We start from the raw sequence: 57671 nt of genomic DNA, 5'->3' as shown, positions 1-57671 counted from the left end.
AATGTTGTTTATAAAGGCGGAGTTGCAAAAGCGGCAAATGTTAAGAATAAAGGCGGTAAAACAAAGCACCAACCGTTCGTCTCTGCTGAATTATATAAATTAAACAGTAAAAGTGATCGCGACAAAGATGGCATTGCCTGTGAAAAATAGGAAAGTGGGTAAATAGATGAATATAGTTGCTCATCGAGGATATAGTGAAAATTATCCTGAAAATACACTCATTGCATTTCAGGAAGCGGCAAAGTTAGATGTTTGGGGTGTGGAGTTTGATGTTCATTTAACGAAAGACAATCAATTAGTTGTGATTCATGATGAGAAAATCAATCGCACGTCCAATGGCAAAGGTTTTGTAAAAGATATGACATTGCAGGAACTTCGTACTTTTGATTTTGGTGCTTCGTTTGCTCCTGAATTTGCAGGCCAAACAATCCCTACCCTTACTGAAGTGTTAAATGTATTCAAGCCGACACATCACATTATTAATATCGAGATAAAATCAGATATTTTCGAATATCCAGGTATTGAGGCACTTATCGCAAACGAGATTCATGCTTTTGATTTAGAAAAACGTATAATCATCTCTTCGTTCAACCACGAAAGCATTGCACGTTTCCAGCAAATTATGCCTAACGTCAAAACCGCGCTGCTATTTGCTTCGCTCGTAGTAAATCTGGAGGAATATGTGAAGAATTTTAACAGTGAAGCCATTCATATCCCCTACTACTATGGCATGCGGTCAATTATACAGCGAGCTATTAAAAACGGTGTTATTGTAAGAGCCTACACAGTCAACGATCACAAAATAGCCAGTCAGATGGAGACCCTGGGGGTTGAGGCAGTGTTCTCCGATGTAGTGAAAATATAAAATAACGAAAAGTCTGTTTCAAATGATGTATTTTGAAGCAGACTTTTCATTTGTAATATTTTGATTATTTTTAGAAAAACGCTTTCAAAGAGCTAATATTGGTTAAGTTCATTTTATCGTCAAATTATTAACAAATTCCCGCATTTTTCAACCATTTCCTTTGAGGTCAGACGTCTATTTGCTGTATATTTAGAGTAACAACTAACACCGATTCGGAGATGAAATATATGAATACAGAAATTTTAACATTTGTTGAAAAGATGGAAGCAGCCGTATTGAACGATTTAGTCACTACAGACACTTCTGATTTATATGAAATTGCAGTTGAAATGATTGCTGAGCACAAAGAGGCTTACTTAAATATTTGTCAGGCATATGAAGTAGTTAAGCACAACCTACTTGGATAAACACGAACTAACAAAGTCATTCACTTAGCGGTTCCCCTCCGCAACATAAAAAACGCCCATTTTGCAACATTGAAATGGGCGTTTTTTATATGCGGGTAGTTTTCCTTACCGTAAATCATTCATACACTATAAATAAAAGAAAGAGGTGATATTAAATTAAATCAATTTTAGTGATTGTTAACATTATTTTAAGCGGTATTGTGGCATTAATTATTGCTTGGTTTTTTGCAGACGGGGCATTAGGTGATGTTAATTCTTTTACACCGGAATTTTTTCTTATCTTACCAATCTGGTTTATTGGGGTACTATTGAGATTAAAAATGACATCCAATGGAAAATTGGAAAATACCTCTTACTTCCATTTACTTTTTAATAATCTTTTACTGTGGGTAACAATACCGATTGGCTATTTCTGCTCACTTCTTTTTGTATAAAATAGGAAGCGCACCTACATGGTGAAACTTTTTTAGAGACGAAAAAAAGAGGTCTCCTACTGAAAGGAAACCTCTTCTATGGTTACATCATTAAAATTAAAGTTTTACGATGTTTGTAGCTTGTGGGCCACGTTGACCGTCTTCAACTGAAAATTCAACTTTTTGACCTTCTTCAAGTGATTTGAAACCTTCACCTTGAATAGCTGAGAAATGTGCGAATACGTCAGAACCGCCTTCAACTTCGATAAAGCCGAAACCTTTTTCTGCGTTAAACCATTTTACTGTACCTTGTGTCATAATAAATGACCTCCATTTAATTAAATTTAATAAGATCGCAATTTTCCCAAAAGAAAAAAATTCACATATTACAAAAAGCACAAAATAAAACACTAATACTCTTTGTAATAGGTGAATTTATTATTGTCTTGTAACCAATCTCATTACACTGAGTATACAATAAAAAAACTCATCTGTCTATTACAAAGTTTAAATTCACTTCCCTTTAATAATTTATTTTAATGCTTTATTACGGCATACCGTAATTCTGGCCCATAAGCTCAAATATAATTAAATTGAGCTTTCTTTATTAAATAAAATCAAAAAAGTCGCATATCTCATCTTTTCAGGGAGATACACGACTTCTTATAATATATGAAGTAATAGATGGCTAATTTTTTACGAGTGGCTTTTTAAGCATCTCCAACAGCATTTCATATTCCTTGTCCCCTATTGTTTCCCTTACCATCTTTTCAATTTCTAACTCCATCTTTTTACTCTTATTAATAATATCTATTCCTTCTACCGTTAAATGAGATACTTTTTGAACTTTCGATTCTTTTTTTAATTCGGTAGTAATCAATCCCTTATCTTGAAGAGAAATTATGAATTTATGAACCCCCTGCTTAGAAATATCCAACTGTTTCACTAACTCAGGAACTGTTACATATCCTTCATATATATTTTTAAGGACAAACCATTCCGAGCTTGTTAAACGTAGTTCATTGTTTTCATTCCACATTATTTCTGCCCGCTGACGTAACTGTTTATGTTGTCTATATAATAATTCTATAAAATCAATCATTCAAACACCCTTCTTTCTATCTACCAATTAATTAAATATCATGAAGCATCATACTAAAGGAAAAAAATTAATTCAAGTTGACAACTCTGAACGTTTAAGTCAACTAAGTTGACTTAAGTGTTTATATGCTATAAGATTAAAATTATAATTATCTTTGGAGGCGTATGTATGTATAAAATTGGTGATTTAACGTTTTATAAATCGCATGGTATTTGTCGGATCGATGGCATTACGGAACAAAATTTCACAGGAGAAACTATGCTTTACTATGTTATGCAATCAAAAATCAAACCTGGCGTAACTTTATATCACCCTGTAGATAGCAGTAACTCACAACTTGAGAAACTTTTAAATCATAGCGAAGCAATGGAAATTATGAATTGTTTTTCGAGTGAACCTACCGAATGGAATGACCGTAATACGAATCGTCAAAGAAACCACGCAATCATTTTAAATACGAGTAATCATCTTGAAGCTGCCCAACTAATGAACACGCTCCTACGTAAAGATATTGAATTACAAAAAAACGAAAAGAAAATAACTTCCCAAGATTCTCAAATTTTACAGCAAATTTCAACAATTATTTTGGATGTATTGGAAATTGCTTTAAAACAGCCAAAAGATAAAATCGAGAAGGAAATATACAAAAGAGTTCACGGAGTGCCAGCTTAAATAAAGTTGGTTTTTACATATTGTTTAAGTAAAATAAATTAGTTTAAAAATAATTATTTATGTACGCCAGCTCCCGCCTATGTGAGCTGGCTTTTTCTTTCTAATGAATTTGATATATCTTCTTTGGCACTTCATTTCTTTAATTACATATGAATTGAATTTCTTTTATTGTCTCATACTAACGTTGTTATGAAATTCACCTAATTTTGAAAGGAAGTGTTATTGTGGGTATATTTACCGGCAATCCAAAAGATGAACCTTTACATTATGGAGAGGTTTTCAGCATTTGGACAAGTTTAGCTACAGGTTACGGAATGATTGCGGGATATCAAACTTTCTATAATCACGCAGGTGACCAAGATCTGAAAAAAATTATTGAGGATTTTATTCAATGCGCTAGAGATGAAGTGAAGCAATTGGAAAAAATACTTAAAACAAATGGTGTTGCCCTTCCACCAGCTCCACCAGAACGTCCTGAAGCACGAATCGAAAATATTCCACCTGGCGCAAGATTTAACGATCCGGAAATTAGTGCAACCTTATCAATGGATGCCGCTGCCGGTTTAGTAAGCTGCAGTCAAGTAATGGGTATGGCGATGAGAGAAGATATTGGCTTACTGTTTGCTCAATTCCATACAGCTAAAGCACAACTTGGAGCTAAGCTATTACGCCTAAATAAAGAAAAAGGCTGGCTAGTCCTTCCACCATTACATGTACACCATCCCCTTCATTAATAAAATGACCAATATACTACAGAAGTATGTTCGAATTAAATAGCAGAGTAATGGATTTCCGTTAAATACCTATTTTATTTCGAAAAAAAGCCTTCGTCGTATTGAAATGACGAAGGCTTTTACTTTATACAACTTCGTGATAATAAAGTGCGTATAAATCATTTAATGTCACTTTACCAAATGCAAAGTCCATTACATTATTCTCAACTAAAAAAGCAGTTAAATCACTTAATAGTTGCTGTTCCGAACTTGGAAGATGCAGCAAAGTCATTTCCGTAACCAATGTTTGATGCTTTATCAATGGATACTTTGTTTTCAGCAGAGCTTTAACAGACTCATCCATATTTTTCACACGGATCGTTTTAATTTTTGCCTGACTAAACCCTTCAATAATTTCATTCGTATTGACAAGCTTACCTTCATTAAATAAGAAAATCCGGTCCGCATACTTTTCCAGGTTATCTAATAAATGAGAAGCAATAATAATCATTTTTCCCTCGGCTTTTTTCTTCAATAAAATCTTCGAGATAATTTCCACGTTGTTTGGATCCAGACCGTTCATTACTTCATCCATCATCATAATGTCTGTATTCGCAACAATTTGCATAGCAAAACATAATCTCTGACGCATTCCGAGTGAGTAAGTCCCTGTTTTTTTATTTACATAATGCCCCATATTCAATGCTTCTATTGTTTGATCAATTAGATTTGGGTCCGACTTCCACATCGCAGCGTACATTTTCAAATGTGTCCGTCCGCTTAAATGATTGTACAAGTCGCTTTGGTCCGGCATCATGGACACAAACTGATGAATTTTCACTTCGTTTGATTTACTTGAATAAGTTAAATTACCGTTAAAGAGTACTTTTCCTTTTGTTGGCTGCAAATAGTTCATAATGACATTCATTAGCGTCGACTTCCCTGTTCCGTTTGGTGCAACAAGGCCGATCATTTCTCCTTGATTAAACTTTATCTCAATGTCATTTAACACTGTACGTGTTCCAAATTGCACCGTTATGTTTTGAATATCAATCATGTTACCCCTCCTATTTAATCAATCTAAAGCGCTTCGATAGTGAAATAAGCAATGTTAATACAATGATAATCGCTGCACTCGCTAATAGTAATTTCAAGCCGAGCATGTCGTGTAATCCTTCACTTGTAAAATAGAAATTTTGATATTTCGATACAATATTCCCAACCTGGACATAAGATATTGGAAAATATTCGACATTCCAGAAATAGCCGACACCACGACTTGCGTAAAAGCGATCACCAAAAATAAGTAATCCTCCCACCAACAAATTAAACATTTCTTGGCGGAATATAATACTGCATAATAGTACTGCTGAAACAATTACTACCATCCAAGTTGCTAATAATAAGAAGCAGCGGAATAAAAATATCCCCATAGACATATGGACAAATTTACCTTGCTCATTTGCAATCAATTCATAGCCATAAACAGGAACTGGTAAATCAAGGTTCCCAAAGCCAAATTGGAAGCCAACAATCATCAGACCAACGATAATCGGAATCCATAGAAACACACTGCCTATTAATCCAACAAATACCTTAACCAATAGCCGCTTCCAGTCTGCAATTGGAAAACCCTTTAAAACAGATGGATGACGACGATCCTTCGTTACGATATCAATTGTCAGTAATAGCGTGGCAATTAATAGAATGTATGGTAAAGGTCCCTTCAATAAGCGTTCTAAGGTTTGAAGTGCCGTTCGTTGTTCTAAAATTTCAATCGTTAAATCGTACCATACACGTTTATATGTATCATAACGCTGAAATTGTTCAAAGTAGGCATAGTAAGCTTCCTCTTCAGCAAATCGTCTGTCTTCCATATAATAGCGTGGGTTGTATGCAAGTAATTCGTTACGATAAGTATAGACATTGGTGTAATAGTACCAATCACTCGTTTCATCTGCATAATTACGTAAGTCCCCTTCATCAAGAGCTTGTAGACGTCGCTCATCATAAGGATTCAGGAAACCAAACATACTGACAGCGTGTCCAACAGATTCATGATAACCATATAAACTTTTACCAAACATCGAATCTAAAAACTCCGCACGAGTTAAATACCTCGCCTCAATTTCATCATAGTCTACCTTTTCTATCGGGTCATAAGCCGGCGCAAGTTTAAACGCATAAAAGAGAGCAGCAAATGTCAGTAAAGCGAACACTGCAATATTTTTCTTGCTCGTAAAAAATTGCTTCAATTCAAAAACAAAATATCCCCGCATATCTGTCCCCCCTTACGCTCGATTTATTTTTCCAGTTGAGAAGAAGCGCTGTATAATAACCAGCATCAATACAATACAAATGACCATAAGGATAAGTCCTTGATTCATCGTAATTGTTGTTGACTTTTCTAAATCAACCGGAACACCAGCTAAAATTTCATTAAAGCTCATAAAATTGAACGGATTATATGGAAACAGACTAATCAGTGATGGGAATATAATCGGTAAAAAGAACAAAATAAAGTGAACAAATAAAGTTAAATACATGTTTTTAAGGAGTACATTCAGAATAATCGACAGTAGCATGACAAAAATTGATATAACAATCATGTACAGTACTGCTCGTCCAATATAGGAAATACTTGAAACGAGTGTCGGTTCACCTAAAAACACACGAACAGGTTCCGTAATATCTCCAAAGCCATTTCTAAGACTTAACAACGAACATATAAAGATGAGTGCAATAAACGCGAGCACATAGCCAAATGCAATGACACATTTCGACAGAATGTACTGATCAAACCGCACTGGATAACCTTTCACTAAACTTGTGTGTTCAAAATCATCCAACAAAATTGAGCTCGTGTAAAAGCTAATAAAAATATACCAACCAAAACCAGCAATACTGAAAAAATAAAGTAGGAACGGTATGTATTGTGATAAATCACTGATTGTTTGTTTCTCGGAATCTACCATCTGTTTAAAATACATATAGTTCAGTGTATTTTCTAGCTTAGTAGGCAATAAATCCGCCACTTTATCATAGTCCTCCAGATCAAATGCCTCTTTTCGAAGCTCTGCTGTAGTCATTGAAGCCTCATAATACAACGGATAATTATCCATTGTTAATGCCGCTATTTGTAAGGCAATCGACCTGTTTTGCTTCGTCAAATTTTTAAAAAGATCACTACCATCCCCATCTTCAGAAGCATCCTTTACCTGAAACTTTGACAGGGCTGCGCGACCATTATAAAAATCACTCTTCTTTTCATCTAGCTGCTGTCCAACCTCCTGTGCCTTAATGAAAAACATCATACCAAACACGACAACTACAACAGCTAATAGCGCCACCAAGTTTTTACGATTCGTACGTTCAATCAACAACCCAACTTTTAACGCTCGTAGCATGAATGCAACACCAACCTTTATATTTCATTTTCTGGAAAATTAAGTATCTTATATTAGAATAGTCTAATTATTCGGTATTTACAACACCGAAACTCCCATACCCTAAGTAAAATGCCCCTTAATAGCTAGACAAAACTAACAAGTAAGAGGCATTTTTTCGGTCAAACAAGCATATAAGTTATAAATTACCAGTAATTGTATGCCCTTATTTGAAATAGCGCTATTTTTATGAGTTTGTACCTATCCCTACAATTTGGGCATTAAAACTTTATAAAAATGCTTTTAAACTTTAATTTTTTTGGGAACAACAATAATAGAAACATTAAAGGAGTTTTTTAAATGAACATTTCAAAAATTTTAGGTACTAAATACGCTAATTTAGAAACAGCCAAAGTATTTGTTAAGCCTGGGCAAGTAATCGTTACATATGATGAAAAAACATTTTATATTGTAAAAAAAGACGTGTACAATCAAGTTCTCTCACAGTTAGATTACTCTGCTGCTTAATACTTGAAGAACATTAAACAGACACCCCTCTGACAAATATTATTGTACAGATTAAAGGGCTGTTCTAAATCCAAGCTACGGGCGCAACCGTAGCTTTTTTCTATTTCAAAATATTTTAGCTTTATCTATAATTTATTATTAATTAAGCCAAGTTCATCAAATGTTTCTATAATAGAATCAATTAATAAATCTCTTGGAACGTCTATTATCCCTTTTATAATCTTCAAACTAACTATATGAGTTCACTTTCTTTGACTTCGCATTGATTCCTAACCTTACGCACGAACTTTTATTATTTAGATTGTAATAGAAGGATGGTTCTTCGCTTTCAAAATCGATTAAACAAAGTACCCACGACTCAACTTCCACGTTACCTCTTTCTCCTCTGCCTAATTTATCAATTCCTTTTTGGAATATTTATCTTCTCTGGATGATTTCGGAAAGTAAGGGAATTTTTGTTCTTCTATAATTCAACATTTTATAAATATTTAATGTTTGATATTTAGTCATTGGTTTTTCTCCTTTTAAACATCTTCAACTTAAATTTATTAAGAAACGCTTCTAATAAAATATGTGCCCAGATTATTTCAAGTAGCTATTTAATTAGCAAATAGGCTTATCACCCCCTGAATAATTCATAGTCACCTAAGATATTAGTCCACAGCCTTTTTTAACTAAAGCATAATCTAGGAACGTAAGACAAAATAAATTCGAAAGGAGATGATTATTTATGGCAATTAGTGGAAACTCAAATCAAAACACTGAAGATACTATAGAATTAAACCAATCTCAAAATCAAGGTTTATTAATTCAAAATTCTCATACTGTTGACGTAACTCAAACAGAAGTACAAGGTCTTGTGGTAGTTCAAGCTGCCCTACAAGCTGCTATCGAAGCAGCCATTGTAGTATTAGGCTCGAATGAAAACGCTGATGTAAGCAATCTTCAAAGAATCGCTCAAAATTTAGAAGTTAATCAAACCGAATCACAAAGTGTAACCATTATTGACTCTGATTCAATAACTGTAAGACAAACCGAAGTTCAAATTGACGTAGTAGTTCAGGCAGCCATCCAATTATTAGCTCAGTTAGCTTTAAGAGTCGCTTAAAAGGAACCTACTCTCTTAATTTTTTCAGTACCTATTAATTGTAATGTGCAGCACTTCGATTAGATTGGGGCAACAAAAATGAAAAAAGCGTTGGAGCCTACAGCCCCAACGCTTTTCTCTTAGTACATCTTCATATATTGGTCGCGTTCCCACTGGTGCACAGATGTGCGGAACATATCGAACTCTACTTCTTTCGCCTCTTTGAAATTAGCGTAAATATGCTCGCCTAAAGCGTTAATAATTACTTCATCTTTAGCTAAAGTTGCTAATGCTGCATCTAAAGAACCTGGTAAGCTATCAATGCCGTTTGCTGCACGCTCCTCTGCATTCATTACATATATGTTGCGGTCTACTGGTGCTGGTGGCTCGATTTCATTTTTCACACCATCTAAACCTGCTGCTAAAATTACTGCCATTGCTAAGTATGGGTTTGCTGATGGATCTACTGAGCGTAGTTCAATACGAGTTGATAGACCACGAGATTCCGGAATACGTACTAATGGTGAACGGTTTTTCGGTGACCATGCCACATAACAAGGTGCTTCATATCCAGGAACTAAGCGTTTGTATGAGTTTACTGTTGGATTAGTTACTGCTGTGAAACCTTGAACATGCTTTAATACACCCGCTAAGAAATGTTTAGCTGTTTTTGATAACTGTAGGTCTGCCCCTTCATCCCAGAATGCGTTTTTGTCGCCTTGGAATAACGATAAGTTGAAGTGCATCCCTGAACCGTTCACACCAAATAATGGTTTTGGCATAAATGTTGCATGTAAACCATGTTTACGTGCAATTGTTTTTACGACTAATTTGAACGTTTGGATGTTATCACATGCTTCGATTGCGTTAGCATATTTAAAGTCGATTTCGTGCTGACCAGGAGCTACCTCATGGTGAGAAGCTTCAACTTCAAAGCCCATTTCTTCAAGCTCAAGCACAATATCACGGCGGCAGTTTTCACCTAAGTCAGTTGGCGCTAAGTCGAAATAACCACCGTCATCATTAAGCTCTAATGTTGGATTGCCTTTTTCATCTAATTTAAATAAGAAGAATTCTGGTTCTGGTCCTAAGTTAAAGCCTGTGAAACCAAGCTCTTCCATTTCTTTTAACATACGTTTTAAGTTTGAACGGGGATCTCCCTCAAAAGGTGAGCCATCTGGTCTTGCGATGTCGCAAATCAAACGGGCTACTTTACCTTTTTCAGCCGTCCAAGGGAAAATCATGAATGTATCTAAATCAGGACGTAAATACATGTCAGATTCTTCTATGCGAACGAATCCTTCAATTGAAGATCCATCAAACATCATTTTATTATCTAAAGCTTTATCTAATTGACTTACTGGAATTTCAACATTTTTAATTGTACCTAAAATATCCGTAAATTGTAGACGGATGAATTTCACGTTTTTGTCAGCCACAATTTTTTTGATACTCTCTTTAGTTGCTTTGCCCGCTTTATTAATAACTGTATTTGTCATCATTCAACACTCCCCAAATTATGTTTTTATCTTTTTTTAGAATTGAAAGAAACGCGATAAGTCACCTTGTCGTAGCGAAGTTTTTTGCATACGCTGAGCTTGTTGCATTTCTTCACGAAGTATTGCCCTAAGTTCTGTATCGGACATTCGTACAATGTCAGTATTCGTAACATAGTCCTTCGTCCGCATGGCAAATACCTTTTTTATACCTGCCATATTAATACCCTGGTCAAGTAACTCTCTTATCTCTAATAGGGCATCAATATCATCTAAAGAAAACATTCTCCTATTCCCTTCTGATCTGGCAGGGACGATTAGTTCATGTTCTTCATAGTAACGGATTTGTCTTGCCGTTAAGTCGGTTAGTTGCATAACCATGCTAATCGGTAATAACGGCATCGCTCTTCGAAATTCTCGACTCATCCTATCGCCTCCCTTTCTTGATTTAACTTTAAATCAATGTAAGGTACTTTGTCAATTCAATGTTATAAAAACTAACATACAAATATTAGAACGTTTTAATCGCATAATTCGAACGATTTTAGCGTCTTTATATACATGGCATGTTAGATTTATAAAAAATAAGGAATTTTAGTTCAGAATGTTCGCTACAGGATATTTTTGAAATTAATCACACCACTATTTACATAATTTACTCCTTTTTTAATTAAACTTATTGTTATTGTTAACTTCAAACGTCATGTTGGTTTCATTGTTGTATAATACTAATCATGAGGATCGAGGAGGAAGTTTATGTCAAAGTCTAAACCAAATATTGCAAAGTCCATCGGGCAAAAAATTATAGTTATTTTAGGTGGTTTTATCGCCGCTTACGGATTGGAAGCCGTTTTAATTCCAAATAATGTATCGGATGGCGGGATTACCGGAATTAGTATCGTCATCTCACAAACAACCCCATTAACATTGGGGATGCTAATTGCATTACTCAATATCCCTTTTATTTATCTTGGGTATAAACAAATTGGGAAAAGTTTTGCGATCAATTCAGTTATCGGTATCGCCTCGTTGGCAATCGGGACTTCCCTTATGCATCATGTTCCAACAATAATAGAAGGTGATGCACTATTAATTACCGTTGTCGGTGGTATTATTTTAGGTATTGGTATGGGTCTAGCACTTCGTAATGGTGGTGCATTGGATGGAATTGATATGCTAGCTGTACTGCTATCAAGAAAGCTGCCATTCGGAACAAGCGATTTAATTTTATTTTTGAACTTCTTCGTATTTATCATCGTTTCATTTGTGTTCGGTTTTAAAGGAGCATTATTATCTGCAATCGCATACTACATTGCATCAAAAGTAATTATTATTGTTGAAGAAGGATTAAGCGGTTCGAAAACTTATAAAATTATTACAAGCGAGCCAAACGAAATGGTCGAAACGATTCGCGATCGTTTAGGCCGAAGCGCTACTTTCAATACAGTGTATGGTGCATACTCAAACCAGGAGTTTAGAGAAATCACTTGTGTCATTAACCGTATGGAAGAAAGTAAAATAAAGGCCATCATTCGTGAGGTCGATCCTAAAGCTTTCGTTACTGTTTATGAAGTAGTCGAAGTAAGTGGCGGGACATTCCAAAAGCGAAACATCCATTAATAAAAATAAGTAAAAGGATGAATTAAAAGCATATGCTTTCAATTCATCCTTTCAGACTGTAGACAAACTCGAAGAAATTCGAGTTTGCCTACAGTCTTTTTTGTTTTAAAATAAATTTAAATGATGAAAACCGTTGATTTCCATTCCAGGGGACGCGTTTCGCGGGCGGGTGCCAATCCTCCTCGTCGCTACGCTCCTGCGGTGTATCGGCAGTCCCGCTATTCCCGCAGAAGTCGCCCCTTCCATTCCAATCAACTTGATCTATTCTTTCTAATATAGTTTATCTAAATCAAAGAGGTGTCCCGATATGATGACTAAAAACCAAATGAATGAACGTAATCAATTAGAAATGTTGACGATTGAACAACTTGTCCCAGAAAATCATCTCGTACGTAAATTAGAGGCAGCCATTGACTTTTCGTTTGTATATCCATTAGTTGAAAACTTATATTCACCTTTCGGTAGACCAAGTATTGATCCTGTTGTCTTATTTAAAATGACAATGATTCAATACGTTTTTGGTATTCGTTCGATGCGTCAAACGATTAAGGAAATTGAAACGAATGTAGCGTATCGCTGGTTTTTAGGCTTCGGTTTTCATACAGAAGTGCCTCACTTCTCAACGTTTGGCAAAAATTATACACGGCGTTTTGAGGATACAGATGTATTTGAACAGATTTTCTATCGCATCTTGAAAGAAATTGTGGATGCGGGTTTATTATCAGCTGACCATATCTTTATTGATTCTACGCATGTTAAGGCAAGTGCGAATAAACGAAAATTTGATAAGAAGATGGTTCGAAAAGAGACACGTGCTTATGAAGAAAAGCTACAAGAAGAGTTAAACATAGACCGTGAAAAGAACGGGAAAAAGCCGTTTCCACCGGAGAAGTTTGAAAAGGAAGAATGGAAAGAAATCAAAGAGAGCACAACGGACCCTGAAAGTGGTTACTATGTGAAGGACGAACGGACAAAACAATTTGCCTATTCATTTCATGCAGCGACAGATGAACGTGGCTTTGTATTAGGTACGATTGTGACACCGGGCAATATCCATGATAGTCATATGCTGCAACCGCTTGTTGAAAAGGTCATTCATCGTGTGAAAAAGCCTGTGGCTGTTGCTGCGGATGCGGCTTATAAAACACCTGCGATTACGAACTTTTTATTAGAAAATCAAATGTTGCCTGTTCTTCCTTATACAAGACCGAAAACGAAAGATGGCTTCTTCCGTAAACATGAGTATGTCTATGATGAGCACTATAATTGCTATATTTGCCCGAATGACCAGATGTTGCGCTATACAACGACGACGAAAGAAGGCTATCGCCAATACAAATCGAATCCAGCGGTTTGTGCAGATTGCCCATTTCTAGCACAATGTACGGAAAGTAAAAATCATACGAAAATGATTCAGCGACATATTTGGGCAGATTATCTAGAAGAAGCCGAACATCTTCGTCATCATCATGAAATTAAATCCATTTATGCAAAACGAAAAGAGACGGTTGAGCGTGTCTTTGCGGATGCGAAAGAGAAGCATGGTATGCGATGGACAACGCTAAGAGGCCTTAAAAAATTGTCCATGCAGGCGATGCTTACTTTTGCTGCCATGAACTTGAAGAAACTTGCCACATGGACTTGGCAAGGAGCTTAGATGAGGGCATCTTCCCTCGAAGAGGAGCCCTTTTACAGAACTTCGGAGCCTAATTTGATAAAAGAAATGACAAAAGGCATCGAGAGACGAGCTCTCGATGCCTTTTGTCGACAACCTGAAAGGATGAATTAAAAGCATATGCTTTCAATTCATCCTTTTTTGATTCATGTTATTGATTACCTACAGCATTACTTTTGTCGGTACCCGGAATGCATAAACCAATCACTACCCCAATAACTGCAGGTACGATCCATCCCAGCCCTATCGAATAGAACGGCAAATAATGTGCATAAATTTCAGAAACTGTTGTAAAAGCACTCATTTCAAATGCTGGGACATTATTGATCAATGCATTATAGCCATCGATAACACTAATAAAGAATGTAAATAAAATAGCTGTCGCAAAAACTGATTGTTTATAACCAAACAACGGTCCGAAAAGCGCTAAAATAATTAAGACAATTGCCAAAGGATATAAGAACATTAACACCGGTACTGCATATGTAATAATATTCGTTAATCCGACATTTGCTATAACAAACGATACAATACATAGCAATACAACAAATGCTTTATAGCTCACTTTTGGAAATACTTCATGGAAAAATTCGCTACACGACGTAATCAGCCCAATACTTGTTTTGAGACAGGCAAGTACAATAATAATAGCCAATAAAATCGCACCGTACGAGCCAAAGTAATAATCTGCTACAGCCGCAAAAATTTGACCGCCATTCTCATAAGTTCCTATCGCTGTTACACTCGATGCCCCCATATAAGTAATGAGACCGTATATTAGCATCATAAGAGCCATTGCAAAAACACCTGATTTCCAAGTCGCTTTTGCAATTTCCTTTTTATCAGTAATACCCGTACGCTTGATGGCATGTATCACAACAATACCGAATGCTAGTGAAGCAAGTGCATCCATCGTATTGTAACCTTCTTTAAACCCTGTCATAAACGCCTCATTTATATACGCCCCAGCAGGCTCGACAAAATTGCCCATCGGCGAAAATAAACTAATTCCGATTAATACAAACAGAAAAACTAAAAATGCCGGCGTTAAATATTTGCCGATAATATCCATAATTTTCGCTGGATTTAATGAAAAGTAAAATACGATAGCAAAAAATACAAAACTAAACACTGCAAGCCATAATGTAATTTGTGATGGATCGATGAAAGGTTCGAAACCAACTACAAAAGGCACCGTAGCAGTACGAGGAATGGCAAAAAACGGTCCAATCGTTAAATACAATGCCAACGCAAATAGCAAACCAAATACCGGGTGTACTTTACTTGCTAAATCACGCAATCCATTGCTTCCAGATAAACCAATTGCAAGAATACCTAAAAACGGCAGCCCTATTGCCGTTACTAAAAAACCAATTAATGCAAGCCAATAATTCGTACCTGCTAATTGTCCCATTTGAATCGGGAAGATTAAATTTCCTGCACCAAAAAACATACCAAACAGCATTGTGCCAATAACTGCGTATGTTGAAAATGGTATTTTTTTCTCCATCGTCATCTCTCCTAAAGAAGTCATATCATGTTGGTCTTTTGACGAAATAGCCCGATTTTTCACAACAATGTACATTATGATAACAGTGAATTACTTTGAATTCAATAGCAATAATTATTCCCATATAACTTTATATACATATCCTAACAATCTTCTAGCAAATAAAAAGGAGTTATGTCATAAAATTAATTGTACATGACATAACTCCTCACTGTTTATTAAGTTAAGCTAAATATTGTCTGCGCTGTTGTTCAATCCATACACGCATTGAACGATAAATCATTGTCACGACAACTAGCATCATAATTCCTTTAACAATATTAAATGGTAAAATACCTAAAACTATCGTTTCATACATATCATATTCAAACCCTAGTAAATAAGTATACATCGGCAAGAACGCTACGTAGTTTAATATAGCCATCCCCAACGACATTACAACTGTTGAAACGACTAAGCCTGAAATCAACCCTTTTGCGGAAGGGAATTTTTTATAAATATAGTAAGCTGGTAAAATGAATAATACGCCTGTTGCAAAGTTTGCCATATGACCAACCGGAATTCCTTCTGGCGCCCCTGTATAAATCCAATCAAGTACATTCTTTACTAATTCAACAAGAATGCCCGCGACAGGTCCCATCGTAATCGCCGCAATTAATGCAGGAACATCACTAAAATCAATCTGCAAAAATACAGGAAACCAAGGTAATGGGAAGTTCAATAACATTAAAATGAACGAAATCCCACTTAGCATTGCGATAGTTACAAATGACCGTAACTTCAAAGTTCTCTTTTGCATAGAAATCTCTCCTCTTTGCTGATTCCATCTCGCAAGAAGAAAGGACGTATCAAATCATTCATGAAAAAACCCTTATGCAAAAAAGAGCATAAGGGAGAAATAGGCACACTTAAATAAAAGTCTACTCATGCCTTTGTAGTAACTTCCCTTAAATTTATGTATACGAAAGATATTTCGCTCATAATTAAGGAAATTATTAACGGTACTACAAAGCACGACATTTTCATAAAATGACGACCGTACCTTCACCTTCTCCCATCCAGACTATACTGTCGGCTTTGGAATTTCACCAAATCCTGCACACAAAAGTGGCTCGCGGGCTCGAAAAGTTTTCTGTAACGTCCTCCAATTAAATGGTCAGAGGTTACAACTTTAATTACCGCCGGTCGGGAATTACACCCTGCCCCGAAGATGAATCAATATGAAATTATGCAACAAAATACTTGTTACAATTTCTATTATATATATAAAAACGGAATTGTAAAGACCATTGCTTACAATTCCGAGTAAATTTATTTGAATTGATTAAAAATTATAGAACAATATATTTCCCGAAACTGGCTTCTCTAAAGGTTTCGTAAAGTCAAAGCCACTCCAATTTTCTTGCACAATTTGTTCAAATTTAATTTGCTTATCAAAACTTGAAGCCGTTAATAATAACCCTTCGATCATACGCATCACTTGAGCGGGATCATATTGTTCCAAATCAAGCGCTTGGTCGAATGTTACTGTTACAATATCCCCTTTATCTTCTACTGTTAACGAAACTCCAGGTAAAATGACTGTACGATATATATCATTGGCTTCGGTTGTCATATTATTTATCGCATCCGTTACGTTTGGGAAGGTCATTCGGAAGTTAGGACTTAAATAAACTGCCCCATCCCTCATTTGATACATAAAATAATTATATTGTGTTTGTTCACTTTTCAATGGTATTGACTGTCCCATTTCACCAACATGATCAAAATAAGCGATTTTTCCATTAGCATCTTCAATTTGTACTTCTTCATACGAATTGCCAAATGTATCTACAAGGGAACCGAAATAATTCGATAATGTAGCCGAACTTGTGTCATATCCGTGGTCCTCGGGTAATGTGTGAATAAGTTTATTTCCTTCTTCACGCAATTCGCCTTTTAACGGATGATACTCATTAAATCCAAGCATTTGCTCATCCAGCAATGGACTAAACGTTTTATAAAGCTCCAATGCTGTCGGTTTATCCGTGCCAAGCTTATCAACAACAACTTCATTAGGAATTAAAATACTCACAGGAACACTTTCTGCATCGTCCCCAGCAAGACCAATTTTGAATAAGGTCACGCCTTCAAGCTGGCTTTCATAAATTAAAGTTTGTTGACCTTGTGTATCCATTGAAAAATTAGAAATTGTCGCGGATTCACTTTTTGAAGTTGCATCTCCAGCCCTACTCATTTTGGCACTTTCTTCCGATTCTGTAGTCGCCATATCAAATGTATTTTCCATAGAGATAGACTGATCATTTCCTAAAAACTGTGCACCAATCAAAACTATAATAAATAAGGAAGCGATAGATACTAGAAGCGGCGCCCAGCGAATCCCTTTTTGCGTAGGCTGTTGTATTTGAGGCGGCTCTTCACTAAATGCTCCTTCATCCTTTAAACGATTAAATATTTCATCCTTTGTTCGATGATCGGTTACTTTTGGGGCCTGTTTTAGAAGTTGCTCCAGGTTCTCCTCATCCCAACGCTCCTTTTTCATAATGAATTCGCCTCCTTTCCATCTTGAGCTTCCAATAACTGTCTTAAATTTTTTAATGCCCGGTGCTGCGTCGTTTTTACTTTACCTGTGGTCCATCCTAATATATCAGCCGTTTCCTGTATCGAAAGTTCCTGAAGATAGCGCATAATAATCACCATTTTCTGATCCCCCGAGCATCGTTCCAATGCTAGCAGTAATCGGCTTAGTTCATCGTTTAGTTCCATTGACTGTTCTGGTGAAGGGACAGAGCTTACAAGCTGCTCTGTTTCCCAATCAAATGCGGTAAATGCATGCTTATCCCGAACCTGTTTCTTTCTGAAATAGTCAATTGCCACATTTTTTGCAATTGAGAAAAGCCACGTTTTTTCAGAGCTTTTTCCTTCAAAGCGTTCATACGATTTCAGTACACGTACATACACTTCATGGGAAAGATCCTCCGCCGCTGTACGATTTTTTACTAAATAAAACAGAAAATTAAAAACATCCTGATGATACATATCGTATAATCGATGGAATATGGACTGTTGCACCCATCCCACCTCCGTTCTAATAATTTGTCGTTTTCAAACAGTAAAAGTTACAATACCCTGTAATATTATATGAATAGCTTGTTAAAAATAAAAGTTTATCACTTTGAGAACAAAATGATAAACTTTTCTTACTACAATTTCGTTAAGTTAGTGGTAAATAAAATGTAAAGATTGTTCCTTGTTGCTCCACACTATCTACAGAAATCGTACCGTTATGTGCTTCTACTATATTTTTGGTTATTGCTAACCCTAAGCCTGTTCCACCTTTTGAACGTGTACGTGCTTTATCCGCTTTATAAAAACGTTCAAATACGTATGGTAAGTCATCTTGTGGTATACCTTGGCCAGTATCACTCACTTGAACTTTAGCAAATTTCTGTTCATTTGTTATCGATACTGTAACTGAACCTTCAGCCGGTGTATGGCGGATTGCATTATCGATTAAATTCGTTAACACTTGCTCAATGCGATCTTCATCAATCGGGATAAGCGCATCCTCCGAAAAGTCAGTTTCAAAATGAAGTTGTACATGATTTTCTTTAGCTGTCTGATCAAACTTATGCGTCATGCGTTCGATTACCGACACTAATGGGACATCATCTTTATAAAGACTCATATGACCCGACTCCATTCGTGCTAAATCCAATAAATCCGTAACGAGTCGGCTCATTCGTTGGGACTCATCATAAATAATACGAATCATATCAGTGCGTTCCTCTTCTGTTGTGACAACACCATCTATAATAGCTTCTGAATAGCCTTGCAACATCGCTATCGGTGTTCGCAACTCATGCGAAACATTGGCAATGAAATCCGACTTCAGTTTTTCCAGCTTTGTTTCCTCTGTTTTATCACGTATAACAGCAACCGCACCCCGAATCGAATCTCCGCTATAGAGTGGGCTGATCGTAATACTATAATAAGATTTCCCCATCTGCAACTCTTCGTCCAGCTGATCTTCAAAACTTAGGACATGATCAAGCATTTGATAGAGCTCTTCCGGAATCGGCTTCGAACTGTTTAAACCTTTTTCAACAAACCATTTTTGAAGCAAACGCTCCGCCGGGGGATTACTAACTAAAATTGTTTTATCACGATTAAAAGTGATTACCGAATCTGTCATCGATGTTAAAATACTGGATAATTGCTCTTTTTCCTGATTAATCACTTCCAAATGATGCTTTAATTGACGGCCCATTTGGTTAAAGGCTACTGCCAGCTGACCAATTTCGTCATTCTGTTTTATTTCAATTTTAGAATCGAATCGACCCTTTGCCAATTCAAATGCGTGTTCACGCATGTTCCGTAATGGCAACGTTATTTTGGAAGAAAGGAAAAACGCAAATATTGTCGTCAATATGAATGCAATGGCCGCTGCCAAAAAGACAATTTTCGTTGTTTCATTACTTGTTTGATTTAATGCGTCCGGGTTTTTGTAAATAAATACTGCCCCGTGTAACTCTTCGTCACTTTTTAATGGAAAGCCAAGAACGATATATTTCAAATTTTTATTTTCTTCAATATTCGAAGGCAGGAGAAGCTCTTTAACAATCGGCTCACTTGATTCATAAACTTCCCCTAAATCCTCGTTCGAAATAATATTTTTCTGTATTTCCTCTTTATTCAATCCCTCTTGCATTGAATACAGTACTTCATTTGGATTTTTCGCGATGAGGACATTTGTCGTTTCCGTTAATAACTCGGAGATAATTGCGAATTGTTTATCATCCAATTCATCCTCATCAACAATACTGGCTATAGCTGCCGCAGTTTGTCTCAAGGAAATTTCAGACTGTTCATTATGATAGCTTTCAAGAAACTCCAGCATAAATACCGTGAAAATAAACAGGACAAATGAAACGAGAAGCAAAATGGTTACCCATAGCTTCCCGACAATACTTGTTGCTATTCTAATCATTTACTACCTCAAATTTATAGCCGACACCCCAAACAGTTACAATCATTTTCGCCGCATTTTCAGAGACACGGTTTAACTTTTCACGTAAACGTTTAACATGGGTATCTACCGTACGAAGGTCGCCAAAGAAATCGTAATGCCATACTTCTTTTAGCAGTTGTTCACGGTCAAATACTTTATCTGGTGCTTTTGCTAAAAAGTATAATAATTCATATTCTTTTGGTGTTAAGTTCACTTCTGTACCATCCGCTGTTACACGGTGTGCATCGTGATCAATAGTTAAGTGCGGGAATACAACTAAATCCTTAGATGAAGAAGCATTCGCTACCGGTGAAAATACCGCTGATCGACGTAAAATAGCTTTTACACGCAGCACAACTTCGCGCGGACTGAACGGCTTAACAATATAGTCATCAGCTCCCAGTTCAAAACCTTGAACACGGTTTGCTTCTTCTCCTTTTGCTGTTAACAAAATAATCGGTGTTGTTTTCTTTTCACGCAGCTCAGCGCAAACTTCTAAACCGTCTTTTTCAGGCATCATAATATCCAGTAAAATACAATGATAATCTTTTTCTAGCGCCATTGAAAGTGCTTGTTCTCCGTTTTCTGCTTCTTCTACTGCGTAGCCTTCGCGTTCTAAATACATCTTTAATAAACGTCGAATGCGGTCTTCATCATCTACAATTAATACAGAAATATTTTCAGACACTGATGTTGCCCCTTTCAAAACTCTTCTCTTTCTCTACTCCATTGTACCTTTTAAAAGTACAATTGAAAAGAAAAGCTCAATCAAAATGATTGAACTTTTATAACTTTATGATATTTTAATAAACTTAAGCGTAAGAGTGTAAACCAGCAATTACTAAGTTTACGACAACTAAATTAAATAGAATGATTAGGAACCCTATTACCGTTAACCAGGCAGTCTTTTTGCCTTCCCAGCCTTTTGATAGGCGTAAATGTAAAAATGCTGCATAGAACAACCATGTAACAAGCGCCCAAACTTCTTTTGGATCCCAGCCCCAGAAACGTCCCCATGCTTTTTGCGCCCAAATCATCGCAAAAATCAGTGCTCCAAGCGTAAATATTGGGAATGCAATTAAAACTGTACGATATGCGATTTCATCCATCAATGTAGAGTTTACTCGCTTTACCAACGGCTGGAACATTGTTGCTACCTTTCTTCTAAAGATGAGACGGATCAAAATATAAATCACCGTACCAAATAGAATGGACCATACTACTGTTGTTAATTTTCGTGCATCAATTAGTGCAGGCAATTCTACTAATGGTGTCATGCGATCTTCTGTTAACTCTACATACTCATTCATGCCAAAGATTGGCGGCATCAAATATGTTGAAGTGCTTACTTTATCCAAAGTATCGACATATTCATACTTCGCTTCATAATCCATGACATTGAATGTTACCGTTGCTGCCACGAAACCTACAATTAATACACAGCAGAACATAACCGTTTCAAGCCAAAAGCTCTCTTTTGAGCGTTCATTCATATTTACATTTTTCAGTAAATAAATTAGACCCGCTACCGCACTGATTCCAAAAATGGATTGACCTATTGCTGCCGTAATTACATGAATTGTTAACCAGTGACTTTGTAATGACGGTACTAACGGACTTACCTCTGTCGGGAACATTGAAGCATAGGCAATGATTAGGAGTGCGATTGGTAAAGCTACTACACCTAATGCCGACACTTTATACATAAAGAAAATGACAATGAACGATAAGATGATGAACATACCGAATGCTGTCGTAAATTCAAACATATTACTAACTGGTGCATGTCCTGTATAAATCCAACGTGTTATGAAATAACCTAATTGTGCAACAAAACCGATAATTGTAACGGTGATTGCCAATTTACCGTATTTGTCTGCTCGACTCGCCGCTGTATCATTTTTTTCTTTAATTGCTCCTCCAAATAGGAATGTGCCAAACAAATAACAAAAAAATGCAACATACAGTAAATAACCACTTAAATCTATTAAACTCATAAGGTTTTACCATCCTTTTCTGTTTCAACATGTTCACTATTTTCCGATTCCAGCTGATCTACGTATTGTGGTAAATGGGCATGTTTCTTTAAGGCCTCTAAATCCTTCTTCATACCAAACCAGTTTTTGTTTGTATGGGCTGCTAAACGAACTGTACCATCTTCCAATTGTTCAATCCAAATACGACGGTGATTCCAATACGAACCGATTACTACACCGATCATAAAGATAATCGCTCCAACTATAAGTAGAGGAATTGTGCGGTCGTATCGGACCATTAAGCCCGACATGTGACGTGTTTCTACATTGGAAAACTTCATTTTATACATGTTGTTACCTTCAGGCTCTAATGTTTGCTGAATGGCTACAAAACTCGTTTCTCCTTCTGGTTTCTCAGGAGTACTCATTTTAAATATAAATGCCGGATTATTCGGTGTTTGTGTTGCAGTTTGCGGCACACCTTCCTTAAACCCAGAAAAATCAGGATAGAAGCCCATTAATTCTACTTTAGCTCCGTTATCCAATAGGTATTCGTCTTGAGGATTTGTTAAATCTATACTAACTTGCCCAAGTGATTCTTCAGTTTCTTTAAGTGTTAAATCAAAAACCATTGTTTTAATTTCATTCAGCCTGAAGTCCATTTGATAAACCGCATAACCTTCATGCTTTAATGGATGATTCACTCGAATATTATATTGCTTTACTTCTTCTAAATCTTCAGCTTGTCCGGGAACAGCATTTTCCTTTTGTTTATATAATGTAACATCCGTTTGATAATTTTTCGCCACTACGTTAATTCCTTGTTTAATCTGCTCACCTTGTGGATCGTTATCGTATGTTTCCAATATAAATTGGTCATTTTTCAAAAAATAACCATCCATACCCGGAATTGCCCGTGTTTCTCCTTCACGTAACCAGATAGACTCATCTACGTAGAAGCCAGGAACTAAATGAAGCATAACAGCTATTATAAATATGATAAGTCCAACATGATTTATATAAGCGCCGTAACGAGAAAAACGTCCACGCTCTGCCAATATTGCGTCATCTTCACGGCGGACATTATATTTTAAATTTTTTAAAGTTTGTTCTACAAGCTGTAATGTTTGGCCAGTATCCTCACCCGGTTTACCTTCACTGTAGATGCGCTGACGCTTCATAAAGCTTGTATGTCTTTTCACTCGTTGATTCTTTAAAGACTTATGTAATGGAATACCACGGTCAATACTCGCAATAATAATGGACACACCTAGCATTAATACAAGTATTTGGAACCAAAGGGAAGAATAGAGATCCGATAAACCTAACGCATAATATATTTCCCCAAACCAGCCATATACATCTGAATAGTATTTTTCCTTCTCTGCATCAGTCGCTACACTAACGTAAAACTCCTGCGGTAAAATCGTCCCGATAGAAGCTGCCACTAAATTTATTATGATAAGTGAAATACCGACCTTTACACTCGAGAAAAAATTCCAAATTTTATCAATAATCGATTTGTTGTAAGTTTTTGAACGAATGGCTGTCCCTTCGTACCGCATGTCTGCAATTTTTTTGCTTTTTTCCTCCATTGTTAAAGGAGATCCACATTTTTGACAGAGATTAGTACCTTCAGGATTTTCATGCCCGCATTCACAAAGTATTATATTCATTGCGTTAAAACTCCTATTCCGGCTTTATTGACTCCATATACTGCGCGATTTTTTCCTCGCTCATTTCACCAGTTATAATACGGTCAACAGTACCATCTGGTTTAATAAATATTGATGTAGGAAGAGGTCCAATGCTGTAGGCTGTAAATACGCTTTTCGTTTTGTCGATTGCAACCGGGAAGTTCATCCCCATATTGGCAACATACTTCTTAACTTCAAACTCAGATTGGGCGAAATTGACAGCAATAATCTGTACACCTTTATTAGCAAATGCTGTGTATTGACGAGTCATAGCAGGGAATTCTCGTTCGCATGGTTCACACCAAGTTCCCCAAAAATTTAAAACGACACCTTTTCCTTCGTAATCTTTTAATCTATGTTTCTCACCATTCAAATCTACTACTTCAAAATCAGGCGCCTGTGCCCCTGCTTGTACTATTTCTATTTTATCTTTCGTTACAGCACCATAAATGGTATATCCGATTGCTATTGCTAAAATTGCTAGTATAATGCCACGTGTCACAGAACGTTTTCTTTTTTTATCCAAACAAAAAACCTCCTTCCTTTTAGCAACTACTGTTGCCTATTATAGCAAATAATTACAAAATGATAATTCTTTTAATTATGAATGATTTATGAACGTTTCCACTATTTTAATTGTTGTAATCTAATTTTCCTGTTTCAGCCAGTACGCGCAACAGTTTTACTTCATGCTTTGTTAGCTGACGATATTCACCAGGCGACAATCCTGTTAGATCCAAAAATGCAAAGCGCTCACGTTTTAACTTCACAACCGGTGTCCCAATCGCTTCGAACATACGACGCACTTGACGGTTACGCCCTTCATGGATTGTGATTTCACAAATTGCTTTTCCGGCACTTTCATCAAAGCTTGTCATACTTACTTTTGCTGGAGCCGTTTTCCCGTCTTCCAGCTTAATGCCATTTTGAAGTTTCATTAGCCCTTGCTTTGTTGGAATCCCTTTAACACGTGCAATATATGTTTTATCTATTTTAAATTTAGGGTGAGTCATTAAGTTTGAAAAATCCCCGTCATTTGTTAATAGTAGTAAACCTGTTGTATCATAATCCAAACGACCTACCGGGAAAATCCGTTGATGAACATGCTTTTTGAAAATATCTGTTACTGTTTTACGACCTTTATCATCTGTTACAGCTGAAATATAGGCACGTGGTTTATATAATAGGAAATATACTTTATCCTCTTTTTCAAGCTTTACGCCTTCTACTTCTATCGTGTCCGAGTTCGAAACCTTTGTTCCTAGCTCTTTTACCACTACTCCATTAACTTTTACTTTACCTTCTACGATTAATTGCTCTGCTTTACGTCGTGATGCAACGCCTGCATATGCAATCACTTTCTGTAATCTTTCCATAAGTTCACCTCATTGATTGATAAACTGCAAAGACGCACGCTTCTACAGCATTCGAATTTGCACTTTTCCTTTATTGCTATAAATATTTTGAAGAAAATTAAATCTATAACTCGTCATCCACAACACGTACGCCATAAATTTCCTTAACGAATAAAAATTATGGCATACTTTCAATACTTATTAAAGAAATTTCACTTTTCAAACAATACGTTCGATCACCTTATCGTGACTAATTTGGAGGCGACAAGTACATCATCTGCATATAAAAGCCAAACACCTCTATTTGAATCCTTAAGTCTTGAAATCTTTACGATGTGCTGGAAGTTTGGCCGTTCTTTCTTATGAAGAAGCATTTGTAATGGTTCATCTAGTTCTATCGACAATCCATTTGCATTGTATTTCCCTGTTTTCACAATTGTTTGCTGCTCAAAATTCTGGTCAATAAAATCCGCCAAATTACGGTGGACATTCCAGTCATTTCCTTCATTAATCGTGACGACAACAAATGATTTTTGTTCCCGTTCGAAAAATGTTGCAAGTGTGCGCCCCGCTACTTTTGTATAACCAGTTTTCCCGGCAATTGCGCCAACTTTTTCATGCATAAGGCGGTGCTTATTTTTCCACTGTCTACCATCCGAAAAATGTTGTGTGGAAGCAATTTTCTTAAACTCCGGATTCTTCATCGCAATTTGCAGCATTTTAGCCGTATCATATGCAGAGGAAAGGTGGACTTCATTGTGTAACCCTGTTGGATTTGTAAATGTCGTTTCTTGCAGACGGTAAAGCTGTGCCTTTTCATTCATTAGCTTCACAAAGCCTTCAACTGATCCACCAACATGTTCTGCCAATGCAGTAGCTGCATCATTTCCTGACTGCATCATTAAACCGTGTAGCAGATAGTCAATTGTATATGTCTCATTTTCAATTAAATAAATGGACGATCCTTCTACCATTGAAGCTTCCTTTGAAATAACCACTTCATCGGAAAGGTCACTATTCTCCAAAACAACTAATGCAGTCCAAATTTTAGTTAAGCTGGCTATCGGCAATCGGGCATGCTCATTGACCCCCATTAATGTTCGGCCGTTTTCCGCATCAATGACAACATAGCTATTACCCGCAGCCTCAATTTGCGTAGAATTGCTAAATAATACAAACAACATAACAATAGATACAAACCACTTTTTCAACAAGTCACTCCTTTAATTTTGATTAAATGTTTCCTGGAACTTCGTTAAAAATAAATCTGTAGGCTGATCATCTTCCTGATCGACTTCTTCCGGTAATGGCGGCAACTCATTAATATTTTTCAAACCAAAATAATTTAAAAATTCTTTTGTCGTTCCATATAAAATTGCACGCCCTGTCCCTTCAGCGCGCCCTACTTCCTGTACAAGTGCACGTGAAACTAACTTGGCTATTGGTCGTTCACTCTTCACACCCCGAATATTTTCCAGCTCGGCGCGTGTAATTGGCTGCTTATAAGCTATAATCGCCAATACTTCCAAAGAGGCTGCAGTTAATACTTGGTTTGTCGGATTTTCAATCAGCTTTTTCAATGTGTCGTTTACTTCTGGCTTTGTTGTTAATTGATAAGTACCAGCAAGTTGTTTTAAAGCGATTCCGCGTTTTTCATCATCATTGTACTGAGATTGAAGTTCGCTTAATCCTGCCTCTATATCCATTGCTTCCACTTCTATATATTGTGCCAGTTGTTTTATGGTCATACCTTCATCACCTGCTACGAATAACAGTGCTTCGATTCTACTCAGTAATTTGTTCGAATTCATCGTCTATGTCCTCCTTTTGCAGTAATACCGATAAATCATCGAAGTTGTTTTGTTGTTCAACAATAACGATTTGGCGCTTCATCAATTCTAATAATGTTAAAAAGGTTAAGACAAGCATTGGTTTATCATCTGCTTCAAACAATTGTGTAAACATTACTCTTCCGCCTGAACTTTTCAAAATATTTACAACAGAGCGCATCTGGTCTTTTACAGAAATCTCCTGCCTTGCTACTCGTGTAGACAATGGCTTTCTCAATTGTTTACGGCGCATTAGTTTCTGAAACGCACTTAGCATGTCATAAACATTCACATTCTGATCAAAAAGCACCATTTGTTCATCTGGCATAAATTCGGATAAATCACTTGGCGCTTTTGTAAAGACTTGCCCGCGTTCTGTTTCCAACTCCTGAAGTTGTACAGCTGCTTCCTTATATTTTTTATATTCGATTAAACGAGCGACAAGCTCTTCACGGGGATCGGCTTCATCCACTTCGAGTTCCGCGGTATCGATCTCACCTTCGTTAATGGGAATAAGCATGCGGCTTTTAATAGCTAATAATGTAGCCGCCATTACTAAATATTCACTTGCTTCGTTTAATTCCAAAGTTTGCATCGCATGGATATGATCAATATACTGTTCTGTTAACTCCGACATCGGAATATCATAGATATCAATTTCCAAGCGATGAATTAAATGTAATAATAAATCTAGCGGCCCACTAAAGGCATCCAGTTTCACTTCGTAAGACATAAAATACCACCTATCCTAATCAATTGCGCCTCGATTGCTTTTCAGGAAAAAATATAATGCTGGAAAAGTTGAACCGAAATTTATCATAAATATGTAAATTAAGCTATAATTGAAATTTGCATTTACTAGTTATTTTTATTCGACACGGTTCTACAAATTAAAGCAGAACCTATTTAATTAGTATAGATGAAAGGAGAACACAATGCATCCTTTGTTTCACCCACTGTTTATCGATTATTGTGCATATTTTAATGGCAATGAGGACTACTTTGAATGTCATGAAGTATTGGAAGAGTATTGGAAAGAGATTGCCCCAAAAGAAAAGTTTCATCCGCTTGTTGGCTATGTACAACTTGCGACAAGTATGTACCATTGGCGAAGGGAAAACTATAATGGTGCAACACGTATGATGAGTAAAGCAGTCTTAAACTTTGAAAAAAATAGAGATAGCCCATTTTTCGATTACATTGATTTCAAGGAACTCCTTACAGTTATGAAAAATAGACTGCGAAAAATGCAGACAAATGAACCGTTTCTGAAATTTACACTACCTCTTGAAAACGAGCAGCTTCAAACATTAGTTCAACAAAAAATAAGTATATGTACGCCTATGGACGCACACTTTATTTTCAATAAACATATGCTTCGAGACCGTACAGAAATACTTGAAGCAAGACAAATAAAAAAAAGAAGTCGACTGAACTAGTCGGCTTCTTTTAATATAGTTATACACTTTTGGACAAATGCACTTGTATCTTCGTTTGGCTGAATATTTTTGAATCCCATCTCTTGGAGCTGACGCAGCATTGTTAATGCAATACCTTCTCCACGATAGGATGGAATGACAGTAATATGTTGAATTGTTGTAGTATCATCCTCTTCCGCAATTCCTACTGCCCCCACATATTCTTCACCTTTTTTCCATAAAAAAAGTGTCCAATTTTCATTTTGCTCATAGTGATGAATGGTCTCCATTAAACGTTTAATGTCTTTTTCCTGAGGCATTAACGAAATTAATCCCATTGCAATCTTTTCAAGTGCTTTTTTATATCTTACTAACATTTTAACATTCCCTCAATTCTACCATTGCAAATCCTAACAAAAGTCCAGTGGAAATGCAATAACACAATTTTCCAACGTCTAATGTAAAAGGCACTTATACTAGTTTGAGAATTTGTAAATAAATGGACTAATAATATAAATGAAAAGGAGTGACCAAATGATAATTCCTATTAACAGGCCGAAACCCCATTTCGCTTGCTTCGATAATTTCAACGATTATTCACCCTTTACCAATGTTAACGGCAGATCATTTACTACAAGATTCTCGTAGCTTTCTCGCTTAATTGCAAGTTGATGCACACCATTTTCGACGAATACTACTGCTGGTCTAGGAACACGGTTGTAGTTCGAGGCCATTGAATAGCCATATGCACCTGTACAGAACATTGCTAAAATATCGCCAGTTTCTGCATTTTGCAATGCTGCATCAATAATTAACTTATCCCCTGACTCACATAATTTCCCTGCAACAGTATATGTATTTGTTTTAGCTTCATTAGCTCTGTTCGCAATAACCGCCTCATATTTCGCATCATATAGTGCAGGGCGGATATTATCGCTCATACCACCATCGACTGCAATATATTCACGCACACCCGGTACTGTCTTTTGTGATCCTACTGTATAAAGAGAAGTACCCGCATCCCCTACTAAAGAACGACCTGGCTCAATCCAAATTTCAGGCATTGCCAAATTGAGTTTTGTACTTTCAGCTTTTACTGTCTGTATCATATCCGCTACATATTCATGGGGCTCTAGTGGCTTGTCCTCTTCTGTATATCGGATTCCAAAGCCGCCGCCTAGATTTAATACTTGTGCTTCAAATGCAAATTGTTCTTTCCATGCACCCATTTTTTGCATTACTTTACCCGCTGCCAAACTGAAGCCTTCTGTTTCAAAAATTTGAGAGCCGATGTGGCAATGTAAACCTAATAGTTCGATATTTTCATCATATACTACTTGTTTAAATGCCTCATCAGCTTGTCCGTTATTTAAATCAAAGCCAAATTTAGAATCGGCTTGACCCGTAGTAATAAAGTCATGTGTATGTGCTTCAACACCTGGTGTCACGCGTAATAGAATTTTCATTTTTTGATTTCGCTGTTTTGACATCTCTTTAAGTAATGAGATTTCATAAAAGTTATCTACAACGATACAGCCAATTCCTGTTTCAAATGCCAACTCAAGTTCAGCAACTGATTTATTGTTCCCATGGAAGTGAATGCGTTCTGCCGGGAAACCTGCTTGAATTGCCGTATAAAGCTCCCCGCCTGATACAACATCCAAAGATAGGTTTTCCTGAGCTGCCAACTGATAGGCTGCAACACAGGCAAATGCCTTTGATGCATATGCAACTTGTGCTTTTACACCGAGATTTTCAAATGTATCGATAAAGCCGCGTGCCCGTTTACGAATAAGCGCTGTATCATAAATGAAAAGAGGTGTACCATATTGTTCGGCCAACTCAATTGTATCTATACCGCCTATTGTTAAATGGCCTTGTTCATTAATTTGCTGTGTACCATATAAGTGCATCGTGTTCTCCCCTAACTATAGCTTGTTCGAGCTAATATTCTCAAAAATCAAATATATCATATGAGAACTTTAACATAGGAGACTTACTGATGCAATGTGCGTTCAAACTCGTTTTCGCTGTTTGGCGCCTACTACAAATGGTCTAAGCGCGTCCTGCGACATTGGTGTTCGAATAATGACACGGGCAAATGCTTTCGGGAAAAACGGAACAAGTGGCCATAAATATGGAACTTTCATCGGTTTTAATGAACATAAATATGTGAAAATAATAAAGATTCCTATAAAGAATCCAGTTACACCAAACAATGCGGTTGCCGCTAAAAGCGCTAATCGGAATACCTTCACGGAAATACTCAACTCGTAGTTTGGAATGGCAAACGTAAAAATAGCCGTAACTGCGGTATATAATACTACTTCACTTGAAAATAGTCCTACATCAATCGCAATTTGCCCGATGATGATACCGGCAATTAAACCCATTGCAGTTGATAAAGGGGTAGGCGTATGAATTGCTGCAATTCGCAAATATTCAATACCGATATCCGCAAATAATATTTGCAGGAATATAGGGATTTGACCCTTTTCATTTATCCCGATAAAGGCTAAGCTATCGGGGAGTAAATCCGGATGTGTAACGAGTAAATACCAAAAAGGAAGTAAAAGAAAGCTTAAAATGACTGCTCCAAAACGAAGGAACCGCATCATCGTCCCAACTAACGGTGCCTGCCGATATTCTTCAGCATGCTGCAGCAGATGGAACATAGTTACAGGAATGAGCATTACGGAAGGCGATGTATCTACCATAATTGCAATATGTCCTTCTAATACATGAGCTGCGACAATATCCGGACGCTCGGTATAACGCACGAAAGGCAATGGATGGAATTTTTGCTTAAACAGCCATTCCTCTAATGATTTATCACTCATCGTTAAACCATCATGTTGAATTTGCTCTAGCCTTTCGATCAACCACTTCAAATGAGACTCATTAACCAAATCACTCATATAGGAAAGAACAACATCTGTTTGCCCGTATGTTGAAACATGATGCATTTCAAATCTTAGCTTTTCGCTTCTTATTCTACGACGGATTAATGCCGTATTTGTAATAATATTTTCAGAAAAACCATCCCTGGATCCACGGATTACTTTTTCGTTATCCGGTTCTTCCGGGCTACGGCCAGGATAATTGCGGAATTCCGCTAAATAGCAATAGCCGCTTTCCGTAACAAAACCTACATTTCCACTTAAAACTCCGAGCATAAAAGCATCAATTGATGTTGCATCTTCTTTACCGTGATAATTAAAATGGTAGTGGAAGTAATCTGGTTCGTCATCAATTTCCTCTTCTTGATCCCACTGAGTATTGGCAAGCATCTCAGCTAAACTTTCTCCATTTACTAGACCACTTACGTATACGATAAGCGTTGGTAAATTCTTAATCGTAATGTCTTTTACACACAGGTCAAATGTTTTGCCTGTATCGAACTGGGATTCAAAATAACCTTTTGCGATATCTTTAGATGTAAAAAGCTGATTCGTCATTTTTTCACCGGCTTACTCATAGTTGATAATTCCATCCAGGTTTTCAATTGGGCCAATATTTTCTTTTCCAACCTAGACACTTGTACTTGTGAAATTCCGAGACGATCGGCAATTTCCGTTTGTGTCAAATCTAAATAGTAGCGGAAATAAATAATGGACTGCTCTCGTTTCCCTAAGCGTTTTAGCATGTCTTTTAATGGTACATAGTCAAATGCAAGCTCGGATTTATCATCCCGCATTTGATCCATCAAAGTAATGGAATCACCATCGTTTTCAAATAGCTGATCATGCAAACTTGCCGGGTCACGCATTGCATCTGTCGCCAATAAAATATCATCTTGTGATACTTGAAGTATTTCCGCTAGCTCTGCGATAGATGGCGGCTTTTCATTTGTCTTTAAATAATCATCCGTTGCATGCCGAATTTTAAAATTCAACTCTCGGATGGATCGACTCACTTTTACCATACCGTCATCTCTTAAAAAGCGTTGAATCTCTCCAATAATCATTGGTACTGCATACGTAGAAAACTTTACTTCATAGGACAAGTCGAATTTATCAATCGATTTCATTAAGCCAATACAGCCTATTTGAAATAAATCTTCCAGCTCAACCCCTCTTGATGCAAAGCGTTGAACGATAGACCAAACAAGTCTAGTATTTCCTTCAATCATCGTTTTTCTCGCAAGTTGATCTCCATCTTGTGACTTTGCGATTAACTCGCGCATATACGCTTGTGTTAATAACGTTTCAGATGACTGTTCGATGTTCCCCATCCCCTTATTTCGTTATGTCACGAGTGTCTGTATTGGCAAAATTTGCTTTGTAAATGTCACGATTGTCCCTTGTCCTATCACGGATTCCACTTGTAAAAAATCCGAGAAGCTTTCCATAATCGTAAAGCCCATTCCAGATCTTTCAAGCTCCGGCTTTGTTGTAAATAGTGGTTCGCGTGCTTCTTCAATATTTTCAATACCGCAGCCCTCGTCCTTAATTGTTACGCTAATTTCCGCGCCGTACCTTACTGCATAAACAGTTACAATCCCATTTGGATTGTTTGCATATCCATGAATAATAGCATTCGATACGGCTTCAGATACGATGGTTTTACATTCTGATAGTTCTTCAATTGTCGGATCAAGTTGCGCCATAAAGCTTGTAACTGCAATACGCGCTAAAGCTTCATTTTCACTACGCGCTAAAAAAGTTAGCGTCATTTCGTTATCCATTGACAATCCCCCTCGCTGTGTAAAATAACTTGCTGTTCAGATGCAAATTGTACGCAATTTCCTAACCCTGAATATTGAAAGATTTTTTGCATCGTTTTTGATGGATTTAAGAGTATCGTTTCCCCATCGACTGCTCGAAGTTCTCGCATTCTGCCAAGCACTAACCCAATACCGGAACTGTCCATAAAATTTAAATGTTCTAAATTCCAAACGAGCAGCTTTACATTTCCTTGTAAAATTGCTTTTGATATATGTGTTCTCACTTTTTCTGTTTCATGATGATCCAGTTCACCGAAAAGTTGGACAATCAAAATATCATTTGGATACATTGTTAAATTAAAATTCAACTACATCGCCTCCTTCTAGAATGCAAATTCGGCAAGGTCAGATGATTTCCTTTCCACCTGACAAAACTAGTGTTTATTCGTTATAAGTAGTGCTCATGCGACAACTGATTTTAGTATAGGTATTACATTTCATTTTTAATCATTCATAGTACGAAAAAAGAGACTAAGTAGAAAGTTAATCTTTCTGCTTAGTCTCTCATTACATATTCATAGTAAAAATATTTGGACAGCCTTTTACCCATCAGATCCCCCTGTCATTTTAAGCGCTCGGGTGGTAAAAGGTTCTCCCCTTCTGATACAATTTGACATTCCTTAAACGCCAAATGCTTGCAACCAATACATTTTTTCAAGTTAATATAATCGAAAGCTGCCGTAATTGCTTCACCTGTAGTCTGATAAAAATTTTGTTCTCCTATTAAGTCGTATAGTCCATTACGCCTCAACATTTCCTCTAAACTTGGCTGGACCCCCGTCACGATGACCTCACCGCCATTTGACTTGAAATTTTTCACGATACTGCGGAAATATTCTTCCCCTGTTGAATCAATATAAGGAACTTTCCCTAAACGCATAATAAATACTTCCGGTCGGTAATGGATGGTATTTAAAATCGATTGTTCAAAAGTTTGTGCAGCACCGAAAAACAGGGGACCTTCTATTGTATATACACTTATTTGCGGACAATCATGCAAATCCGACACCATCTGCGGTTGCAGTTTTCCTCCATCATCATCCAAATTCGGCAATACTTTTGAGACGACGAGCATTTCACTCATTCTTTTTGCAAAAAGTACCACCGCCAGAACAAGACCAACCTCAACTGCTAATGTTAAACTTGTAAACACTGTTAATAAAAATGTAATGACAAGTACGAGTGAATCCCCGGATTTCAACTTTAAAATATGTGAAAAATGGTGTCGTTCACTCATATTCCAAGCAACAATCATTAGTACCGGCGCTAAGCTTGCGAGCGGAATATGTACAGCGAACGGAGCTAGGATCAGCAAGGTCAAAAGGACAAAAATACCGTGGATGATCCCTGACATCGGCGAAGTTGCCCCTGATTTAATATTTGTAGCTGTTCGTGCAATAGCTCCTGTAGCTGGTATTCCTCCAAAAAATGGCGTAACAATATTAGCTATCCCCTGCCCTATAAGCTCCCGATTACTATGGTGCTTGCTATTAGTCATACCATCTGCAACAACAGCAGACAATAAGGATTCTATTCCGCCAAGCATCGCTATAACAAAGGCTGGACCTATTAACATGTAAATCCGTTCAAACGTTATTTCTGGAATTTGAAAGTGCGGTAATGTATTCGGAATGGCACCATAGGTCGAGCCGATTGTTGTTACTTGACCTTGGAAAAAAAGCATTGCAACAAGAGATGAAATTATAATGCCTACGAGTGCTCCTGGAATTTTAGGTAAAAACTTCGGAGTAATAATAATTAAAAGTAAACTGATGATTGCAATGAGTACACTATAGAAATTAACTGTTCCAATATTCGAGGCAACCTCCATAATATTCATATGAAATTTCTCATGCTGTTCCATATTGGATAGACCTAAAAAATTCCCGATTTGTCCGGCAAAAATAATGATGGCAATTCCTGCTGTAAACCCAACAGTAACAGGTCTAGGGATATATTTAATAAGCGTCCCTAGCTTGAAAATCCCCATTAATAAAAGCATGACACCTGCCATTAACCCTGCAATGAGCAGATTTTCATATCCGTAGACTAATACGATTCCAAGTAAAATCGGAACGAATGCACCCGTTGGACCGCCAATTTGAAATTTCGAACCACCAAATATCGATATTAAAATCCCTGCAATAATAGCCGTGTAAATTCCATACTCCGGTTTAACACCGGATGCTATTGCAAAAGACATAGCCAAAGGAACCGCAATAATCCCCACGATTATTCCTGACAATAAATCCTTTTTAAAATGGGCGAATGAATAGCCTTCAAATCGACCTGACCATTTAACTTGCATACAATCCCTTCTTCACTATTTATTCATTATTATAGCTATTATCGTACATAGTACAGTAATTTAATTCATATTTTACCATATTTATGTTTCTACACTATAAGTTAGGGATGACAAAATTGAAAAATAAGATAACGAAAAAAATTGGAGCAACCTATTTTCCGCACACGCTTAATCGCCAAGAAATTTGCCATTATATTTCGCACATCTCTTTTCGCTGAAGTAAGTTTTGGCCGCTCACCGCCGCCTCGCAATAGCGCAAGCGGCTTGATTAGATGTTCTTTACTTCACTATATAACGAGGGCGAAAATTTGAGATTGGTGGGCCTCGCAAACGGCAATAAAGGCAGTGATAAAGACGCGTATCACGTGGCATTAGCGCTGTCTTGCCGTAGCCCACCAATCAATCAAGTTAAACTTTATTAGAAAAACAACACCATACTATAGTGAGGAGCCATATTTATGTATTTTTATAAACATAAAAAAAAGCCTTTTACCACCCTCTCGGACAATAAAAAGCTTTTCCTATATTATTGAGTTATAATCGCTTCAATTAACTTTGGTGCTTCTACTTTCTCAGCGGAAATGAATACATGCGCATAGATTTTTTCCATTACATGTTCAATATTTTCGCTATTAGCATGAATCGTCATTAATGATTCACCTTGTGCAACTTGATCCCCTACTTTTTTATGCAAGACAAGTCCAACGGCTAAATCGATTTCAGACTCTTTCGTAGCACGTCCCGCACCAAGTAACATCGCTGCAGTACCAATATCATCGGCTTCGATTTTTGAAATATAACCCGATTGTTTCGCAGGAACGTCAAATTGATATTTCGCCTGAGGTAAACGTGATGGATCATCCACTACCGAAGCATCGCCACCTTGAGCAGCGATAAACTTTTTCAGTACTTCTAGTGCCGCACCATTTGCTACAACTTCCTCCAACATTTTTCGCGCTTCCTCGATTGTTTCAGCTTTACCGCCTAAAACAACCATTTGTGAACCTAATGTGTAGCATAGTTCATTTAAATCTGCTGGACCATGACCTTTTAATGTATCAATCGCTTCTTGAACTTCCAGCGCATTACCGATTGCATAACCTAAAGGTTGGCTCATATCAGAAATAATTGCCATCGTTTTACGACCGACGTTATTACCGATCTTAACCATAGCTTCTGCCAGTTTGATTGAATCTTCGACTGTTTTCATAAACGCACCGTCACCTGTTTTTACATCAAGAACGATTGCATCTGCACCCGCTGCAATTTTTTTGGACATAATTGATCCAGCAATTAATGGAATGCTCGAAACCGTTCCTGTTACATCACGAAGTGCGTATAGCTTTTTGTCAGCTGGTGTTAAGTTGCCGGATTGACCGATAACAGCCATACCGATTTCATTTACTTGCTTAGAAAATTCTTCACTTGATAATTCAACATGGAAGCCTTCAATTGCTTCTAGTTTATCAATTGTGCCACCTGTATGCCCTAATCCTCGTCCGCTCATTTTAGCAACCGGTACACCGACAGCCGCTACCATTGCTGCAAGTGGTAAAGTTGTCGTATCACCTACACCGCCTGTTGAATGCTTGTCTACTTTAACACCTTCAATAGTTGAAAGGTCAATTTGATCACCGGATTCCACCATGGCCATCGTAAGGTCCGCTCGCTCACGATCCGTCATATCTTTAAAGTAAATCGCCATACATAAAGCACTTGCCTGATAATCAGGAATCGTACCATCTGTATAACCTTCAACGAAAAAGCGGATTTCCTCTGTCGTCAATTCTTCACCATTACGCTTTTTTTCAATAATATCTACCATTCTCATGATGAGTGTCCCCCTTATTTAAGCTCTTTTAAAAAGCTTTTACCGAACTGTGGTGCTGCAACCTTAAAGTTATCAGCAATTGTTGCTGCAATATCTGCAAATGTTTCGCGTAATGGCAGCTGTGTTCCACCATTAAAGCGAGGAGAATAAACAATTAATGGCACAAATTCACGTGTATGGTCTGTACCCGGGAATGTTGGATCGTTTCCGTGATCAGCCGTAATGATTAATAAATCATCGTCTGATAACGCATCCAAAACTTCTGGTAATCGACGATCGAATTCCTCTAATGCTTCACCGTAACCTAATGGATCACGACGATGTCCAAAGTTCGCATCAAAATCAACAAGGTTCAGGAAACTCATTCCTTGGAAGTCACGACGAACAACTTCAGCCATTTTATCCATACCATCACTGTTGTCTTTTGTACGAATTGATTCAGTAACTCCATCACCATTAAATATATCCGAAATTTTACCAATTGCAATTACTTCTAGATTTGAGTCTTTCATTTCTGCCATCGTTGTACGCCCAAATGGTGTTAATGCATAGTCATGACGATTGGCCGTGCGCTTAAAGTTGCCCGGCACACCGACGAACGGACGTGCAATAACGCGACCAACTAAAAATTCCGGATTTAAAGTTAACTCCCGTGCAATTTCACAAATTTTATATAGTTCATCCAAAGGAATAATATCTTCATGTGCTGCAATCTGTAAAACAGGGTCAGCAGATGTATAGACGATTATTGCTCCAGTTTCCATATGTTCCTTACCGTAATCATCAATGACAGCGGTTCCACTATACGGCATGTTGCATAACACTCTGCGCCCTGTTGCCGCTTCTAATTGAGTAATCAGTTGTTGTGGAAAGCCTTCCGGGTAAACTTTGAATGGTGTATCAATGTTAAGTCCCATTATTTCCCAATGACCTGTCATCGTATCTTTGCCTACAGACGCTTCTTGCATCATGCCAAAATAAGCTGTAGGTGTTTCAACTTTCTCAATACCTTTAAGTTCACGGATATTGGCCAAGCCCATTTTTTCCATATTCGGCATGTTTAAGCCATTCATTTTTTCTGCTATATGACCTAATGTGTTTGAGCCAGCATCGCCAAAATTATGGGCGTCCGGTGCTTCACCAATTCCTACAGAATCCATTACGATTACATGTATTTTTTTAAACGGTTGCATAATGCTTTCACTCCTATTCTTCCTTTTTATTTTACATAAAAAGCCTAAACAAATAAAGGTCAGACATCCGATTTCGGTAGAATTTATTTTTAGGCCCGTGGATGGAATTGTTTATAGACTTCAGACAAACGAGTTTTGCTTACATGTGTATAAATTTGTGTTGTAGAAATGTCTGCATGACCTAACAGCTCTTGTACAGCCCGTAAATCTGCCCCATTTTCAATTAAATGTGTGGCAAATGAATGTCTTAATACATGGGGTGTTATTTCTTTTGAAATATTTGCAGTTTCCGCATGTTCTTTAATAATTTTCCAACAGCCTTGTCGAGTAAATCTTTTCCCTCTTTGGGTGATGAAAAACGCATCATTTTTCGGTGCATTTCCTAATAGCTGTGGTCTTGCTTCTTCTAAATATGTGTTGCATGCTTCCAGTGCTCCGCGACCAAGTGGAATGATACGTTCCTTCCCACCTTTACCAAATACACGGACAAAGCCCATTGTAATGTGAATATCCTCTAAATTTAATTCAATGAGCTCACTTATACGCATTCCAGAGCCATACATAATCTCTAATATCGCTATATCCCGTATCCCCTGTGGTTTTTCTATAGAAGGTGCGGCTATAAGCATATCAATCTCTTCTACCGATAACACCTTTGGTAATGATTGTTCTTTTTTTGGCATTTCCAAATGTACAGTAGGGTCTTGATCCGTTACTTTTTCTCGCAGTAAAAATTGGTGAAAAGACCGAATTGAGGAAATTTGCCTCGAAATCGTTTTCGTAGACTTTCCTGTCGTCCGTAAACTATCCAAGTAAAGTAATATATGTTCACGTACAACTTCTTGAAATGCATTAATTTGCTGATCATAATGGATATGACGAGCGTATGCGATTAAATCCCGTTTATAAGACTGCAAAGTATTATCGGAAAGCTGCCGTTCAACCTTGATAAAATGAAGATAATCTTCTATTGAATCTTTTAAAGCCTGCATAAAAATCGCCCCTCTTGCTTTATATACACCCATTTTACCATTTTACTTCGGCAGTCGATATATATTGCTCGCCTATCGTTTTACTAATATTTGTTTTTTTGCTGATATATGGAATATGTTTACAAAATGTGTTTTCTGCGTTATTCTTGAAAGTAAAACGTTGTGAATGAGGTGATAACTTGGGATCGGAAAACTAAAAATTGGTGAGCTTGCCACTGCTACCGGGGTAACAAAACGGACAATTGATTATTATACAAATTTAGGGCTTTTAAAAGTGGAGCGATCGGCATCCAATTATCGCTACTATGATAAAGAAATGATTAATCGTATCCACTGGATTGAAGAGCAAAAAAAGCAAGGTAAATGTTTGGATGAAATTCATCGTTTAATTGTCCCTGCAGAAAATGAACCTGAAGAAATTGATGTTCAGGACATTCGTTTGCAAATGCGCAAGCTCGAACATGATGTAAACGTTTTAATGGAACATTTAGATGAGAAGGAGCGACAAAAGCTTCGTAAAAAAGTGTCACCTGAAAGTGTTGCGCTAATGCAGTCACTTTTATTAATTTTAAATAACTAGGAGGTGAACGTTCTACTTCGTGAGTAGAACGCTCGTTTGACCACAATCATTAACTTAATAATTTTCTCGGTTTTAATCGCTTTAACCGCCTTTTTCGTAGCAACGGAATTCGCTATCGTAAAAGTACGCCAATCTCGTATTGATCAGCTAGTCGCTGAAGGGAAATCTGGTTCACTCACAGCTAAAAATGTAACAACACATTTAGATGAATATTTATCTGCCTGCCAGCTCGGAATCACCGTAACAGCATTAGGAATCGGTATGGTTGGTGAATCTACTTTTGAGTTTATATTACACCCGCTATTCGAATCTATTGGAATTGGTACAGATTATATTCACTGGTTTACATTGGGCGGAGCTTTCTTTTTGGCAACGTTTTTCCACGTTGTAGTTGGTGAATTGGCACCTAAAACAATTGCCATCCAAAAAGCGGAGGCTGTCACTTTAGCATTTGCGAGACCTATTCAATTTTTCTATAAACTAATGTTCCCTTTAATTTGGCTATTGAATGGTTCTGCACGTTTATTATTGAAACTATTCGGAATGCAGCCAGCGAGTGAGCATGAATTATCACATACGGAAGAAGAATTACGCTTACTTTTATCGGAAAGTTATAAATCAGGCGAGATTAACATGAATGAATTGAAATATGTAAACAATGTATTTGAATTCGATGATAAAATTGCTCGTGAAATTATGGTTCCGCGAACGGATATTATTGGATTTGATATATCCGCTACGTTTGAGGAAGTTTTAACTCAAGTATCTGAAGAACGCTATACGCGCTACCCAGTCTATGAGGGCGACCGTGATAATATATTAGGTTTTTTAAATATTAAAGACTTTTTAACATTAGGTATGAATAACCGAATCAATCCCGCTACATTTAAGCTAGAGGACTTCATAAATCCCGTTATCCATATGATTGAGACAACACCTATTCAAAGTTTATTGCAAATTATGCAAAAGAAACGTATCCATATCGCAATATTATTGGATGAATACGGTGGAACGAGTGGGATGATTACTGTAGAAGATATTTTGGAAGAGTTGGTCGGAGAAATTCGCGATGAATTTGATGACGATGAAATTCCGGATATTCGCAAAATTGCCGAAAACCATTATTTAGTCTATTCAAAAGTATTGCTCGATGACGTATCGAAGCTACTATTTCTGGATATTGAAAGCCCTAACGTCGATACGATCGGTGGTTGGTACTTTACGAATATGCCAGATTTAAATATCGAGGATTCGTTCATTTATGAAAATTATTTATTTAAAATCCAGGAAATTGATGGTCATCAAATTCAATTTTTGGAAATTAAAAAGATAGACGATTTAGTAGACCCGGTGATGTAATCTATATTACTGCACTACCCTCCTCTCATAGAATAAGAACTTGGTATTTCCCCAAAGTTTCAATTAACTAATCTTAGGGAATCATATAAGTATTCTAAGTTAAGGAGTGTGTATATAAAATGGCAGTTTTAAAATCAGTAGAAAATGGTGTACAGGCTAAATCAGTAATTGAATCATTTATTGCAGAAGGCTATGTGCGTGATCACATTCATGTTTTTGCAAATAGCAATAAGCGTGCAGAGGATATTGCAGACTTTTTCAATGTAGATGCTAAAGCAACTGCGGAAACAACTGAAAATGATAAAGGGGTTTTAGCAGCGATTAAAAACTTTTTCCAAATGACGCCTGATGATCTTCATCATCAATTGGCTAACTTAGGAGTAAGCGAACAAGAGCATGCTACAGCAAAAGATGATTTAGAAGCAGGTAAAATCCTTATTATTGCACATCATCCGCGTACTTAATTGAAATAGCTGAGACGATTAGGGAAACCTAATCGTCTCTTTTAAACTATATGTGCGTAAAAAAAAGAACAGCCAATTACGCTGTTCTTTTTTCTTGATTATAGATTATGCATTGCTGTCTCCAGAGTTATCATGATCATGACAACGCCAGCAGATGCCATGGAATGTTAGGCGGTGATCTTTAATTATAAAGTTCCAGCGTTTCTCCACAATTTCTTCTACATCTTCCAATAAATCTTCTTGAATTTCATCTACTGCGCCACACTCGATACAAACTAAATGATGGTGGAAATGCTTTGCGCCCTCTTGACGTAAATCATAGCGGGACACCCCGTCACCAAAATTAATTTTATCGACAATTTTCAGCTCTGTTAGAAGCTCAAGTGTACGATATACAGTAGCCAGTCCAATCTCAGGTGCTTTATCTTTTACTAATAAGTAAACATCCTCGGCACTTAAATGATCTTCCTCATGCTCAAGTAATACCGCTACTGTTGCTTCTCGCTGTGGCGTCAGCTTATAGCTCGCACTATGCAGTTGCTTTTTAATTCTATCAATACGGCTCTCCATATGTGACGCCCTCCTAAACTCTTTTCATTATACCAAATGAGTAAATCTCATTACAAGACAATGATTATTTAAATAAATAAGTAATTGCTATATTTTCAAGTCCAAAAAACACTACCATTACTATTAAAAGGAATATTACTTTTTTCCAAGGCATTACACTTTTCAAAGTTCGTCTACCACTGTTGTTATTTGTGATTTGATAGAGAGCGATCAATAGTACACAATAGATCAACTGGAACGGGAACCACCAAAAGGCATACAATTTTATAGATTGATGCTGCACAAGTAAATAAACAGAACTAAACCCTAGGAAAGTAACTTTTATTGAAATAAAAACTAGGGCCATTCGTGGTAAATATTTATGTGTCGAAAAGAATAATACAATAATTAAAGAAACTAGGAAAGGAACAACACTCCAAAGCAGTTCCGGTTTTTCCAGATCTAGTAGTCTTCGATCACTATATTTAATAATTTGCTGTACTTGCTCAATTTGAAATAATTGATAACATACTACACCACAAATAAAACATATGACTATCATAGATGTATATTGAATATATAAATATTTACGCATTTGGACGCCTCCTTGTCCATACAACTTATGCACATAAATTGTCCTTATGCGTAAACATTTTATTGATTTAAAATCATTTTCATCTTCACCCATAAAACGGCAAAAGCAGTTTTCGCATCATATATTCTTCCATCAGCAACCATTGCTTCTGCTTCTTCCAAAGTTACTTCCATTAGCTCTACAAACTCATCTTCATCTAAGTCTACAGGAATGTCCAGTTTCTTTAACTTTTCGGCAACATAGATATGGATAACTTCATCCGCGAATCCAGGTGACGTTGCAAAAGCCTGAACAAATCGGAAATCATCTGACGTATAACCTGTTTCTTCTTCCAATTCTCTGCGTGCTGTCACAATCGGTTCCTCGCCTTTTTCCATCTTGCCTGCGGGAATTTCTATGATTGAACGCTCCAAGGCTTTGCGGTATTGTTCAACGAAAAGAATTTTATTATCTTCAGTAATAGCAATTACAGCAACAGCACCGGGATGATTAATAATTTCACGCTTACCGGTTTCACCATTCGGTAGTTTAACATCATCAACTTTCAGTGAAATTACTTTACCTTTAAAAATAGATTCAGAATGGATCGTTTTTTCTTCAAATTTTTTCATGACTACGCCTCCACTTGTTCTCTTACTTCCATTCATTGTACCATTAGTAAGAGCTTTTCTAAAATATCGAATGTTGGAGGGATAATTTATGAAAAAAAGAAAATTAGGTACGAGCGATTTGCATATCTCGGAATTAAGTTTAGGCTGTATGTCATTACCTCTAAATCTATCAGAAGCTAAGCAAATCATACACGAAGCTATCGATGCAGGCATCAATTACTTTGATACAGCAGATTTATATGACCGCGGAGAAAATGAAAAAAATGTCGGCTCAGCATTAAAGGAGCATCGACAACATATTTATTTAGCTTCGAAAGTGGGTAATCGCTGGGAGGAAGGAAAAGACGGCTGGAGCTGGGATGCTTCTTCTGACTATATTAATACGGCTATTCGTAACAGTTTGCGTCGTTTACAGACGGATTATTTAGATTTATATCAGCTGCATGGCGGAACAACTGATGACAATTTGGAAGAAGTAATCGATACTTTTGAAAGCCTGAAAAAAGAAGGATTGATTCGCGAATACGGCATCTCCTCTATTCGACCAAATGTTTTCGTTCCTTTTCTACAAAATAGTAAAGCAGTCAGCAATATGATGCAGTTTAATATTTTTGACGAACGAGCAAGTGAATTTTTTGAAGTGATTGAAAAGACAGGGGCATCTGTCGTAACACGTGGCTCTATTGCAAAAGGATTACTTACCAATGACTGGCGCAATCGAATGGCTTCCTATATGGGCTATGACGAAGCTACTGCCGAAGAAATTTTGCTGAAAATTGAACAACAGTACAGCGATGTCCACGCTGCAGCACTTGCATTCAATCTGCAATATCAGACGATTGCCTCTACAGTAATTGGCGCACGTACAACAACACAGTTAAAGCAGAATCTGTATGCTTACGAAAAAGCACAAACTTTGCAAAATATTACCGACATTCATGATTGGACAAAAACTGAACGGTATACAGAGCATCGATGAAAAAAGCAATATCCTTCGTAGTAATTGGTCTTATCATTGTTGCAGTCATTTCTAATATGAGATATGAGCAGCAAACGATAATTCCTGTATTAAAAAATGTACTAGAAGATAAACCTTTTGAAGACTTTTTAAGTCAATTCCAAATTCCTTACTGGGGAAGAATCATATCGGTTGAATCGCAGGGCTACTATAAGTTTTTGGAATTTCTGTTTCGAAAAGGCGTTCATTTTTTTGGCTATGGTTTACTCGCGGTCACCTTTTATATTTTCTATAAAAAGCTGAAATGGAGATTCCCTACTGTACTTGCTTTTTTCACAGTAACGGTTATTGCATGCCTAGATGAATTTCGCCAAAGCATGATTCCTGGGCGCAGTGGATTGATAGAAGATGTAGTAATCGATGCTTCGGGTGCAATGACATTGCTAATTTTAACAAAAATCGGACATGCTCTATTTAAAAAAAGCTAGCGCAATTATTTCATTGCGCTAGCTTCAGACTGTAGACAAACTCGAAGAAATTCGAGTTTGCCTACAGTCTTTTTTGTTTTAAAATAAATTTAAATGATGAAAACCGTTGATTTCCATTCCAGGGGACGCGTTTCGCGGGCGGGTGCCAATCCTCCTCGTCGCTACGCTCCTGCGGTGTATCGGCAGTCCCGCTATTCCCGCAGAAGTCGCCCCTTCCATTCCAATCAACTTGATCTATTCTTTCTAATATAGTTTATCTAAATCAAAGAGGTGTCCCGATATGATGACTAAAAACCAAATGAATGAACGTAATCAATTAGAAATGTTGACGATTGAACAACTTGTCCCAGAAAATCATCTCGTACGTAAATTAGAGGCAGCCATTGACTTTTCGTTTGTATATCCATTAGTTGAAAACTTATATTCACCTTTCGGTAGACCAAGTATTGATCCTGTTGTCTTATTTAAAATGACAATGATTCAATACGTTTTTGGTATTCGTTCGATGCGTCAAACGATTAAGGAAATTGAAACGAATGTAGCGTATCGCTGGTTTTTAGGCTTCGGTTTTCATACAGAAGTGCCTCACTTCTCAACGTTTGGCAAAAATTATACACGGCGTTTTGAGGATACAGATGTATTTGAACAGATTTTCTATCGCATCTTGAAAGAAATTGTGGATGCGGGTTTATTATCAGCTGACCATATCTTTATTGATTCTACGCATGTTAAGGCAAGTGCGAATAAACGAAAATTTGATAAGAAGATGGTTCGAAAAGAGACACGTGCTTATGAAGAAAAGCTACAAGAAGAGTTAAACATAGACCGTGAAAAGAACGGGAAAAAGCCGTTTCCACCGGAGAAGTTTGAAAAGGAAGAATGGAAAGAAATCAAAGAGAGCACAACGGACCCTGAAAGTGGTTACTATGTGAAGGACGAACGGACAAAACAATTTGCCTATTCATTTCATGCAGCGACAGATGAACGTGGCTTTGTATTAGGTACGATTGTGACACCGGGCAATATCCATGATAGTCATATGCTGCAACCGCTTGTTGAAAAGGTCATTCATCGTGTGAAAAAGCCTGTGGCTGTTGCTGCGGATGCGGCTTATAAAACACCTGCGATTACGAACTTTTTATTAGAAAATCAAATGTTGCCTGTTCTTCCTTATACAAGACCGAAAACGAAAGATGGCTTCTTCCGTAAACATGAGTATGTCTATGATGAGCACTATAATTGCTATATTTGCCCGAATGACCAGATGTTGCGCTATACAACGACGACGAAAGAAGGCTATCGCCAATACAAATCGAATCCAGCGGTTTGTGCAGATTGCCCATTTCTAGCACAATGTACGGAAAGTAAAAATCATACGAAAATGATTCAGCGACATATTTGGGCAGATTATCTAGAAGAAGCCGAACATCTTCGTCATCATCATGAAATTAAATCCATTTATGCAAAACGAAAAGAGACGGTTGAGCGTGTCTTTGCGGATGCGAAAGAGAAGCATGGTATGCGATGGACAACGCTAAGAGGCCTTAAAAAATTGTCCATGCAGGCGATGCTTACTTTTGCTGCCATGAACTTGAAGAAACTTGCCACATGGACTTGGCAAGGAGCTTAGATGAGGGCATCTTCCCTCGAAGAGGAGCCCTTTTACAGAACTTCGGAGCCTAATTTGATAAAAGAAATGACAAAAGGCATCGAGAGACGAGCTCTCGATGCCTTTTGTCGACAACCTGAAGCTAGCGCAATTATTTCATTGCGCTAGCTTTACCTTAAAACTTGGAACCTTTATCCCCGTATTGATCTAATAATTCTTCAAAGCTCATGTTTTTTTCGCGTTGTTTCCGTTCGAATGCGGCTTTCGCTATACGTTCTTCTTCTTTCGCTTTTTCATCGGCCACCATATCCTGCTTTGCTGCCTTTAACTTAGCCAATACGTCTCCACCAAGCTGATCGGCTAAAGTTGCCGCCTTTTCTTTTGGTAAGTTGAATTCATCATTCGTACTTCTTTGTTGTTTCTTTTTTGCCATAATTTTCACCTTCTATATAATCAATTACGATTTGGTAATTTGCATCCTTTCAGTGTATGCATAAACACCACTGTTAGCGCTGTACGATCGTTGCTACCCCTTGCCCGCCACCGATACATAATGTTGCAAGACCGAATTCTGCGTCTTGCTTTTGCATTTCATGAAGCAATGTGACTAAAATACGTGCACCGCTCGCACCAATCGGATGTCCAAGTGCTATTGCCCCACCGTTTACGTTTAGTTTATCATGATTGAACGCCAATTCGCGATCAACTGCAATTGCCTGAGCCGCAAAAGCTTCATTCGCTTCAACTAAGTCCATTTTATCCAATGTTACATTTGCCTTTGCTAATGCTTTTTTCACTGCCGATACAGGTCCTACCCCCATAATGGACGGGTCTACCCCTGCGCTCGCATTTGCAACAATCGTAGCCATAGGTTTAAGCCCTAATTCGAAGGCGCGCTGTTTCGACATGACAACAACTGCCGCCGCCCCGTCATTAATGCCAGAAGCGTTACCAGCTGTTACAGAGCCTTCCTTTTTAAAGGCTGGGCGTAATCCATTTAATTTTTCTGCTGTCGTGCCATGCTTTACATATTCATCCTGGGCAAAAACGATTGGTTCCCCTTTACGTTGCGGAATTTCGATAGGAACAATTTCTTCTGCAAATCTATTTTTTGCTATAGCCTCTGATGCACGAGCTTGTGAACGGGCAGAAAATTCATCTTGCTCTTCCCGTGTAATGCCATATTGATCGCATAGGTTTTCCGCGGTTACGCCCATATGGTAATCATTAAAAGCACACCATAACCCATCTTTTATAAGTGTATCGACAATTTTTTGATCGCCCATACGGAAACCTTCCCGCGCATTCTGCATAATATAAGGTGCTTGACTCATATTTTCAAAGCCCCCTGCAACAACGACTTCTGCATCTCCAGCAATAATTGCCTGGGCTGCTAAATGAACCGCCTTTAACCCGGAGCCGCATACTTTGTTAATCGTCATGGCAGGAACTGTATGAGGAACACCTGCTGCGATGCTTGCCTGTCTTGCTGGATTTTGACCTAAACCTGCTGCAAGTACATTCCCCATTATTACTTCATCAATCGTCGTTGGATCTAACTGTATACGCTGTAATGCTTCTTTTATAACGATACTACCCAATGCCGGAGCAGAAATATCTTTTAATGTCCCTTGAAAAGCCCCAATTGGTGTACGGACTGCACTTACTATTACTACTTCTGTCATGATAAAAATCCCCCTTTTTGATGTGAATCCCTTTGTAGGCAATATATAAAGTTGCTTAACGAAATTTTATCAAATATTCCCTACTTTTCACACAAAATATTCCATCAGTCAAATTCCTACATAATATTTGATTTATCCTAAAAATTCATTGAATATTAAATTAAATAAGGAGTGATTTCCATGAAAAAACGCACATTAGTATTATCAGGCAGTATCGTAACAACTTTGTTGGCTGCTGCTACTACAGTTACAGGTGTCTTCATGACGAATCGCATTATGTATATAAAGAAAAAAGATGATGCGTTTATTAGGGAGCGTGAAATAACAGCAAAACGTTTTGACGAAGCTTGGTATGATGGCTGTTCAAAAGAAATATTGACTATTAATTCCCCAAATGGCTATACAATCAGCGGAATCTACTTGAAACCGCTGGAAACAAAAAACACAGTAATAATTTGCCATGGGGTAACCGAAAATAAAATCAATTCAATGCGATATGCGCGCATGTTTGAACGTCTTGGCTTTAATGCGGTCGTTTATGATCATCGTCGCCATGGGGAATCACAAGGTAAAACAACGAGTTATGGCCATTATGAAAAATTCGATTTACAGGCTGTAGTGGAAAAAGTACGAGAACTTACAGGAGAAGATGCTTTGTTAGGTATTCATGGCGAATCAATGGGTGCTGCTACAACACTGCTTTATGCCGGCACTTTGGCTGACAATGCCGACTTTTATATTTCCGACTGTGCCTTTTCGAATTTCCCCCAGCTATTAAAACGGATTTTCGAAAGTGTCGTGCCGATTGATGCGAAATATACACTTCCTTTTGCCGACTTTTTCATGCGTATTCGGGATGGCTATTCTGTCAAAGAAATTATGCCTATCGATGCGGTAAAGCAAATTGAACGGCCCGTTCTATTTATTCATAGCGAACCGGATGACTTTATCCCTTCATCTATGACAGAAGAATTATTTGAACAAAAACCCGAGCCAAAAATGCTGAAAATATTCGACAAAGGTGAACATGCAAAATCATTCAACGAAAACCAGGGAGATTATGAACAAACAGTCGCAAAGTTTTTGCATGATTATGTACCCGCTTATCGTAATGAAACGGAAACACTATTGTAAAATAGTTTTGGTCATATACTCTAGAAAACCACTTTAAAATCAAAAGCAGTTTAAATTTTACTCATCGTAAAAATTTAAACTGCTTTATTTCTATTCCGCATATTATAAGAGCTTTCGTTTACTGCTCATTAAAAACGATATGCCATTCATCACGTTTATCCAAAAATTGTTTCGCCAGCTCTTGTGCACCTTCCAGGCTATGGCTTGCCGCCCAGCCGCATTGCACTTCGTTGCACGCAGGTACAGATGTAGCTGCTAAAACATCATGCAATGTTTTTTCCAAAATTGCTAACACGCCTTCATAGTCATCATAATTCATAAACGCTACATAAAAACCTGTTTGACAACCCATTGGTGAAATATCGACTACTGCATCACTATGGTTGCGGATCCGGTCTGCCATTAAATGCTCCAATGAATGTAATGCAGGCATTACCATATGTTCTTTATTTGGCTGTTTAAAGCGAATATCGTATTTTGTTACGACATCTCCTTTAGCACCCTCTTTTGTCCCTGCTAGACGTACATATGGTGCAACCACTTTCGTATGATCTAAATCAAAGCTCTCTACATTCGTTTTTTCAGTTGTCATCTTTTGTCCCTCCAATACTTACAATCCTTATAAGGATAGACTAGAATCATAACCAAATCAATAGAATATTCAGATTTTTAACTCTAATTTAATAAAGGGTTAAATTTTTGCAAAACAAAAACTACCTCCATCACTCTTTAGAATGTAAAAGGTAGCTTAATTTATTATTTGTCTTGGAACTTGTTCATTTGAGACATCATTTGACGTACTTGTTTTTCCGACGGTTTACGTCCCATTTGCGCCATCATCACGCGAATCATTTGTTCATTAATTGGCGGGTTCTCTTTCAAATACTTCATCATATATTGACGAGCTGCGTAGAAACCAATTGCCACGCCCCCGATAAGAGCTGCGATTACGATAATAATCCAAATCCATGTTTGCATACTGTCCAACCTCCTCCATTACATATGTACCGAGAAAAACTCTCCAACAAGCATTATACAATAAAAGTTATTACGTTTCTATATATTTAATTTGAGTTATATGTCTGAGTTCCTATCAGCCTCCAGACCTAGATGAAAATACAGTTGCAGGTCGTTATTGAATTTTAGTAATTAACGTAACATGAAGTTATCAAATACAAGGAGGAACACATATGAAAAAGTTTTTCTTATATTCAGCTGGTTTCATCGCCGCAATTATTGCGCTTTGTCTATTGGTACCAGTAGTCGGACTATTATTATCAGGCGCACTTTTAGCAGCCGGTCTACATTATTACACGGGGAGCAAGTCTACATTTGGAAAAGTAATGAGTTTAGTTGTTGCATTTGTAGGATTAATTAGTGCAATTTCAAACATTCCCGGTTTTATTGGTCTAGTGGCAATTGGTATTATTTATTATATTTACAAATCACGTAAAAATGAGAAGGTTGAAATTTTTACAAGCAATAAAGAAGAGGATCCATTTACGAACTTTGAACGCGAATGGGCACATTTAAACAAATAAGGAGAGAAACATAATGAAAAATTTATTCACAAAATTTAAATACTCGATTCAGGCTGACTTACATGATTTATTTGATAAAAAAGTAGAAAAAAATCCAATTAAAATGTTAAACCATTACATTCGCGAAGCAGAAAAACAAACGGAGCATACAGGTAAACTGCTTGCACGTCAGGCACAGCTAAAAAAGGAATTGGAGTTACAGCTTTCACAAACAGCCGAGATGCTTGAAAAACGAGAAAAGCAATTACACTTAGCACAGGCTACCGAGGAAGTAGAACTCATTACCTTTGCACAAGAAGAAGTTGCTGCCTATACAACACGTAAGCACACATTGCTGACAAGCATTGATGCAGCAAACGTTGAATACTTTGCATTGGAACGTAAATTTGAAACAATGAAACATAAAATTAAAGATATGAAAGTACGACAGCTCCAGTTGATGGGGAAAGAAAATGTTGTACGTGCCAACCATCAGATGGACAAAGTGTTAACTTCTAATAACAATGAAAACTTTGATGAACTTTCGACATACATCGATGAGCTCTCTCAAAATATCGAGCGCAAGTATGAAGTGACATCATTTGAGTCCCGTTTAGCTCAGCTGGAAAAAGAACAAAAGCTAATTGAACAACCAAAATAATGCTATAATGTTTTAAAGGAGAAGGCGCTGTGCTTTCTCCATTTTGCTCGTTTTAGGAGGAGGCAATATGCCGAAAATCACGTCAGATCAGCTTACGATAATCGTTATTAGTATGGCACTTGTCGTTTTGATCGAATTGACACTATTCAATAATATCAGTGTATTTTTACTCATTGTCGGTGCAATTCTATTATTCTACAGCTTTAAAAAGAAAAAAAAATATACACTCTGGGCCGGTCTCATCTTAATATTCTTTGCAGTAATTCATTTATGGACATTACGTCTTTTAATCATCGGTACATTAATTTTTTTACTCTACCAATACTTAACGAAAAAAGAACAAATTATAGAAATCAAAAATCAAGTAATTGATACGATCGGAAAAAATAAATTGATTGGTACTACGGGCATCCCGACAGAAAGCTACCAATGGCGTGACATACACATTCAACGCTTCATTGGAGACATTACAGTTGATACAACAGAAACGATTTTACCCCAAGGGAAATCAATTATTGTCATTAATCAATCACTAGGAAAAGTGAGGATTACTGTCCCGTATGAAGTAACGCTTCAGCTCCACTATTCTACGATATATGGTGAGGCCAATTGCTTACACTTCTCGCCTAAGCAATGTATAAATGAGCAGCTCTACTTTGAGGATGGCGATCCGGATGCAAAACGTGTACTCGTACTATACGTTACTTCCTGGATAGGCGATGTGGAGGTGCAGCGCGGATGATTGCATTTATAGCTCGATTTTTCGTACTTATTTTAATTTTTGCCTCTTTTACAATGAATATACTAATTTTTATACTTGGAGAGCCGGAAGAAGAAACGTGGCGCTTTTTATGGGAAAATGTTGATTATGACATTCCATTGCTTGGAATTATCGCGATTAGCGCTACCGGTATTAGCTTCTGCATTGCATTATGGATGGCTGTCGCCGTGAAAATGAAAGAGAATCAGACAACGAGGATTGTCAAAAAAATTGCAGAACCTGATTTTGCCCAGAAATTAAAGAAAACTAACGGTTCTTTAAATAAAGCATTGCGTGATGCCAACGAATTAATCGATACCCAGCGTGCATCTCTGCAACGACTTTCCCATGAGAAGGTCGAAACGAATGATGCAATTGTACAGGAGCGCCTTCTTGCAGAACGTCAACGTCTCGCACGTGAACTCCATGATTCTGTATCGCAACAGCTTTTTGCAGCTTCCATGCTATTATCTGCCCTTACAGAACAGCAGCAAGACGAGCATGCCCAAAAACAGTTGGCACAAGTAGAAAAGGTCGTCCAGCAAGCCCAGCTTGAAATGCGGGCACTGCTCCTACACCTACGCCCCATTGCTTTGCACAATAAGAGCTTAGCAGAAGGTCTGGAAGATTTGATTGTCGAATTACAGGAAAAAGTCTACTTTAATATTGATTATCAAATAGAGGAAATCAATTTATCTAAAGCGGAGGAAGACCATTTATTCCGTATTGCACAAGAAGCATTATCCAATACTTTAAGGCATGCTAAAGCGACAGAGGTTGAACTGCTTTTAATTGCACGTGATCAGTTAGCCATTTTACGCATTCAGGATAACGGTCTTGGTTTTAGTAATGATGGCGACAAAACATCTTCTTACGGATTAAGAAATATTGCCGAGCGAGCTGTCGAAATTGGGTGTACGTATAAAATCGTCTCCGTTCCAAATGAAGGGACTATTGTAGAAGTAAAAGTTCCGATTAAAAAGGAGGAACAATTGAATGATTAAAGTTGTTATTGTAGATGATCACGAAATGGTACGTATCGGGGTCGCTGCCTATTTGTCGGCACAGCCTGATATCGAAGTCATCGGAGAAGCAACAAACGGCGAGGAAGCGGTTGAAAAGGTGCTATCACTAAAACCTGATATTGTCTTGATGGATAATGTTATGCCGATAAAAACAGGTGCGGAAGCGACAGCCGAGATTTTAGCGCAGTGGCCGCAAGCGAAAGTAATGATTGTCACAAGCTTTATTGATGACGACAAATTATATCCGGCACTTGAAGCAGGTGCGGTCAGCTATATACTGAAAACGAGTAACGCAAAACAAATTGCTGAAGCAATCCGTAAAACGATGGCTGGTGAAACAGTACTTGAGCCTGAAGCTACAACAAAAGTAATGGCCCGTATGCGCGGTACTGCACCTGCTTTGCACGATCATTTAACAGACCGGGAAATGGAAGTGTTACTGTGTATGGCCAGAGGACTTGCGAATCAGGAAATTGCAGAGGAACTATTTATTGCATTAAAAACGGTAAAAACACATGTAAGCAATATTTTAAGCAAGCTCGAAGTACAAGATCGTACACAAGCAGTCGTTTATGCATTTCAAAATGGCTTAGTTAAGTAAGGAGGTTATACGGTGACATTCACATATGAAAAATTTGCACAGGATGGGACCCTTACATTAATGGATCCCCTCTTCACACTATTGCTGATTTTTTCAGCACTGTTCATTATTGTACTACTGCGCTTTGCAATAAATCCTAAAGTTATGTTATTTATTGGTGCCTTAATTATTTTACTAAGTGCACAATTACAGTCGATTGAAGGCATTTTGGCTGATGAACTTAATTTAGCCGATTCATCGAAGAATTTTTACTTTTTTATTGCAATCGTCGTGATACAAGTTGGATTAATAGTATTTGCGTTTGTGAAGGACAAAAGAAGAAATAGATGATAGTGGAAAAGGCTGTCTTGAAGGGATTTTTAAACCCTTTTTAGATAGCTTTTTTTATTAGAAGTTTTCATAGTTTATTAGAACTTTCGGCGAGGATTTTAGAACTTTCGCAGAAGATATTTGAACATCAGATACCTTTATTTGAAAATCTCGGAGATTTATTAGAAGATCAAAACGATATTAGAACTTTTTCAACAAGAAAAACTCACGAACCTGCTTATTGAAACCGTTCGTGAGCGCGATTTTATTACCTACCTAGTTGAAAAGATATTCCTTTAAATTTTCCAATGTTGAATCGATACCATTGCGAAGAGATGCTTGATCTTCGCGGCAAGTCTCAATCGCCTTTTCAATAGTAACGAGTGCTTGCTCTAAAAAGGGCTCGGCATTTAAGTCTTTATAAAGCCTTGTTAATACAAGTGCCTTGTTCCAGTGCCATCGGGCGTTTTCCGGATCCAGGTCAATAGCCCGTTCTATGTAAATCATTACCTCAAAAGGAGACCAATTAAAGCGGTTCATCGTCTGACCTGCTATCCCGTAATAAAGTGCTTTATTCGGATTATGCTTTACGGCCTCGATAAAGCAGTGGATACTTTCATCATATTGATGTGCCATTAAAAACAAATGCCCCTGTACATAAAACGACTGTGCTTTTCGTTTATCATCAGCTGTTCGTGCATCGTTCTCAAGCTGCTTCACTTTAGCTGCAAATTCCTGTTCGTCTTTAATGCTTCGCAATTGCTCTAGTTCATCATTTTCTTCATAGCTTTCATTGGCACGTTCAATACTTTGCGTATGTTGCTCAGTCGGCTTAGGGAAATTTTCATACTCGTATTTTTTAAATAAATTTAAAAATTGTGTAGCTAATGCGTCATTGCCTTCCTGTAACTGACGTGTAGCCTCTTCATAGCATTTTAAAAATTGCCCGTCATAAAAAAATTTTTCCATTAATAACACGAAAAGCACCTTCCTAATCTTGATGAATCATCGTATGAAAAAGAAGCGCCCTAATCATCATTAGGACGCTTTTTTTAACTTATTTTGAAATAGTGCCTGCTACTTCAGCAATAATAATTTCTGAACCTAGCATTGGAGAGTCGCCTTGCTCACCATGACCTTGCCCTTCAGATGGACGTTTATGTGATTCTTTAAATGCATCACTTTCACGCCATACTGAGAAGCTTTCTTTTGAATCCCAGTACATTACGACACTCATTTCATCATACTCTTCAAATTGAGTCGAAACTAATACTTCAACCTTTTGGAATCCTTCAAACTGTTGTAATGGACCCGGTTGCACAAATTTTGGCGCCATCATTTCGGCAAAGCCTTTTTTTACTTTGATGCGGTTTGTTACTGTAATCATTATTCCAACTCCTAAAATTTAAAAGTAAGTGTATTCACTTTTTATTAAAGCACTTTCATCACTGTTGCGCAATAATTCACACACGCTATAATGAAGGAAAATGAATAGTTGAAGGAAGTTTTTGCATATGCAGTTTTCTATTATTGCCACTAGTGACATACATGGCCATACAGAGCGGTTTTCACAGCTTGCTCAAATGATTTCAAAAAGACAGCCTGCATTGTTAATTGATAACGGTGATTTTCTTCAAGGCAGCCATTTAAGCTACTATTACGACCATATTATACATAAACAGCATCCTCAAATAGAGCTGGCTAATGCGCTCGGCTACGATGTTGGCATTTTCGGAAATCATGAATTTAATTATCCACCTGAAAAAGTGCGAAAAATACAAAAAGCCTGTAACTTTCCGTGGATAGCTGCCAATATTACGGGCTTTGCAAAACCGTATTTTATAAAGGAAATTCACGGAATACGGATTGCGGTAGTAGGCGTTGTGACGCATTTCACGAAGCTTTGGGATGAAACTAACTCGATACAGCATTTACATTTTGAACAAGCATTTGAAAGCGCAAAAAATACAGTGAACTATGTACGAGAAGTAGAAAAAGCCCATTTCGTAATTTTAAGCTATCATGGCGGTTTTGAACGGGATTTACATAATGGGAATCAAATTGATCTTGAACATGGTGAAAATGAAGGCTATCGCATGCTTTATGAAATTGATGGTATTGACGTATTTATTACAGGCCATCAGCATTTAGAAATTGCGACAAAGATTAACGGGATTTCTGTCGTTCAACCTGGAGCGAATGCACATTGCTTTGCTCAAATCGATGTAACGATAGAAAATGACCAAATAATTCATGAACCATCTCTTGTTCACGTGGATTCAAGCCTTCCAATACAGCCCTTTCCCGAATTTAACGGCTGGAAAAAGGAAGTAATCGGTAGCACAGAAAACGATTTAACATACTCGGATTTCTTTACTCCGCGCATAGCATCATCATCGTACACGCAATTGATACATGACATGCAGCTTCATTATTCAGGAGCTCAGATTTCAGTCATTGAACTCCCTTACCATTTTTCAGGCGGCTTTCAAAAAGTTATAACGCGAGAACAAGTTATACACAATATGCCGCGCGCCAATCGTTTGCTCGTTGTTGAAATGACTGGAGCTGACATTCGAGAAGCAATTGAACAAAGCGCAGCCGTCTTCGCACTGAATAACAAAGGTGAAGTCGATTTTAGTCTTTCTGTTTTTTACCCAGAGCCGCAGCCATATATTTATGATTTATGGGGTGGCATTGACTATGAAATCAATTTAAGTAATCCAGTTGGACAGCGTGTAGTTAGGCTGAACTATAATGGTTGCTCGATACAAGACACTTCATTGTTTGAAGTAGCGGTCAACAGCTACCGCGCAACAGGTGCCCATCATTTCCACATGTTTAAAAAACAGCCTATTCGTGAATCAAAAAAATTCATACCCGACTTAATGATGGAATATATTGAACAGAACAGCCCATTAACAGTAGAGCTAAAAAACTATTTTACAATGAA

The 57671-nt window shown here is 37.4% G+C and carries 64 protein-coding genes and 1 riboswitch (2 of these 65 running past the window's edge); of the genes, 25 read left to right on the top strand and 39 right to left on the bottom strand.

The window, feature by feature from the left end:
- The 4 genes from MKY13_RS05760 to MKY13_RS05745 all read left to right on the top strand — a co-directional run.
- Positions 1 to 150, top strand: partial view of an excalibur calcium-binding domain-containing protein gene (locus MKY13_RS05760; RefSeq protein ID WP_339216861.1) — the 3' portion only. The gene continues 120 nt to the left of window position 1, outside the view; 150 of the gene's 270 nt are visible here — the last part of the coding sequence; the start codon falls outside the window, past its left edge; it ends in the stop codon at positions 148 to 150.
- 16 nt (positions 151 to 166) lie between these two features.
- Positions 167 to 865 carry a glycerophosphodiester phosphodiesterase gene (locus tag MKY13_RS05755; protein ID WP_339215715.1) on the top strand — a complete coding sequence of 233 codons (699 nt, stop codon included), beginning with the start codon at positions 167 to 169 and terminating at the stop codon, positions 863 to 865.
- A 227-nt stretch (positions 866 to 1092) separates the two neighbouring features.
- The gene (locus MKY13_RS05750) at positions 1093 to 1272 is read left to right on the top strand and encodes a hypothetical protein (protein ID WP_191698198.1); all 180 of its coding nucleotides are present in this window, start codon (positions 1093 to 1095) and stop codon (positions 1270 to 1272) included.
- 170 nt (positions 1273 to 1442) lie between these two features.
- The gene (locus MKY13_RS05745) at positions 1443 to 1706 is read left to right on the top strand and encodes a hypothetical protein (protein ID WP_339215713.1); all 264 of its coding nucleotides are present in this window, start codon (positions 1443 to 1445) and stop codon (positions 1704 to 1706) included.
- A gap of 96 nt (positions 1707 to 1802) precedes the next feature.
- Here the strand turns inward: MKY13_RS05745 and MKY13_RS05740 are convergent, their stop codons facing one another.
- Complete coding sequence (locus tag MKY13_RS05740; protein ID WP_191698200.1) at positions 1803 to 2003, bottom strand: cold-shock protein; 201 nt, start codon at positions 2001 to 2003, stop codon at positions 1803 to 1805.
- A 370-nt stretch (positions 2004 to 2373) separates the two neighbouring features.
- Positions 2374 to 2787 carry a MarR family winged helix-turn-helix transcriptional regulator gene (locus tag MKY13_RS05735; protein WP_339215712.1) on the bottom strand — a complete coding sequence of 138 codons (414 nt, stop codon included), beginning with the start codon at positions 2785 to 2787 and terminating at the stop codon, positions 2374 to 2376.
- 168 nt (positions 2788 to 2955) lie between these two features.
- Between MKY13_RS05735 and MKY13_RS05730 the strand changes: the two genes are divergently transcribed.
- Positions 2956 to 3459, top strand: a complete 504-nt coding sequence (locus MKY13_RS05730) for a CarD family transcriptional regulator (RefSeq protein ID WP_339215709.1) — start codon at positions 2956 to 2958, stop codon at positions 3457 to 3459.
- A gap of 224 nt (positions 3460 to 3683) precedes the next feature.
- Complete coding sequence (locus MKY13_RS05725; protein ID WP_339215707.1) at positions 3684 to 4193, top strand: DUF3231 family protein; 510 nt, start codon at positions 3684 to 3686, stop codon at positions 4191 to 4193.
- A 124-nt stretch (positions 4194 to 4317) separates the two neighbouring features.
- Here MKY13_RS05725 and MKY13_RS05720 read toward each other — a convergent pair whose 3' ends face one another.
- The 3 genes from MKY13_RS05720 to MKY13_RS05710 are packed head-to-tail and all read right to left on the bottom strand — an operon-like array spanning position 4318 to position 7579.
- A complete protein-coding gene (locus MKY13_RS05720; RefSeq protein WP_339215705.1) occupies positions 4318 to 5229 on the bottom strand; it encodes an ABC transporter ATP-binding protein in 912 nt (303 codons plus the stop codon).
- A gap of 10 nt (positions 5230 to 5239) precedes the next feature.
- Positions 5240 to 6451, bottom strand: coding sequence for an ABC transporter permease (locus MKY13_RS05715; protein WP_191698205.1), 1212 nt, complete (start codon positions 6449 to 6451; stop codon positions 5240 to 5242).
- 12 nt (positions 6452 to 6463) lie between these two features.
- Positions 6464 to 7579 carry an ABC transporter gene (locus tag MKY13_RS05710; protein WP_339215703.1) on the bottom strand — a complete coding sequence of 372 codons (1116 nt, stop codon included), beginning with the start codon at positions 7577 to 7579 and terminating at the stop codon, positions 6464 to 6466.
- Positions 7580 to 7918: 339 nt separating this feature from the next.
- Here MKY13_RS05710 and MKY13_RS05705 point away from each other — a divergent pair, with 339 nt between their 5' ends.
- Positions 7919 to 8086, top strand: a complete 168-nt coding sequence (locus tag MKY13_RS05705; protein ID WP_339215701.1) for a hypothetical protein — start codon at positions 7919 to 7921, stop codon at positions 8084 to 8086.
- Positions 8087 to 8816: 730 nt separating this feature from the next.
- Entirely contained in the window at positions 8817 to 9194 is a 378-nt protein-coding gene (locus tag MKY13_RS05700) for a hypothetical protein (protein WP_339215699.1), read from the top strand.
- Positions 9195 to 9313: 119 nt separating this feature from the next.
- On the opposite strand, the gene glnA is transcribed toward MKY13_RS05700, so the two are convergent.
- Together glnA and MKY13_RS05690 are read right to left on the bottom strand one after the other, a co-directional pair.
- Positions 9314 to 10672: a type I glutamate--ammonia ligase gene (gene glnA / locus MKY13_RS05695; RefSeq protein WP_339216859.1), complete on the bottom strand. Its 1359-nt coding sequence runs from the start codon at positions 10670 to 10672 to the stop codon at positions 9314 to 9316.
- Between the two features lie 36 nt (positions 10673 to 10708).
- Positions 10709 to 11095, bottom strand: a complete 387-nt coding sequence (locus tag MKY13_RS05690; protein WP_191698209.1) for a MerR family transcriptional regulator — start codon at positions 11093 to 11095, stop codon at positions 10709 to 10711.
- A 330-nt stretch (positions 11096 to 11425) separates the two neighbouring features.
- On the opposite strand from MKY13_RS05690, the gene MKY13_RS05685 reads away from it, so the two are divergent.
- A complete protein-coding gene (locus tag MKY13_RS05685) occupies positions 11426 to 12289 on the top strand; it encodes a YitT family protein (protein ID WP_191698210.1) in 864 nt (287 codons plus the stop codon).
- Positions 12290 to 12596: 307 nt separating this feature from the next.
- Entirely contained in the window at positions 12597 to 13946 is a 1350-nt protein-coding gene (locus MKY13_RS05680) for an IS1182 family transposase (protein WP_191701905.1), read from the top strand.
- A gap of 169 nt (positions 13947 to 14115) precedes the next feature.
- On the opposite strand, the gene brnQ is transcribed toward MKY13_RS05680, so the two are convergent.
- The 13 genes from brnQ to MKY13_RS05615 form a co-directional block, all read right to left on the bottom strand.
- Complete coding sequence (brnQ, locus tag MKY13_RS05675; protein WP_191698211.1) at positions 14116 to 15474, bottom strand: branched-chain amino acid transport system II carrier protein; 1359 nt, start codon at positions 15472 to 15474, stop codon at positions 14116 to 14118.
- 223 nt (positions 15475 to 15697) lie between these two features.
- A complete protein-coding gene (locus MKY13_RS05670; protein WP_225231051.1) occupies positions 15698 to 16273 on the bottom strand; it encodes an ECF transporter S component in 576 nt (191 codons plus the stop codon).
- Between the two features lie 243 nt (positions 16274 to 16516).
- Positions 16517 to 16690: riboswitch (FMN riboswitch) on the bottom strand.
- Positions 16691 to 16798: 108 nt separating this feature from the next.
- Entirely contained in the window at positions 16799 to 18016 is a 1218-nt protein-coding gene (locus MKY13_RS05665) for a hypothetical protein (RefSeq protein ID WP_191698212.1), read from the bottom strand.
- On the bottom strand, positions 18013 to 18546 hold the full coding sequence (gene sigX / locus MKY13_RS05660; RefSeq protein WP_191698213.1) for an RNA polymerase sigma factor SigX: 534 nt from the start codon (positions 18544 to 18546) through the stop codon (positions 18013 to 18015). Before sigX ends, MKY13_RS05665 begins: the two co-directional genes overlap by 4 nt.
- Positions 18547 to 18688: 142 nt before the next feature.
- Positions 18689 to 20464 (bottom strand): ATP-binding protein, encoded by a 1776-nt coding sequence (locus MKY13_RS05655; RefSeq protein WP_191698214.1) that lies wholly within the window; start codon positions 20462 to 20464, stop codon positions 18689 to 18691.
- The gene (locus MKY13_RS05650) at positions 20457 to 21173 is read right to left on the bottom strand and encodes a response regulator transcription factor (RefSeq protein WP_191698215.1); all 717 of its coding nucleotides are present in this window, start codon (positions 21171 to 21173) and stop codon (positions 20457 to 20459) included. The genes MKY13_RS05655 and MKY13_RS05650 overlap by 8 nt, the downstream gene beginning before the upstream one ends.
- A 124-nt stretch (positions 21174 to 21297) precedes the next feature.
- Positions 21298 to 22482, bottom strand: a complete 1185-nt coding sequence (gene ccsB, locus MKY13_RS05645; protein WP_191698216.1) for a c-type cytochrome biogenesis protein CcsB — start codon at positions 22480 to 22482, stop codon at positions 21298 to 21300.
- Entirely contained in the window at positions 22479 to 24137 is a 1659-nt protein-coding gene (locus MKY13_RS05640; protein ID WP_339215693.1) for a cytochrome c biogenesis protein ResB, read from the bottom strand. The genes ccsB and MKY13_RS05640 overlap by 4 nt, the downstream gene beginning before the upstream one ends.
- Before the next feature lie 13 nt (positions 24138 to 24150).
- Entirely contained in the window at positions 24151 to 24684 is a 534-nt protein-coding gene (gene resA, locus MKY13_RS05635) for a thiol-disulfide oxidoreductase ResA (protein WP_191698218.1), read from the bottom strand.
- Positions 24685 to 24790: 106 nt separating this feature from the next.
- Complete coding sequence (locus tag MKY13_RS05630) at positions 24791 to 25534, bottom strand: pseudouridine synthase (RefSeq protein WP_191698219.1); 744 nt, start codon at positions 25532 to 25534, stop codon at positions 24791 to 24793.
- 215 nt (positions 25535 to 25749) lie between these two features.
- The gene (locus tag MKY13_RS05625; protein WP_339215690.1) at positions 25750 to 26724 is read right to left on the bottom strand and encodes a D-alanyl-D-alanine carboxypeptidase family protein; all 975 of its coding nucleotides are present in this window, start codon (positions 26722 to 26724) and stop codon (positions 25750 to 25752) included.
- A gap of 12 nt (positions 26725 to 26736) precedes the next feature.
- Complete coding sequence (scpB, locus tag MKY13_RS05620; RefSeq protein WP_191698221.1) at positions 26737 to 27324, bottom strand: SMC-Scp complex subunit ScpB; 588 nt, start codon at positions 27322 to 27324, stop codon at positions 26737 to 26739.
- Positions 27299 to 28075: a segregation/condensation protein A gene (locus MKY13_RS05615; RefSeq protein ID WP_191698222.1), complete on the bottom strand. Its 777-nt coding sequence runs from the start codon at positions 28073 to 28075 to the stop codon at positions 27299 to 27301. The genes scpB and MKY13_RS05615 overlap by 26 nt, the downstream gene beginning before the upstream one ends.
- A gap of 202 nt (positions 28076 to 28277) precedes the next feature.
- Between MKY13_RS05615 and MKY13_RS05610 the strand changes: the two genes are divergently transcribed.
- Entirely contained in the window at positions 28278 to 28781 is a 504-nt protein-coding gene (locus MKY13_RS05610) for a DUF309 domain-containing protein (RefSeq protein ID WP_191698223.1), read from the top strand.
- Here the strand turns inward: MKY13_RS05610 and MKY13_RS05605 are convergent.
- From MKY13_RS05605 to xerD, 10 genes are all read right to left on the bottom strand, one after another.
- Positions 28778 to 29137, bottom strand: coding sequence for a GNAT family N-acetyltransferase (locus MKY13_RS05605; RefSeq protein ID WP_191698224.1), 360 nt, complete (start codon positions 29135 to 29137; stop codon positions 28778 to 28780). The two genes, MKY13_RS05610 and MKY13_RS05605, sit on opposite strands and share 4 nt — an antisense overlap.
- 216 nt (positions 29138 to 29353) lie before the next feature.
- Positions 29354 to 30673 carry a diaminopimelate decarboxylase gene (lysA, locus tag MKY13_RS05600; protein ID WP_191698225.1) on the bottom strand — a complete coding sequence of 440 codons (1320 nt, stop codon included), beginning with the start codon at positions 30671 to 30673 and terminating at the stop codon, positions 29354 to 29356.
- Positions 30674 to 30775: 102 nt separating this feature from the next.
- Positions 30776 to 32218 (bottom strand): spore germination protein, encoded by a 1443-nt coding sequence (locus MKY13_RS05595; RefSeq protein WP_191698226.1) that lies wholly within the window; start codon positions 32216 to 32218, stop codon positions 30776 to 30778.
- The gene (locus MKY13_RS05590; protein WP_191698227.1) at positions 32215 to 32994 is read right to left on the bottom strand and encodes a SigF/SigG family RNA polymerase sporulation sigma factor; all 780 of its coding nucleotides are present in this window, start codon (positions 32992 to 32994) and stop codon (positions 32215 to 32217) included. Before MKY13_RS05590 ends, MKY13_RS05595 begins: the two co-directional genes overlap by 4 nt.
- Before the next feature lie 12 nt (positions 32995 to 33006).
- Complete coding sequence (gene spoIIAB, locus MKY13_RS05585; RefSeq protein ID WP_191698228.1) at positions 33007 to 33447, bottom strand: anti-sigma F factor; 441 nt, start codon at positions 33445 to 33447, stop codon at positions 33007 to 33009.
- Positions 33432 to 33794 carry an anti-sigma factor antagonist gene (locus tag MKY13_RS05580; protein WP_191698229.1) on the bottom strand — a complete coding sequence of 121 codons (363 nt, stop codon included), beginning with the start codon at positions 33792 to 33794 and terminating at the stop codon, positions 33432 to 33434. Before MKY13_RS05580 ends, spoIIAB begins: the two co-directional genes overlap by 16 nt.
- A gap of 254 nt (positions 33795 to 34048) precedes the next feature.
- Positions 34049 to 35794: a sulfate permease gene (sulP, locus tag MKY13_RS05575; RefSeq protein ID WP_191698230.1), complete on the bottom strand. Its 1746-nt coding sequence runs from the start codon at positions 35792 to 35794 to the stop codon at positions 34049 to 34051.
- A gap of 526 nt (positions 35795 to 36320) precedes the next feature.
- Positions 36321 to 37625, bottom strand: coding sequence for a pyrimidine-nucleoside phosphorylase (locus MKY13_RS05570; RefSeq protein ID WP_191698231.1), 1305 nt, complete (start codon positions 37623 to 37625; stop codon positions 36321 to 36323).
- Positions 37626 to 37639: 14 nt separating this feature from the next.
- Positions 37640 to 38818 (bottom strand): phosphopentomutase, encoded by a 1179-nt coding sequence (deoB, locus tag MKY13_RS05565; protein WP_191698232.1) that lies wholly within the window; start codon positions 38816 to 38818, stop codon positions 37640 to 37642.
- Positions 38819 to 38907: 89 nt separating this feature from the next.
- Positions 38908 to 39810 carry a site-specific tyrosine recombinase XerD gene (gene xerD, locus MKY13_RS05560; protein ID WP_191698233.1) on the bottom strand — a complete coding sequence of 301 codons (903 nt, stop codon included), beginning with the start codon at positions 39808 to 39810 and terminating at the stop codon, positions 38908 to 38910.
- 184 nt (positions 39811 to 39994) lie between these two features.
- On the opposite strand from xerD, the gene MKY13_RS05555 reads away from it, so the two are divergent.
- The 3 genes from MKY13_RS05555 (at position 39995) to MKY13_RS05545 (ending at position 42213) form a co-directional block, all read left to right on the top strand.
- Complete coding sequence (locus tag MKY13_RS05555) at positions 39995 to 40390, top strand: MerR family transcriptional regulator (protein WP_339216855.1); 396 nt, start codon at positions 39995 to 39997, stop codon at positions 40388 to 40390.
- 36 nt (positions 40391 to 40426) lie between these two features.
- Positions 40427 to 41749 (top strand): hemolysin family protein, encoded by a 1323-nt coding sequence (locus tag MKY13_RS05550; RefSeq protein ID WP_191698234.1) that lies wholly within the window; start codon positions 40427 to 40429, stop codon positions 41747 to 41749.
- Positions 41750 to 41868: 119 nt separating this feature from the next.
- The gene (locus MKY13_RS05545; protein ID WP_191698235.1) at positions 41869 to 42213 is read left to right on the top strand and encodes a general stress protein; all 345 of its coding nucleotides are present in this window, start codon (positions 41869 to 41871) and stop codon (positions 42211 to 42213) included.
- Positions 42214 to 42318: 105 nt separating this feature from the next.
- Here the strand turns inward: MKY13_RS05545 and MKY13_RS05540 are convergent, their stop codons facing one another.
- The 3 genes from MKY13_RS05540 to MKY13_RS05530 form a co-directional block, all read right to left on the bottom strand.
- On the bottom strand, positions 42319 to 42783 hold the full coding sequence (locus tag MKY13_RS05540; protein WP_191698236.1) for a Fur family transcriptional regulator: 465 nt from the start codon (positions 42781 to 42783) through the stop codon (positions 42319 to 42321).
- A 64-nt stretch (positions 42784 to 42847) separates the two neighbouring features.
- Entirely contained in the window at positions 42848 to 43357 is a 510-nt protein-coding gene (locus tag MKY13_RS05535; protein ID WP_191698237.1) for a hypothetical protein, read from the bottom strand.
- 59 nt (positions 43358 to 43416) lie between these two features.
- Positions 43417 to 43968 (bottom strand): NUDIX hydrolase, encoded by a 552-nt coding sequence (locus tag MKY13_RS05530; RefSeq protein ID WP_191698238.1) that lies wholly within the window; start codon positions 43966 to 43968, stop codon positions 43417 to 43419.
- Positions 43969 to 44056: 88 nt separating this feature from the next.
- Here MKY13_RS05530 and MKY13_RS05525 point away from each other — a divergent pair, with 88 nt between their 5' ends.
- From MKY13_RS05525 to MKY13_RS05515, 3 genes are all read left to right on the top strand, one after another.
- A complete protein-coding gene (locus tag MKY13_RS05525) occupies positions 44057 to 44947 on the top strand; it encodes an aldo/keto reductase (protein WP_191698239.1) in 891 nt (296 codons plus the stop codon).
- Positions 44944 to 45414, top strand: coding sequence for a VanZ family protein (locus MKY13_RS05520; RefSeq protein WP_191698240.1), 471 nt, complete (start codon positions 44944 to 44946; stop codon positions 45412 to 45414). Before MKY13_RS05525 ends, MKY13_RS05520 begins: the two co-directional genes overlap by 4 nt.
- Positions 45415 to 45694: 280 nt before the next feature.
- On the top strand, positions 45695 to 47044 hold the full coding sequence (locus MKY13_RS05515; protein ID WP_191701905.1) for an IS1182 family transposase: 1350 nt from the start codon (positions 45695 to 45697) through the stop codon (positions 47042 to 47044).
- A gap of 154 nt (positions 47045 to 47198) precedes the next feature.
- Here MKY13_RS05515 and MKY13_RS05510 read toward each other — a convergent pair whose 3' ends face one another.
- Complete coding sequence (locus MKY13_RS05510; protein ID WP_191698241.1) at positions 47199 to 47456, bottom strand: YqkE family protein; 258 nt, start codon at positions 47454 to 47456, stop codon at positions 47199 to 47201.
- A gap of 73 nt (positions 47457 to 47529) precedes the next feature.
- The gene (locus MKY13_RS05505; RefSeq protein WP_191698242.1) at positions 47530 to 48708 is read right to left on the bottom strand and encodes an acetyl-CoA C-acetyltransferase; all 1179 of its coding nucleotides are present in this window, start codon (positions 48706 to 48708) and stop codon (positions 47530 to 47532) included.
- Positions 48709 to 48888: 180 nt separating this feature from the next.
- On the opposite strand from MKY13_RS05505, the gene MKY13_RS05500 reads away from it, so the two are divergent.
- A complete protein-coding gene (locus MKY13_RS05500; protein ID WP_191698243.1) occupies positions 48889 to 49842 on the top strand; it encodes an alpha/beta hydrolase in 954 nt (317 codons plus the stop codon).
- A gap of 118 nt (positions 49843 to 49960) precedes the next feature.
- Here MKY13_RS05500 and MKY13_RS05495 read toward each other — a convergent pair whose 3' ends face one another.
- Together MKY13_RS05495 and MKY13_RS05490 are read right to left on the bottom strand one after the other, a co-directional pair.
- Positions 49961 to 50434 carry an S-ribosylhomocysteine lyase gene (locus tag MKY13_RS05495; protein ID WP_191698244.1) on the bottom strand — a complete coding sequence of 158 codons (474 nt, stop codon included), beginning with the start codon at positions 50432 to 50434 and terminating at the stop codon, positions 49961 to 49963.
- A gap of 164 nt (positions 50435 to 50598) precedes the next feature.
- Positions 50599 to 50820, bottom strand: coding sequence for a YneF family protein (locus MKY13_RS05490; protein WP_191698245.1), 222 nt, complete (start codon positions 50818 to 50820; stop codon positions 50599 to 50601).
- A gap of 212 nt (positions 50821 to 51032) precedes the next feature.
- Here MKY13_RS05490 and MKY13_RS05485 point away from each other — a divergent pair, with 212 nt between their 5' ends.
- The 6 genes from MKY13_RS05485 to MKY13_RS05460 all read left to right on the top strand — a co-directional run bounded on the left by MKY13_RS05485 (position 51033) and on the right by MKY13_RS05460 (position 54739).
- Positions 51033 to 51383: an ABC transporter permease gene (locus MKY13_RS05485; RefSeq protein ID WP_191698246.1), complete on the top strand. Its 351-nt coding sequence runs from the start codon at positions 51033 to 51035 to the stop codon at positions 51381 to 51383.
- A 13-nt stretch (positions 51384 to 51396) separates the two neighbouring features.
- Positions 51397 to 52023, top strand: a complete 627-nt coding sequence (locus tag MKY13_RS05480; RefSeq protein ID WP_191698247.1) for a PspA/IM30 family protein — start codon at positions 51397 to 51399, stop codon at positions 52021 to 52023.
- 67 nt (positions 52024 to 52090) lie between these two features.
- The gene (gene liaF / locus MKY13_RS05475; protein ID WP_191698248.1) at positions 52091 to 52765 is read left to right on the top strand and encodes a cell wall-active antibiotics response protein LiaF; all 675 of its coding nucleotides are present in this window, start codon (positions 52091 to 52093) and stop codon (positions 52763 to 52765) included.
- Positions 52762 to 53787, top strand: coding sequence for a sensor histidine kinase (locus tag MKY13_RS05470; protein ID WP_191698249.1), 1026 nt, complete (start codon positions 52762 to 52764; stop codon positions 53785 to 53787). The genes liaF and MKY13_RS05470 overlap by 4 nt, the downstream gene beginning before the upstream one ends.
- Complete coding sequence (locus MKY13_RS05465) at positions 53780 to 54409, top strand: response regulator transcription factor (protein WP_191698250.1); 630 nt, start codon at positions 53780 to 53782, stop codon at positions 54407 to 54409. The genes MKY13_RS05470 and MKY13_RS05465 overlap by 8 nt, the downstream gene beginning before the upstream one ends.
- A gap of 12 nt (positions 54410 to 54421) precedes the next feature.
- Entirely contained in the window at positions 54422 to 54739 is a 318-nt protein-coding gene (locus MKY13_RS05460; protein WP_339215683.1) for an acyl-CoA dehydrogenase, read from the top strand.
- Positions 54740 to 54994: 255 nt separating this feature from the next.
- On the opposite strand, the gene MKY13_RS05455 is transcribed toward MKY13_RS05460, so the two are convergent.
- Both MKY13_RS05455 and MKY13_RS05450 read right to left on the bottom strand, forming a co-directional pair.
- Complete coding sequence (locus tag MKY13_RS05455; protein WP_225231053.1) at positions 54995 to 55687, bottom strand: O-linked GlcNAc transferase; 693 nt, start codon at positions 55685 to 55687, stop codon at positions 54995 to 54997.
- Positions 55688 to 55775: 88 nt separating this feature from the next.
- Positions 55776 to 56105: a heme oxygenase gene (locus MKY13_RS05450; RefSeq protein WP_191698253.1), complete on the bottom strand. Its 330-nt coding sequence runs from the start codon at positions 56103 to 56105 to the stop codon at positions 55776 to 55778.
- 127 nt (positions 56106 to 56232) lie between these two features.
- Here MKY13_RS05450 and MKY13_RS05445 point away from each other — a divergent pair, with 127 nt between their 5' ends.
- Positions 56233 to 57671: the 5' portion of a bifunctional UDP-sugar hydrolase/5'-nucleotidase gene (locus MKY13_RS05445; protein ID WP_191698254.1), read on the top strand. 4 nt of this gene lie beyond the right edge of the window; 1439 of the gene's 1443 nt are visible here — the first part of the coding sequence; its start codon is at positions 56233 to 56235; its stop codon lies off the right edge, out of view.

Origin of the sequence: Solibacillus sp. FSL W8-0372 (genome assembly GCF_037969735.1) — a bacterium.
Classification (GTDB): Bacteria; Bacillota; Bacilli; order Bacillales_A; family Planococcaceae; genus Solibacillus; species Solibacillus faecavium.
Note: the sequence above shows the minus strand (reverse complement) of the source record. Positions and strands in the feature narration are given on the sequence as shown.

Bases quoted from the DNA above. Each gene is read 5' to 3' on its own strand.
- MKY13_RS05755 (WP_339215715.1), top strand. From the start codon at position 167: ATGAATATAGTTGCTCATCGAGGATATAGTGAAAATTATCCTGAAAAT.
- MKY13_RS05750 (WP_191698198.1), top strand. From the start codon at position 1,093: ATGAATACAGAAATTTTAACATTTGTTGAAAAGATGGAAGCAGCCGTA.
- MKY13_RS05740 (WP_191698200.1), bottom strand. From the start codon at position 2,003: ATGACACAAGGTACAGTAAAATGGTTTAACGCAGAAAAAGGTTTCGGC.
- MKY13_RS05735 (WP_339215712.1), bottom strand. From the start codon at position 2,787: ATGATTGATTTTATAGAATTATTATATAGACAACATAAACAGTTACGT.
- MKY13_RS05730 (WP_339215709.1), top strand. From the start codon at position 2,956: ATGTATAAAATTGGTGATTTAACGTTTTATAAATCGCATGGTATTTGT.
- MKY13_RS05720 (WP_339215705.1), bottom strand. From the start codon at position 5,229: ATGATTGATATTCAAAACATAACGGTGCAATTTGGAACACGTACAGTG.
- MKY13_RS05715 (WP_191698205.1), bottom strand. From the start codon at position 6,451: ATGCGGGGATATTTTGTTTTTGAATTGAAGCAATTTTTTACGAGCAAG.
- MKY13_RS05710 (WP_339215703.1), bottom strand. From the start codon at position 7,579: ATGCTACGAGCGTTAAAAGTTGGGTTGTTGATTGAACGTACGAATCGT.
- MKY13_RS05705 (WP_339215701.1), top strand. From the start codon at position 7,919: ATGAACATTTCAAAAATTTTAGGTACTAAATACGCTAATTTAGAAACA.
- MKY13_RS05700 (WP_339215699.1), top strand. From the start codon at position 8,817: ATGGCAATTAGTGGAAACTCAAATCAAAACACTGAAGATACTATAGAA.
- glnA (WP_339216859.1), bottom strand. From the start codon at position 10,672: ATGACAAATACAGTTATTAATAAAGCGGGCAAAGCAACTAAAGAGAGT.
- MKY13_RS05690 (WP_191698209.1), bottom strand. From the start codon at position 11,095: ATGAGTCGAGAATTTCGAAGAGCGATGCCGTTATTACCGATTAGCATG.
- MKY13_RS05685 (WP_191698210.1), top strand. From the start codon at position 11,426: ATGTCAAAGTCTAAACCAAATATTGCAAAGTCCATCGGGCAAAAAATT.
- MKY13_RS05680 (WP_191701905.1), top strand. From the start codon at position 12,597: ATGATGACTAAAAACCAAATGAATGAACGTAATCAATTAGAAATGTTG.
- brnQ (WP_191698211.1), bottom strand. From the start codon at position 15,474: ATGGAGAAAAAAATACCATTTTCAACATACGCAGTTATTGGCACAATG.
- MKY13_RS05670 (WP_225231051.1), bottom strand. From the start codon at position 16,273: ATGCAAAAGAGAACTTTGAAGTTACGGTCATTTGTAACTATCGCAATG.
- MKY13_RS05665 (WP_191698212.1), bottom strand. From the start codon at position 18,016: ATGAAAAAGGAGCGTTGGGATGAGGAGAACCTGGAGCAACTTCTAAAA.
- MKY13_RS05655 (WP_191698214.1), bottom strand. From the start codon at position 20,464: ATGATTAGAATAGCAACAAGTATTGTCGGGAAGCTATGGGTAACCATT.
- ccsB (WP_191698216.1), bottom strand. From the start codon at position 22,482: ATGAGTTTAATAGATTTAAGTGGTTATTTACTGTATGTTGCATTTTTT.
- MKY13_RS05640 (WP_339215693.1), bottom strand. From the start codon at position 24,137: ATGAATATAATACTTTGTGAATGCGGGCATGAAAATCCTGAAGGTACT.
- MKY13_RS05630 (WP_191698219.1), bottom strand. From the start codon at position 25,534: ATGGAAAGATTACAGAAAGTGATTGCATATGCAGGCGTTGCATCACGA.
- scpB (WP_191698221.1), bottom strand. From the start codon at position 27,324: ATGAATTCGAACAAATTACTGAGTAGAATCGAAGCACTGTTATTCGTA.
- MKY13_RS05615 (WP_191698222.1), bottom strand. From the start codon at position 28,075: ATGTCTTACGAAGTGAAACTGGATGCCTTTAGTGGGCCGCTAGATTTA.
- MKY13_RS05610 (WP_191698223.1), top strand. From the start codon at position 28,278: ATGCATCCTTTGTTTCACCCACTGTTTATCGATTATTGTGCATATTTT.
- MKY13_RS05605 (WP_191698224.1), bottom strand. From the start codon at position 29,137: ATGTTAGTAAGATATAAAAAAGCACTTGAAAAGATTGCAATGGGATTA.
- lysA (WP_191698225.1), bottom strand. From the start codon at position 30,673: ATGCACTTATATGGTACACAGCAAATTAATGAACAAGGCCATTTAACA.
- MKY13_RS05595 (WP_191698226.1), bottom strand. From the start codon at position 32,218: ATGACGAATCAGCTTTTTACATCTAAAGATATCGCAAAAGGTTATTTT.
- MKY13_RS05590 (WP_191698227.1), bottom strand. From the start codon at position 32,994: ATGGGGAACATCGAACAGTCATCTGAAACGTTATTAACACAAGCGTAT.
- spoIIAB (WP_191698228.1), bottom strand. From the start codon at position 33,447: ATGGATAACGAAATGACGCTAACTTTTTTAGCGCGTAGTGAAAATGAA.
- sulP (WP_191698230.1), bottom strand. From the start codon at position 35,794: ATGCAAGTTAAATGGTCAGGTCGATTTGAAGGCTATTCATTCGCCCAT.
- MKY13_RS05570 (WP_191698231.1), bottom strand. From the start codon at position 37,625: ATGAGAATGGTAGATATTATTGAAAAAAAGCGTAATGGTGAAGAATTG.
- deoB (WP_191698232.1), bottom strand. From the start codon at position 38,818: ATGCAACCGTTTAAAAAAATACATGTAATCGTAATGGATTCTGTAGGA.
- xerD (WP_191698233.1), bottom strand. From the start codon at position 39,810: ATGCAGGCTTTAAAAGATTCAATAGAAGATTATCTTCATTTTATCAAG.
- MKY13_RS05545 (WP_191698235.1), top strand. From the start codon at position 41,869: ATGGCAGTTTTAAAATCAGTAGAAAATGGTGTACAGGCTAAATCAGTA.
- MKY13_RS05540 (WP_191698236.1), bottom strand. From the start codon at position 42,783: ATGGAGAGCCGTATTGATAGAATTAAAAAGCAACTGCATAGTGCGAGC.
- MKY13_RS05535 (WP_191698237.1), bottom strand. From the start codon at position 43,357: ATGCGTAAATATTTATATATTCAATATACATCTATGATAGTCATATGT.
- MKY13_RS05530 (WP_191698238.1), bottom strand. From the start codon at position 43,968: ATGAAAAAATTTGAAGAAAAAACGATCCATTCTGAATCTATTTTTAAA.
- MKY13_RS05525 (WP_191698239.1), top strand. From the start codon at position 44,057: ATGAAAAAAAGAAAATTAGGTACGAGCGATTTGCATATCTCGGAATTA.
- MKY13_RS05520 (WP_191698240.1), top strand. From the start codon at position 44,944: ATGAAAAAAGCAATATCCTTCGTAGTAATTGGTCTTATCATTGTTGCA.
- MKY13_RS05515 (WP_191701905.1), top strand. From the start codon at position 45,695: ATGATGACTAAAAACCAAATGAATGAACGTAATCAATTAGAAATGTTG.
- MKY13_RS05510 (WP_191698241.1), bottom strand. From the start codon at position 47,456: ATGGCAAAAAAGAAACAACAAAGAAGTACGAATGATGAATTCAACTTA.
- MKY13_RS05505 (WP_191698242.1), bottom strand. From the start codon at position 48,708: ATGACAGAAGTAGTAATAGTAAGTGCAGTCCGTACACCAATTGGGGCT.
- MKY13_RS05500 (WP_191698243.1), top strand. From the start codon at position 48,889: ATGAAAAAACGCACATTAGTATTATCAGGCAGTATCGTAACAACTTTG.
- MKY13_RS05495 (WP_191698244.1), bottom strand. From the start codon at position 50,434: ATGACAACTGAAAAAACGAATGTAGAGAGCTTTGATTTAGATCATACG.
- MKY13_RS05490 (WP_191698245.1), bottom strand. From the start codon at position 50,820: ATGCAAACATGGATTTGGATTATTATCGTAATCGCAGCTCTTATCGGG.
- MKY13_RS05485 (WP_191698246.1), top strand. From the start codon at position 51,033: ATGAAAAAGTTTTTCTTATATTCAGCTGGTTTCATCGCCGCAATTATT.
- MKY13_RS05480 (WP_191698247.1), top strand. From the start codon at position 51,397: ATGAAAAATTTATTCACAAAATTTAAATACTCGATTCAGGCTGACTTA.
- liaF (WP_191698248.1), top strand. From the start codon at position 52,091: ATGCCGAAAATCACGTCAGATCAGCTTACGATAATCGTTATTAGTATG.
- MKY13_RS05470 (WP_191698249.1), top strand. From the start codon at position 52,762: ATGATTGCATTTATAGCTCGATTTTTCGTACTTATTTTAATTTTTGCC.
- MKY13_RS05465 (WP_191698250.1), top strand. From the start codon at position 53,780: ATGATTAAAGTTGTTATTGTAGATGATCACGAAATGGTACGTATCGGG.
- MKY13_RS05455 (WP_225231053.1), bottom strand. From the start codon at position 55,687: ATGGAAAAATTTTTTTATGACGGGCAATTTTTAAAATGCTATGAAGAG.
- MKY13_RS05450 (WP_191698253.1), bottom strand. From the start codon at position 56,105: ATGATTACAGTAACAAACCGCATCAAAGTAAAAAAAGGCTTTGCCGAA.